This is a genomic window from Candidatus Zixiibacteriota bacterium, from assembly GCA_018820315.1.
Taxonomy (GTDB): domain Bacteria; phylum Zixibacteria; class MSB-5A5; order JAABVY01; family JAHJOQ01; genus JAHJOQ01.
This window is the reverse complement of record JAHJOQ010000060.1, coordinates 1-57,671: the sequence shown is the minus strand read 5'-3', so window position 1 is coordinate 57,671 and position 57,671 is coordinate 1. Positions and strand designations below refer to the sequence as shown.

Annotated in this window: 53 protein-coding genes (1 of these 53 running past the window's edge); 36 read left to right on the top strand and 17 right to left on the bottom strand. The window is 51.8% G+C overall.

What is annotated here, in order from left to right; genetic code table 11:
- The 7 genes from KKH67_05580 to KKH67_05550 form a co-directional block, all read right to left on the bottom strand.
- Window positions 1-579, bottom strand: the 5' portion of a protein-coding gene (locus KKH67_05580; GenBank protein ID MBU1318654.1) for an ABC transporter permease. Its footprint begins 255 nt before the window's first position; the window shows 579 of its 834 coding nt (coding positions 1-579); the start codon lies at window positions 577-579; its stop codon lies beyond the left edge, outside the window.
- Window positions 542-1,492 (bottom strand): ABC transporter ATP-binding protein, encoded by a 951-nt coding sequence (locus KKH67_05575; GenBank protein ID MBU1318653.1) that lies wholly within the window; start codon window positions 1,490-1,492, stop codon window positions 542-544. Before KKH67_05575 ends, KKH67_05580 begins: the two co-directional genes overlap by 38 nt.
- Complete coding sequence (locus KKH67_05570; protein ID MBU1318652.1) at window positions 1,489-2,241, bottom strand: CPBP family intramembrane metalloprotease; 753 nt, start codon at window positions 2,239-2,241, stop codon at window positions 1,489-1,491. Before KKH67_05570 ends, KKH67_05575 begins: the two co-directional genes overlap by 4 nt.
- A 426-nt stretch (window positions 2,242-2,667) precedes the next feature.
- Window positions 2,668-4,050 carry an SPASM domain-containing protein gene (locus KKH67_05565; protein ID MBU1318651.1) on the bottom strand — a complete coding sequence of 461 codons (1,383 nt, stop codon included), beginning with the start codon at window positions 4,048-4,050 and terminating at the stop codon, window positions 2,668-2,670.
- A 296-nt stretch (window positions 4,051-4,346) separates the two neighbouring features.
- Window positions 4,347-6,500 (bottom strand): sigma 54-interacting transcriptional regulator, encoded by a 2,154-nt coding sequence (locus KKH67_05560; GenBank protein ID MBU1318650.1) that lies wholly within the window; start codon window positions 6,498-6,500, stop codon window positions 4,347-4,349.
- Window positions 6,501-6,526: 26 nt separating this feature from the next.
- Window positions 6,527-6,874, bottom strand: coding sequence for a hypothetical protein (locus KKH67_05555; protein MBU1318649.1), 348 nt, complete (start codon window positions 6,872-6,874; stop codon window positions 6,527-6,529).
- Window positions 6,875-7,418: 544 nt separating this feature from the next.
- Window positions 7,419-7,721, bottom strand: a complete 303-nt coding sequence (locus tag KKH67_05550; GenBank protein MBU1318648.1) for a hypothetical protein — start codon at window positions 7,719-7,721, stop codon at window positions 7,419-7,421.
- Between the two features lie 512 nt (window positions 7,722-8,233).
- Here KKH67_05550 and KKH67_05545 point away from each other — a divergent pair.
- From KKH67_05545 to fdhD, 4 genes are all read left to right on the top strand, one after another.
- Window positions 8,234-10,912: a molybdopterin-dependent oxidoreductase gene (locus KKH67_05545; protein MBU1318647.1), complete on the top strand. Its 2,679-nt coding sequence runs from the start codon at window positions 8,234-8,236 to the stop codon at window positions 10,910-10,912.
- Between the two features lie 64 nt (window positions 10,913-10,976).
- Window positions 10,977-11,588: a 4Fe-4S dicluster domain-containing protein gene (locus KKH67_05540; protein ID MBU1318646.1), complete on the top strand. Its 612-nt coding sequence runs from the start codon at window positions 10,977-10,979 to the stop codon at window positions 11,586-11,588.
- A gap of 57 nt (window positions 11,589-11,645) precedes the next feature.
- Window positions 11,646-12,620 carry a polysulfide reductase NrfD gene (nrfD, locus tag KKH67_05535; protein ID MBU1318645.1) on the top strand — a complete coding sequence of 325 codons (975 nt, stop codon included), beginning with the start codon at window positions 11,646-11,648 and terminating at the stop codon, window positions 12,618-12,620.
- 63 nt (window positions 12,621-12,683) lie between these two features.
- Window positions 12,684-13,520: a formate dehydrogenase accessory sulfurtransferase FdhD gene (gene fdhD / locus KKH67_05530; protein MBU1318644.1), complete on the top strand. Its 837-nt coding sequence runs from the start codon at window positions 12,684-12,686 to the stop codon at window positions 13,518-13,520.
- A gap of 24 nt (window positions 13,521-13,544) precedes the next feature.
- Here fdhD and KKH67_05525 read toward each other — a convergent pair whose 3' ends face one another.
- The gene (locus tag KKH67_05525; protein MBU1318643.1) at window positions 13,545-14,756 is read right to left on the bottom strand and encodes a CoA transferase; all 1,212 of its coding nucleotides are present in this window, start codon (window positions 14,754-14,756) and stop codon (window positions 13,545-13,547) included.
- A 341-nt stretch (window positions 14,757-15,097) separates the two neighbouring features.
- Between KKH67_05525 and KKH67_05520 the strand changes: the two genes are divergently transcribed.
- The 5 genes from KKH67_05520 (at window position 15,098) to KKH67_05500 (ending at window position 18,888) form a co-directional block, all read left to right on the top strand.
- Complete coding sequence (locus KKH67_05520) at window positions 15,098-15,664, top strand: molybdenum cofactor guanylyltransferase (protein MBU1318642.1); 567 nt, start codon at window positions 15,098-15,100, stop codon at window positions 15,662-15,664.
- Entirely contained in the window at window positions 15,657-16,157 is a 501-nt protein-coding gene (gene mobB / locus KKH67_05515; GenBank protein ID MBU1318641.1) for a molybdopterin-guanine dinucleotide biosynthesis protein B, read from the top strand. Before KKH67_05520 ends, mobB begins: the two co-directional genes overlap by 8 nt.
- A 2-nt stretch (window positions 16,158-16,159) precedes the next feature.
- Entirely contained in the window at window positions 16,160-17,098 is a 939-nt protein-coding gene (locus tag KKH67_05510) for a radical SAM protein (protein MBU1318640.1), read from the top strand.
- A 27-nt stretch (window positions 17,099-17,125) separates the two neighbouring features.
- Window positions 17,126-17,575, top strand: coding sequence for an MOSC domain-containing protein (locus tag KKH67_05505; protein ID MBU1318639.1), 450 nt, complete (start codon window positions 17,126-17,128; stop codon window positions 17,573-17,575).
- Window positions 17,576-17,676: 101 nt separating this feature from the next.
- Window positions 17,677-18,888: a molybdopterin molybdotransferase MoeA gene (locus KKH67_05500; protein ID MBU1318638.1), complete on the top strand. Its 1,212-nt coding sequence runs from the start codon at window positions 17,677-17,679 to the stop codon at window positions 18,886-18,888.
- A 318-nt stretch (window positions 18,889-19,206) separates the two neighbouring features.
- On the opposite strand, the gene hisC is transcribed toward KKH67_05500, so the two are convergent.
- Together hisC and KKH67_05490 are read right to left on the bottom strand one after the other, a co-directional pair.
- Window positions 19,207-20,316 (bottom strand): histidinol-phosphate transaminase, encoded by a 1,110-nt coding sequence (gene hisC, locus KKH67_05495; protein MBU1318637.1) that lies wholly within the window; start codon window positions 20,314-20,316, stop codon window positions 19,207-19,209.
- A gap of 156 nt (window positions 20,317-20,472) precedes the next feature.
- On the bottom strand, window positions 20,473-22,593 hold the full coding sequence (locus KKH67_05490; GenBank protein MBU1318636.1) for an acetate--CoA ligase family protein: 2,121 nt from the start codon (window positions 22,591-22,593) through the stop codon (window positions 20,473-20,475).
- A 230-nt stretch (window positions 22,594-22,823) separates the two neighbouring features.
- Here KKH67_05490 and KKH67_05485 point away from each other — a divergent pair, with 230 nt between their 5' ends.
- Window positions 22,824-23,957, top strand: coding sequence for an acyl-CoA dehydrogenase family protein (locus KKH67_05485; protein ID MBU1318635.1), 1,134 nt, complete (start codon window positions 22,824-22,826; stop codon window positions 23,955-23,957).
- Window positions 23,958-24,060: 103 nt separating this feature from the next.
- Window positions 24,061-24,504, top strand: coding sequence for a PaaI family thioesterase (locus KKH67_05480; GenBank protein MBU1318634.1), 444 nt, complete (start codon window positions 24,061-24,063; stop codon window positions 24,502-24,504).
- 126 nt (window positions 24,505-24,630) lie between these two features.
- Here the strand turns inward: KKH67_05480 and KKH67_05475 are convergent, their stop codons facing one another.
- The 4 genes from KKH67_05475 to KKH67_05460 all read right to left on the bottom strand — a co-directional run bounded on the left by KKH67_05475 (window position 24,631) and on the right by KKH67_05460 (window position 27,220).
- Window positions 24,631-25,449 (bottom strand): EF2563 family selenium-dependent molybdenum hydroxylase system protein, encoded by an 819-nt coding sequence (locus KKH67_05475; GenBank protein ID MBU1318633.1) that lies wholly within the window; start codon window positions 25,447-25,449, stop codon window positions 24,631-24,633.
- Window positions 25,446-26,228, bottom strand: a complete 783-nt coding sequence (locus tag KKH67_05470) for an XdhC/CoxI family protein (protein MBU1318632.1) — start codon at window positions 26,226-26,228, stop codon at window positions 25,446-25,448. Before KKH67_05470 ends, KKH67_05475 begins: the two co-directional genes overlap by 4 nt.
- Window positions 26,229-26,287: 59 nt before the next feature.
- Window positions 26,288-26,899, bottom strand: coding sequence for a nucleotidyltransferase family protein (locus tag KKH67_05465; protein MBU1318631.1), 612 nt, complete (start codon window positions 26,897-26,899; stop codon window positions 26,288-26,290).
- Between the two features lie 138 nt (window positions 26,900-27,037).
- Window positions 27,038-27,220: a hypothetical protein gene (locus tag KKH67_05460; GenBank protein ID MBU1318630.1), complete on the bottom strand. Its 183-nt coding sequence runs from the start codon at window positions 27,218-27,220 to the stop codon at window positions 27,038-27,040.
- Between the two features lie 37 nt (window positions 27,221-27,257).
- On the opposite strand from KKH67_05460, the gene KKH67_05455 reads away from it, so the two are divergent.
- From KKH67_05455 to KKH67_05440, 4 genes are read left to right on the top strand one after another with little or no spacing between them, the layout of a single operon-like run.
- A complete protein-coding gene (locus KKH67_05455) occupies window positions 27,258-27,554 on the top strand; it encodes a ferredoxin family protein (protein MBU1318629.1) in 297 nt (98 codons plus the stop codon).
- A gap of 3 nt (window positions 27,555-27,557) precedes the next feature.
- The gene (locus tag KKH67_05450; GenBank protein ID MBU1318628.1) at window positions 27,558-28,721 is read left to right on the top strand and encodes a 2-oxoacid:acceptor oxidoreductase subunit alpha; all 1,164 of its coding nucleotides are present in this window, start codon (window positions 27,558-27,560) and stop codon (window positions 28,719-28,721) included.
- Window positions 28,721-29,569 (top strand): 2-oxoacid:ferredoxin oxidoreductase subunit beta, encoded by an 849-nt coding sequence (locus KKH67_05445; protein MBU1318627.1) that lies wholly within the window; start codon window positions 28,721-28,723, stop codon window positions 29,567-29,569. The genes KKH67_05450 and KKH67_05445 overlap by 1 nt, the downstream gene beginning before the upstream one ends.
- Window positions 29,566-30,105, top strand: a complete 540-nt coding sequence (locus KKH67_05440) for a 2-oxoacid:acceptor oxidoreductase family protein (protein MBU1318626.1) — start codon at window positions 29,566-29,568, stop codon at window positions 30,103-30,105. Before KKH67_05445 ends, KKH67_05440 begins: the two co-directional genes overlap by 4 nt.
- A 79-nt stretch (window positions 30,106-30,184) precedes the next feature.
- On the opposite strand, the gene KKH67_05435 is transcribed toward KKH67_05440, so the two are convergent.
- The 3 genes from KKH67_05435 to KKH67_05425 are packed head-to-tail and all read right to left on the bottom strand — an operon-like array spanning window position 30,185 to window position 34,058.
- On the bottom strand, window positions 30,185-32,563 hold the full coding sequence (locus KKH67_05435; GenBank protein MBU1318625.1) for a molybdopterin-dependent oxidoreductase: 2,379 nt from the start codon (window positions 32,561-32,563) through the stop codon (window positions 30,185-30,187).
- The gene (locus KKH67_05430; protein MBU1318624.1) at window positions 32,560-33,027 is read right to left on the bottom strand and encodes a (2Fe-2S)-binding protein; all 468 of its coding nucleotides are present in this window, start codon (window positions 33,025-33,027) and stop codon (window positions 32,560-32,562) included. Before KKH67_05430 ends, KKH67_05435 begins: the two co-directional genes overlap by 4 nt.
- The gene (locus tag KKH67_05425) at window positions 33,024-34,058 is read right to left on the bottom strand and encodes an FAD binding domain-containing protein (GenBank protein MBU1318623.1); all 1,035 of its coding nucleotides are present in this window, start codon (window positions 34,056-34,058) and stop codon (window positions 33,024-33,026) included. The genes KKH67_05430 and KKH67_05425 overlap by 4 nt, the downstream gene beginning before the upstream one ends.
- Before the next feature lie 293 nt (window positions 34,059-34,351).
- Between KKH67_05425 and KKH67_05420 the strand changes: the two genes are divergently transcribed.
- The 21 genes from KKH67_05420 to KKH67_05320 form a co-directional block, all read left to right on the top strand.
- Complete coding sequence (locus tag KKH67_05420; protein MBU1318622.1) at window positions 34,352-34,978, top strand: TetR/AcrR family transcriptional regulator; 627 nt, start codon at window positions 34,352-34,354, stop codon at window positions 34,976-34,978.
- Window positions 34,979-34,985: 7 nt separating this feature from the next.
- Window positions 34,986-36,110 carry a benzoyl-CoA reductase, bzd-type, subunit N gene (gene bzdN, locus KKH67_05415; GenBank protein ID MBU1318621.1) on the top strand — a complete coding sequence of 375 codons (1,125 nt, stop codon included), beginning with the start codon at window positions 34,986-34,988 and terminating at the stop codon, window positions 36,108-36,110.
- Between the two features lie 23 nt (window positions 36,111-36,133).
- Entirely contained in the window at window positions 36,134-37,459 is a 1,326-nt protein-coding gene (gene bzdO / locus KKH67_05410) for a benzoyl-CoA reductase, bzd-type, subunit O (protein MBU1318620.1), read from the top strand.
- Window positions 37,460-37,512: 53 nt separating this feature from the next.
- Complete coding sequence (locus tag KKH67_05405; GenBank protein ID MBU1318619.1) at window positions 37,513-38,286, top strand: CoA activase; 774 nt, start codon at window positions 37,513-37,515, stop codon at window positions 38,284-38,286.
- Complete coding sequence (bzdQ, locus tag KKH67_05400) at window positions 38,286-39,173, top strand: benzoyl-CoA reductase, bzd-type, subunit Q (GenBank protein ID MBU1318618.1); 888 nt, start codon at window positions 38,286-38,288, stop codon at window positions 39,171-39,173. Before KKH67_05405 ends, bzdQ begins: the two co-directional genes overlap by 1 nt.
- The gene (locus KKH67_05395) at window positions 39,170-39,451 is read left to right on the top strand and encodes a ferredoxin (GenBank protein ID MBU1318617.1); all 282 of its coding nucleotides are present in this window, start codon (window positions 39,170-39,172) and stop codon (window positions 39,449-39,451) included. Before bzdQ ends, KKH67_05395 begins: the two co-directional genes overlap by 4 nt.
- An 81-nt stretch (window positions 39,452-39,532) precedes the next feature.
- Complete coding sequence (locus KKH67_05390; GenBank protein MBU1318616.1) at window positions 39,533-42,073, top strand: FAD-dependent oxidoreductase; 2,541 nt, start codon at window positions 39,533-39,535, stop codon at window positions 42,071-42,073.
- Window positions 42,074-42,234: 161 nt separating this feature from the next.
- On the top strand, window positions 42,235-42,462 hold the full coding sequence (locus KKH67_05385; GenBank protein MBU1318615.1) for a hypothetical protein: 228 nt from the start codon (window positions 42,235-42,237) through the stop codon (window positions 42,460-42,462).
- A 134-nt stretch (window positions 42,463-42,596) separates the two neighbouring features.
- The gene (locus KKH67_05380; GenBank protein MBU1318614.1) at window positions 42,597-43,097 is read left to right on the top strand and encodes a MogA/MoaB family molybdenum cofactor biosynthesis protein; all 501 of its coding nucleotides are present in this window, start codon (window positions 42,597-42,599) and stop codon (window positions 43,095-43,097) included.
- Between the two features lie 37 nt (window positions 43,098-43,134).
- On the top strand, window positions 43,135-43,626 hold the full coding sequence (gene moaC, locus KKH67_05375; GenBank protein ID MBU1318613.1) for a cyclic pyranopterin monophosphate synthase MoaC: 492 nt from the start codon (window positions 43,135-43,137) through the stop codon (window positions 43,624-43,626).
- Window positions 43,627-43,802: 176 nt separating this feature from the next.
- Window positions 43,803-45,017: a hypothetical protein gene (locus KKH67_05370; protein MBU1318612.1), complete on the top strand. Its 1,215-nt coding sequence runs from the start codon at window positions 43,803-43,805 to the stop codon at window positions 45,015-45,017.
- Window positions 45,014-47,101 (top strand): hypothetical protein, encoded by a 2,088-nt coding sequence (locus KKH67_05365; protein ID MBU1318611.1) that lies wholly within the window; start codon window positions 45,014-45,016, stop codon window positions 47,099-47,101. The genes KKH67_05370 and KKH67_05365 overlap by 4 nt, the downstream gene beginning before the upstream one ends.
- 20 nt (window positions 47,102-47,121) lie before the next feature.
- Window positions 47,122-48,369 (top strand): 2-hydroxyacyl-CoA dehydratase family protein, encoded by a 1,248-nt coding sequence (locus KKH67_05360; GenBank protein MBU1318610.1) that lies wholly within the window; start codon window positions 47,122-47,124, stop codon window positions 48,367-48,369.
- 30 nt (window positions 48,370-48,399) lie between these two features.
- Window positions 48,400-49,188: an ATPase gene (locus KKH67_05355; protein ID MBU1318609.1), complete on the top strand. Its 789-nt coding sequence runs from the start codon at window positions 48,400-48,402 to the stop codon at window positions 49,186-49,188.
- Entirely contained in the window at window positions 49,181-51,271 is a 2,091-nt protein-coding gene (locus KKH67_05350; protein ID MBU1318608.1) for an acetate--CoA ligase family protein, read from the top strand. The genes KKH67_05355 and KKH67_05350 overlap by 8 nt, the downstream gene beginning before the upstream one ends.
- A 13-nt stretch (window positions 51,272-51,284) precedes the next feature.
- Complete coding sequence (locus tag KKH67_05345) at window positions 51,285-52,697, top strand: sodium:solute symporter family protein (GenBank protein MBU1318607.1); 1,413 nt, start codon at window positions 51,285-51,287, stop codon at window positions 52,695-52,697.
- 15 nt (window positions 52,698-52,712) lie between these two features.
- Window positions 52,713-53,663 (top strand): ketopantoate reductase family protein, encoded by a 951-nt coding sequence (locus tag KKH67_05340; GenBank protein MBU1318606.1) that lies wholly within the window; start codon window positions 52,713-52,715, stop codon window positions 53,661-53,663.
- A gap of 99 nt (window positions 53,664-53,762) precedes the next feature.
- Entirely contained in the window at window positions 53,763-54,818 is a 1,056-nt protein-coding gene (gene had, locus KKH67_05335; GenBank protein ID MBU1318605.1) for a 6-hydroxycyclohex-1-ene-1-carbonyl-CoA dehydrogenase, read from the top strand.
- Between the two features lie 82 nt (window positions 54,819-54,900).
- Window positions 54,901-55,986 carry a 6-oxocyclohex-1-ene-1-carbonyl-CoA hydratase gene (gene oah, locus KKH67_05330; GenBank protein ID MBU1318604.1) on the top strand — a complete coding sequence of 362 codons (1,086 nt, stop codon included), beginning with the start codon at window positions 54,901-54,903 and terminating at the stop codon, window positions 55,984-55,986.
- Window positions 55,987-55,991: 5 nt separating this feature from the next.
- Window positions 55,992-56,768: an enoyl-CoA hydratase/isomerase family protein gene (locus tag KKH67_05325; protein MBU1318603.1), complete on the top strand. Its 777-nt coding sequence runs from the start codon at window positions 55,992-55,994 to the stop codon at window positions 56,766-56,768.
- 127 nt (window positions 56,769-56,895) lie between these two features.
- A partial coding sequence (locus KKH67_05320; GenBank protein MBU1318602.1) for an ATP-binding protein occupies window positions 56,896-57,671 on the top strand: 776 nt, incomplete at its 3' end.

The window sequence follows — 57,671 nt, the reverse complement described above, 5'->3', positions numbered from 1 at the left end:
CGTGAGCGTTGTGAATATCCATGTCACAGGGTCCCCAACTTTGGTCACCATGATAATTCCCGCACCCATCAAGCCAATTCCCGAGAGCGACGTGATCGTGAGCAGAATGCAGACTGCGGCCCCAGCCAGATTCACCTCCATGGGAATGTCAAAGACGAAGATTACTACAAGTAATAGCAGCGTGACATTCAGGAGCGTACCGAGGAAACTGACCAATCCTGAGTACGAGAGTAGAAGCTCTAGCTTCGTGTTTGTGATCAGCAGGTACTCAAGAGTACCCATCTGTTGCTCGCTTCTGATGGTGTTCTGAAACGAACCGAGAGAGACTCCAACAAAGCTCGTGAACGCCGTACCGATTATCAGATAAGCAAGCAAGTTTCCACCGTATGCGTTCAGAGCCGGAAAACTGTTCCCTTCCGTGAGGAACCTCCCCATGAAAGAGAATTGCAGCAGTCCGATGAAGCTTCCGACGATGCCCAGCACCAGCGCAGTTCTGTAGCTCAGCATTGTTACAATGCCACGCTTGATGAACAGGTAGCCTTTATACATTGCCGCCTCCAGCCAAGTGGAAGAAGACATCTTCGAGGGATGCGTCTCCATAGCGGACGTCCTCCAGGTGAAGCGAAGATCCGGAAAGCAGATTGATCACTTCATTTGCTTCGAGCTTGTCGCTCAATGAAATGCTGATACGATTGTCGTTCACGGTCACGTTGCTGTCCGGGCTGCAGACTCTGATTCTCTTGACGAGCTTCTCCATCTCAACATTGATTGGAGTCCCATTCGCGCCGAAAATCGCGGATATGCAGCTCCGTTCGATACCGCTTCTGAACTCCGAGACAGATCCCGTTCGAAGCAAGATTCCGGCTTTCAGAAATCCTATCGCGTCAGACAATCTCTCGGCTTCCTGAAGGTTGTGCGTCGTGAGAAGTATTGTCTTGCCCCTTTTTTTCAGGTCGAGGATGATCTCCCTGATATGGGACGCAGACGCAGGATCGACGCCGCTGTTCGGTTCATCGAGCAGATAGACAGACGGATCCGACAGAAGCGCACGCGCGAAGTTCAGACGCTTTCTCATTCCAGTACTGAACTTCATAAACGGATGCTTCGCGGAGTCCGTCATGCCGACCATCTCCAGCACTTCATTGATCCGGTCGGCAATGCGTCTGCCTCGTAGCCCCAGCAGCCCACCGAAGAACTCGAGGTTCTGCCTCCCGGAAAGTCGGTAGTAGAATGTCCGTTCGTCGCCGAGTACCAACCCGAGTGGCTGCCTTGCGGCATACTGATCTCTGAGCGTGTCGTACCCACAGATGGATGCCTGCCCCTGCTGTGGGATAATTAATCCGGAGAGTATGCGTATCAGCGTAGTCTTGCCGGCACCATTGGGACCGAGCAGAGTGAATATCTCACCGGGGCGAACGGTCAGAGTAACTCGATCGAGAGCAGACCGCTCCGCTCTCGGATAGCGGTAGCATATGTTGTTGAGAGTGATCATGACATCTGTGCAACCTTGTTACGATGTCGGGTGAAACGCAGGACAACCAGGACAGCAGTATACAGGACCACCGCCACACCCGCACCAACGAATCCCGTGTTAGCCAAGGCATGCAACCAGATCGGAAGCAGGAGACTTCGAGTATACCAGTAAAACGTCGACACAAGTATTGCCGTTATGAATAGCCCGATTACAAGTGAGAAGTCCTTCGTAGGAATGTGAACAGATGACCAGATCAGGCTGCTGAGGAGAATCGAGTAAAACAGGCTGTGGTTCAGCGGCCCGAGTAGCTTCCTGAACAGGTGCACCAAAATCACGCGAAACACAACCTCCTCGACAACAACACCGAACAGACCTAACCAAGTGCCGAGCAACGGTGGAACAAGGATGGACGAACGGCTGGTGAAAGCATAGATAGTGTAAGCAGAGCAGAAGATGACTGTCGTCCAGCTAACGACCCCTCCAGAGAGTCCATACCGGGAAACATCGGCTCCCGATACCACGGCAAACCTGATTGCCGCTGCCGTCAGGATGACCCAAAACGCCACCATCAGATACTGCACAGCAGCAAGTATGGTCAAATCAACCTGTGATGCTTGAACCACATTGCTCACGGCACCGCCGATGACGTAGACCATGCACACGCAGAGCAAGCCAGCTTCCCGCCTATGCAATCGATCAAACGGTCGAACAAAACTTCCGAGTGCCACAGCGCTTATGAATCCTTCTCGCATTCTCAGGATCTTCACCGACTCAACTACTACTTTAGATCGTCGTAGAAGTAAACGAGACAATAGTCACAGTTGAGCAAACAGAGACTAATACATATCCAAGGTAGAATTACGCATTCAGGACCTCCACCCTTGATCGGCGAACCTGATGGATTAACAAGCCAGTTCATAGAATTGCCCTTTCTCTTAATAAAATCGTTTCAGTCTAACGCGGCAAGGTTATTCTTGACCTTCCACATTTCGCTTAGCGCACCACAGGATCTGTGAAACAACCTGCGTTGGGGACGCAAGGATGTACATCGAAGAAACATGCCTGACTGCAGCATATGACGATGCTACAAACAGTGCCTAAGTCACCCGAACGCATTGGGATCACCAACCAGTTCATCTGAACCTCCTTTGAGTGATTTGAGCGTGATCTACACTATGAACAATCACGCTTGTTTACCTCTTCCGTTGCGAAACAGCAAGTTTGCCCCGCTTCTGTGCTTCGCTGAACAATTCCAACATCTTTCTAAGATTAAACTTCCACCAAATGCATGTGCCGTTGTCTCCACCATTCTCGTCTGCGCCGAAAAGCGACCTATAAGGACAGCCACCCATACAAACGGGAAGAACTTCGCAGTCGTTGCATTTCACCGCGAAAGGTGTCCAACCAAGCCAGTTGATAGAATTCCGAGTTGCGTCGACACCTTCATGAGTCAAATCACCGGTTCGCATGTCATGCCTTCCGACCGTATTCCAGCAGTTGTGGACATCACCGGACGGTTCGATTATCGATGCTACGCTCTTAACTGCGCCACAATTCCCCAAATTGGCGAATGGGTATGTTGAAATCCTGAAATCGAGCTCCAGAGCCTTCCTGTACGCAACGACCTGAAAGTCAGCAAACTCCTCGTTTGCCATACAGAAATCCGGGGTATCACGACATGAGTTCGAGTACTCAAGCACCTGCCCGAAGTAGATATTCACCTTCTCTCGGTCGTGCAATCCGCGCTTCCGTAAGTCACACAGCAATTCGCTTATGGATGAGCTATTTCTGTTGTCGGCATTGATTCGAATGGATAGGGTCAAGTCCGTCTGCTCCGAAACAGCAGTCACGTTCTCAACTATTCGGTCGAATGTACCAGAGCCGCCGCGTAGCGGTCTTCTTGAATCATGTACGGCTTTGACGCCGTCAAGTGTGACCTGGCAGAATTTCACACCGTTTTGTGCCAGGATCACTGCGGTTCTGGGAGTCAACAAGTAACCATTCGTGATTATTCCGGCAAAATACCGCGACTGCTTCCGCTCACATATCTCCTTGAATCGCTTCGAGAGTGACTCAATAATGTCAAGACGCAGCAGCGGCTCTCCACCGTACCAGGTCACTGTGAAAACTGAGTTCTCCTTGATCCGGGACTCCGCGAGTTCCACAAGATTGTCCTGAACCTCCTCGGACATAGCTCTCTTGGAAGGGTCCTTTGAGACATGTACGCTTGAGTCTTCGTAGCAGTAGTCACAGGCAAAGTTGCAGTTGAGAGTCGGGATGATGGTCATTCCGGTGGACTGTTCACTGAATCTTGCAGAATAATGTGCTGCCCGGATTGAACTCAGCTCATCCAGGTCCTCTGGAATGAGAAAGCCACCCCTGAACAACTCTTTGCAGAATTCATCTTCCGAGTCGATCTCAAACGGCTCCCTGGAAGCCGTCATTTGAGCGAAGCGATCTCGCTTGTCGGGATCAATACTCCCGAGTCCGCACGACATTGCATTAAATCCGAGAACATCACCATCCTGTCCGGTGACTATATGATTATACCTTGATGCTTTGACTCTCTTCTTCATGGCGAATTCCCCATTTTCATTCACAGGATCATTAACCAAGCCTTTCCATACTTTCTGTTGTGGACTAATAGCAAATGAAATGCCAATATGGCACTTTGCGAATCATGACTGTAAACGGCTGTAGTTGAGTAGAAACTGATCTGGAAATCAAAAAATGAGGAGAGATCGCCCGCAGATTTACGCATCATCCTACGCAACGCGATTGCGATTAGTGGCTAAGATAATCAAGGTCAGAGGATTACTGGTTGCGTAGAAGTGCGCACAGGTACTCCGTGAATTACGCAAGTTGAGGAAAACTAAGGGGAGAGCCTGAACTTCTTAATGCGGTTGCGAACGGTGCCCTCGGAAACTCCCAGTCTGCGGGCGGTAGCTCTCCGGTTCCAACGTGTCTCCTTTAGGATACGCTCCAACCTGTCTCTCTCGCCTCCTTCGTGACGATCAACCGTGCGGAGAAGCTTCAGGAATCGTCCGTAGTCTCCGTTGCTCTCGATTGCACACGAGTGCAAGAATGCTCTAAACTCCCTGACGTTGCCCGGCCATTCGTACTCGGTCAGTGAGAGAGGAACTTGTTTGGACAAATTGCAGATCGAATCATTATCGGCATTGGGAAAGAGCTGCCTGGCAAAATGGGTCAGCAAAAATGGAATTTCTTCAAGTCTCTGCCTAAGTGTTGGCAGCTCTATCTGAAGCTCCTTCAGTCTGTGGAAGAGATCCGCGCGGAATTCGCTCTCCGCGATGCGATTCTTGATGTCGTGGTTGGTTGCAGAAATCAATCGGAAATCTACCTTGCGTTTGGTGGTTTCGCCGAGTCTTCGGACTTCGTGTGTCTCCAGAACCTCCAGAAGCTTCGCTTGAAAGACCAGTGTCGCGTCGGCAATCTCGTTCAGGTAGAACGTCCCACCCTCCGCAGCCTCGATCAATCCGCGTTTGTGCTCCTCAGCGCCAGTAAATGAGCCCTTCCGACAGCCAAATAGCTCGGCCTCCACCATGCTGTCCGGAATAGCCGCAGCGTTGACTGTGATGAACTCGCCGGTTCGTCCACTTTGACAATGGACATAGCGTGCCAGCAAATCCTTGCCTGTGCCGGTTTCACCGGTCAATAGGACATTTATGTCACTCTCAGCAGCACTCCTTGCGAGCACAAGGACCTTCTTCATGATCTTGCTGCCCGCTATGATGACAGGTTCGCTATCGCTCTGAATTACATCGGGTATCGAATCCAGTCTCAACATCCTGACCGCATCATCAACCTGCTCGACCCGTTTCGGGACATCCATTTCGATAAACAACATCCGCGACATTTCGAGATGACGCATGCGTTCATCGAAACTGTATGACTCAGACTTGCCGGCTGCGAGATACGACAGCGCGAGTTCGTAGCGCGCACCTATCTCGCGCAGAAGATCGATCGACTTACTGAAATAGTCGCGAGCGGAATCGTTCTCTTTCTTGTGTGCATATATCTGACCGTAAGCACGGTAGAGCGCACCGAGTTCGATGCGTTCGCTGATCTTGGTGATTGATGCCTCGGCTTTGATAGCGGTCTCTTCTGCGATGTCGAATTTCTCTTCGGCGATATAGACATCTGTCAGCATACGCAGAGTCTGCGCCACCGCCGATGCTGTCGGTTCCGGCATATCGAGAACTTTCTGGTAACATTCGCGTGCTTTGGCGTAGTTGCTTTCAAAGTGCGACAAAAGCCCCAGATATTCCAGACAAACGTTGATGTCTTGTGGCATTTTCAACTCTGAGAATAGTCGCAGTGCACATTCAATATGGCACTGTCCGAGCGGGGCCTGCAATCGAAAAACGGCAATCATACCTTCAAGGAATGTAGAGCTTGCTTGCGCTCTCAAGTCAGATGGTGACGGAGATACTGAATCCAGGACAGTGCTAGCCTTTTGGAACTGCCCCATGTATGTGAGGACTCTTGCCAGGTTTCGTTTAACATTGTCAACTCTATCCTGAGAATGGTACTTGGCAGCATACCTGATTGTCAACTCCAGCACCTCACATGAGCGTCTGAAGTTGCCGGTAATGTAATGAAGCTGAGCCATGTGGCTGAGCGGAAAGAACAAGGATTTGTAGTCGAGAGTCCTCTTGTAAAATACATAGGATTCTGTCAAGGCTTCCTCTGCATCACCGAATCTTCCTAGGCGGATGAGGATTAACCCAAGAACATGCTTGATATCTGCAAGGAATGCATTGTCATTTGTTGCACGTACAATACGCGCTGCTGATCGGATCTTCAATAGAGCTTCGCGGTATTTCCCTAACTTGAACAGACACTTGGAGTGGAGATAGAACATTCGCGCTTTCAACATATGCGCGTTGCTTTTGACTACCGAGTTGCGCAGCTGTTCAATCAAAGCTAGTGCTTCAGAGTAATTCGACTCTGAAATCAGCTTCTCTACTTTCTGCTCAGTGACATTGAATGTCCGAGAGACCATTACCCTCTACTCCAAATTCTGGATTCTCATTTCATGTCATCATCCCAGCCACCATCATCCCCATCCGGCCGACTGTCACTGATTACTGGATCTCCGGGTGGAGTGCCGGACATGCTTGGTGGTTCGATATCGTCTCCGAACAGGTCGGTCAGCGATGAGGCCATTTCAAGGAGATCATCGAGAACAGACCCCAGTGAGCTGTTCTCAGTTTCAGGCGGGAATGTTTCGGCTGATGCGGTAGGAGTGCTTTGTGCGGCGGCAGAGCTTGCGCTCGATGCGGCCGGTGTCGCGCTGTCGTCGGCTTGCGAGATCGTGGGACAGACCAATCCCAGCATCAACAACGCGAGGGTGAGGGACAGAATCACCCGTTTCATTGTCACATCTCCCGTTAAAGTAATATCTATTTCTTCAAATGCTCTCTGCTCAGTTGTCAGGATCAGAAGGATGCTAAACTAGAATACACCAATATTCAATCTCAGTCAATACAAGAACCATCTCTTCTGCCAATCTGATCGTGCGACTTCGAATTGACATCGAGTGGACAAGTTATATTAACCCTGTGTAATTATAGGCATTGCCCCTGTCAGAACCTGTCAGTGTAACACCGGGTTTCTTGACTTTCTTCCTTCTGTTTGAAACGAGCATTCATAGCCTAAGGTTTGGAAAATATTTTCGTAGGTATGGCATTGCGGAATCGAGGCAATCATGAGTGTCCCATTGCCAGATCTCAGAATCCACCTTGCATCTGCAAACGAAATCTGTTTCTCTGCGTGTGTGTATCTCCCTGTCTTTAGGCCACTTTGCGGTTTTGGACGATGGTCACTTCGACTGGTATGATTGTTCCAATGGTGTTGCAAGTCCCTGCACCGCTATTTAACACCATTGGAAGTCCACTTTCAGCGAGCATATTAAGCGGCATTACCTTTCCATGTATCTTGATGAAGTTCTTCCGGAGTGTTCGACTGCTCTGACTACAAGCTTGTCGGGGAACACATTCTTCAATGCAGTCCGAAATACACCGATAGCTTCGGTGTGATTCTGCAGCAGCTCGCTGAGTCGTGAGAGCTTCCTTCTCACCCACGCTGAGTCGATGTCTTCGATTGTGGATATCTGGCCTGTCAAATTCGCCAACTCTCGCTCGACATTCTGAAGTTGAGACTCCTTTACAACCAACCGCTTCTTGAGTGAATCCGTGAGCTTGCCTTCTTCCGCTACAACCAACAAATTCTCTATTGATCTCTTAAGTGTTGTCTTCTGACTCAGCAGCGTCTCTCGACTAGTGTCCGGAGATTGGTAGGAAGTGTCTCATTCTCCTGAGCAATCTTCCCAATGTGCCTGCTGAAGTAAGAAATAGCCGTTTGATCTCAATTCCCCAAGGCTTGGTTCCAAGGTTCGAACAAGCTTGTGTGATGCCTTTCACCGCTTCAGCCTTGAATCTGAAACGCCTACTCTGCTGGTAACCCAGAAAGGTGCAATCGATACAACTACAAGATAGCAAACCCCAACTTCATCCCACCATTCCTCCGCATTTTATCGCGAGCGTGCTCGCATCACAAAGTAGCTCTTTAGATCAGAAGCACAAAACCCCTCTTCGGCAACAGCCCCTCTTCTGTGTAAATTTGCATTCGATCGTCGAAAAACTGTTTGACTTGGCGATTATCCGAGTTATACTCAGGTTTGTTTTCGTTCGCCAGGAATAGCCGGACTAACTCAGACGAAGCAGGAGTCAATCCATGGTCGTTTCACCCAAGTCCCATGTTGACGAAGATGTTTGGATACCAACCAGTTGTGGACAATGCTACTGTATGTGCGGTATCAGGGCACGCCGTCAGAATGGAATCGTCACCGAGCTGGCCGGGAATCCGGATGCACCCACAGGGCGGGGTCATATCTGCGTTAAGGGTTTGGCTGCGCAGCAGTTGTTATACGATCCCTATCGGGTGAATTACCCTCTGAAACGCACCAATCCTGAGAAAGGGCTTAAGGTCGATCCCATGTGGAAGCGTATCTCGTGGGAAGAAGCACTCGACACGATTGTGCAGAAACTGAAGGAGTGTCGCGAGCGAGACCCGCGAGGGGCTTATTTCCAGGCGACAACGACTCAGGCATCGGAGATCCGTTTCGGGGTCATCGGCTTCATGAAGGGTTTCGGCACACCAAACTACTGGGTATCCGGCGGCGGGCTGCACTGCGGCAACGGCGCCCACTTCATGAACGGCATCATGCATGTATCCTGGTCGATCATCCCGGACTTCGCGCACTGTAACTACGCACTGAACTTCGGTTGCTCCAAGGGACACGGCGCAGGTCACGTGGCCGTCCAGAACGCCACGCAGGTTGCCGACGCCCGGGCTCGCGGCTTCAAGAATATTGTCTTCGATCCCTTCCAGAGTGCCCAGGCCTCCAAAGCGCACGAGTGGGTGCCAATCCGTGTCGGCACAGATGGTGCACTGGCTCTCGGACTGGTCAACTCGCTCCTCAACGAACACGGCATCTACGACGCCGAGTATTTGATGTACAAGACCAATGGTCCGTACCTAATTCAGCCCTCCGACGGGCGATACATGCGCGATCCGGAGACCAACAAGCCGCTCGTGTGGGACCTGATCGATAACTGCCCCAAGGTCCACAACGATCCATCTGTGACGCGGGTCGAGTACGAGGATGAAGCCCACGAGGTCGCGCTTACCGGCACCTACCCTGTCAACGGTACAGAGTGCCGTCCGTCCTTCGACCTCTTGAAGGAACACGTCAAGAGGTATACGCCGGAGTATGTAGAGAAGATCACCTGGGTGCCGGCTGCTACCGTTAGCCGCATTGCCAGGGAATTCGGCGAAGCGGCCGAGATCGGATCAACGGTCACAATCGAGACCAGCAACGGTCCGAAAAGGATCCCCAAACGTCCTGTCGCGACACACTTCTTCCGTGGCAGCCAGGGACACACTAACTCCGGCTGGACTTGTCTCTCAATCGATATGGTGAACCACATGGTCGGTGCGGCTGACACCTACGGCAGCGCACTCGGTTTGGGAGCAGCGGTCGGAAGTGGATACGAAAAGACCGGCAAACCTTATCAAATACCGTACCCATGTCCGGACGGTCTGCTGGTCGCCAAGACCTGGGTGTACGACCACAAGCCATACCCAATGCGTGTGCCGCAGGCACCGACCCGACTGGATTTGCACGACATGTTTCCGACTTCGATTTATAATGCATTTACCATAACCAGCCCGAGATGGTTCGAGATGCTGGAACGCTTCAAAATCCCGTACAAGCCGGATGTCATGATCAATTTTGGCTCTAACTCCGTAATGACGATGGGCAATTCGGAGGCGGTAACGGAAAACTTTCTGAAGAAATTCAACTTTATCTTTTCGTTCCAACTTTATATCACGGAATTTGAAGAGGCGGTGGCGGATATCGTGCTGCCTGATGCCTGTTTCCTCGAGCGCTACACACCGGCAGTGAGCTTCCCCTCGACCTTCTCTCATCCGCAAGGTGAGGACGATTGGGGCTGGACAATCCGGCAGCCGGTGGTCGACCCGCTACACGAACGGCGCGATTTCAACGAGGTCATGCTGGAAATCTGTAAGCGCCTCGACATCCACGGCCGTTTCTACAAGGGGCTCAACGACTCGATCGGAGTGCGGTATGGCGGTGAGATGGAAGAAAAGTACAAGCTGACGGAAGACGGTAGCGTCTTTCATTCCTGGGAGGATGTTACCGACCGCCTGCTCAAGGACCGGTTTGGCGAAAAGCACGGCCTCGAACATGTGAGGAAAACAGGTGTGTTCACCTGGCCGAAGAAGAAGGAGGACGTATACTGGAAGTGGTTCAATCCCTCGAGGGTACCGATCTACTTCGAGTACTTCATCGACTCCGGTGAGCAAATCGACAAGCTGTGGAACGAATATGGCGGCAAGGACTTTTTCGACTTTGACTGGTCTCGCTTCAAAGCGCTAGCGGACTGGTATCCGTGCCCAACGCACACCGAAGACAATCCTGAATACGATATGCACACTTTCTACTGGCGCGCAGTCATGCACACCAACTCGATGACGCAGCAGAATCCTTATCTCGATGAATGTTCGCAGGAGGATCCGAACGTTTACGCAGTGCAAATGCATTTGGAGACAGCCAGGGCGAAGGGGATTGCTGACGGCGACAAGGTCTGGCTTGAGAATCCGGAGGGCCATCGTGTAAAGGGCTGGGTCTCCCTCAGCGAGGGGATCGAACCACATCATCTTGCCATAGCCGCCGTCGCGGGTCACTGGGGCAAGTACATGCCTATTGCCAGGAACAAGGGAACATTCTTTAACGACTTGGTGGAGATGGATCTGGATCACACCGATCCGCTTACTTTCAACCAGGACATCTGCGCCCGAGTGAAGATCTACAAGGCAGATGAATAGTCGAATAATGAGTCAGGATGTCGTGAAACCGTCACGACCGGAGCCAGATATGCCACAATACGGAATGGTCATCGATCTCAAGAGGTGCTACGGGTGTTACGCCTGCGCCATGGCCTGCAAGACCGCGAACCATACGCCACCGGGCGTTTTCTGGGCACGTGTGCTAATGAGTGAGGTGGGCACTTATCCCAATGCCGTCCGGCAAGCCCTTCCTGTGCTTTGCATGCAGTGCGAGGAACCATCGTGTATGGAAGTGTGTCCTACTGGAGCCACACAGAAGCGGGACGACGGGATCGTGATAGTGGAAAAAGACAAGTGTATGGGATGCAAGTACTGCATGATGGCGTGTCCTTATGGCGCGCGGTACAGCGTGGAGAAGTGGGAGAGTTATTTCCCCGATGGACTCCCTCTTTCGCCTCTGGAGGAGTTCCAGAAAAAGGCGTGGGAGAAAAAATCAGGCGTCGGCGTGGCGACGAAATGCGATTTTTGCCTGGACAGGATCGTCGAGGGCAAACAGCCGGCGTGCGTAGAGGCGTGCCCTGCCAAGGCACGTATATTCGGACTTATCGACGACCCGAACAGCGAAGTGTCCATCCTGATCAAGAAGGAGCGCGGGCAGGTACTGAATCTGGAGTTCGGGAACAAGCCCAAGGTGTACTACCTCTTTCCGAGGTGATCGTGCCAGAGAATCGGACAGGCCGCATACAGCGGGCAGTCATTTGGGAGAAGTGCTATGGATCCGAAAGTTAATGGTCAGTTGCAACATGACTGGGGTTGGCTTATTGCCGTCTACTTATTTCTCGGAGGCGTCGGCGGCGGAGCTTACACGATCGCCGCCGTCAACAGATTCCTGGGAACAGGTCTCGAACTGTCTACGACCGTTGGGCTGTGGATCGGTTTCCCGGCTCTCCTGATTGGAACTCTCTTCCTCATTGCGGACCTTGGTTCGCCGAGCCGAGCCGTTCTCGCCGCCATGAAGCCAGGGACTTCCTGGATCGCCCGCGGCACCTTGATAATTGCGTGTTTCATGATCTTGTCGTTCATGCATCTGATCCTTCATCAGTTCACGAATGTCGGTGCGACGGCCGGAGGCAAAACTACCATTGACGTCATCGCTATTGCGGGACTCGTGTTTGCCATCGGGACGATGGCCTACACTGGTATCCTGCTCAGCGCGTCCAAAGGGATACCGTTCTGGCGCTCGGGTGTGGTGCCGGTGGTATTCGTTGTCTCTGCGACGGTGACTGGTCATTTCGCTATCATGCTCGGTATAACGTTGTTCGGTACGACCGCTGCCACACTGGAGCCTCTGTGGACAATGGCGCTCGAAGCGGCCGGCCTGGTAGTTCTGGAAGTGCTTGTAATCATTTTCTTCCTGCAGGCTGCTTTTCGTCAGCCCGACCCCAGAGAATCGGCGATGCGCATCCTGCGCAAGCGCATGTTCATCATCGGATACTTCATCCTTGGACTGGCCGCGCCGCTAATTCTGATGCTAATCGTATATCGCTCAACAGCCGAAGCTGGAACAGGCGTTTCCACCGTCGTTGCGATTGGTGCGATATTAGGACTGGTGGGCGGACTGATCCTGAGACAGGCAGTTCTAATTTGTGGTGCTCTGCCAACGCTAAACATAGCTGGTTTCGAGTTCCGTCGGATCCACCGACCCAAGGAGCCGAAGCCGGACATCGGCTTGCTTCCGCCCAAGTAATGCCGGTTATTTGCGAAGACATCGCTACATTCGAAAATCAGTGCATCGATGGAGTGGAGTGAGTTGACCGAGGATAGACCAGACCAGTCTCCAGAAGCCGTGCGGTACGTGCTGGCGGATCGCATCTCGACGGGAGATGCTGCGGATCAGCCTAAGGAGGAGGAAGTCTGTGTCGTCGTGGAAGTCCCTATGACGATCGACGTGGAGGGCGTGGAAACTTATACACTTCTGTGCACTCCCACCGACAGGCGAGCCTTGGCGGTTGGTTTCCTTCTTACCGAGGGCATCGTCGAGCAGATGGGCGATTTCGAAGCTCTCAAGAAATGCGACGATGATCCTAACATCATTCGCGTCCGGTTGGCTGACAGGATTCCGAGGATCGGCGATGCAGGCCGTAATTTGATGATCGTTTCTTCCTGCGGAGCATGCGGGAGTGAGAATCTCAAGGAGCGAATTGATGCACTGCCAAGCGTCGACGATACGTTAAGAATCAAGGCCAAACTGCTGCGTTCCGTCCACGGCGCCCTACGCAAGCGGCAGAGTCTGTTCGAAGCAAGTGGTGGGACACATGCAGCGGCTGTATATGATGAGGCCGGAAAGATTCTCTCCTACGCCGAGGACACTGGCCGCCACAATGCGCTCGACAAGGCAATCGGAAAGTGCCTGCTGGCCGACATCCGGACCTCCGGTCGGGGGGCGGCGCTCACCAGCCGACTCAGCCTGGAGATGGTTGGCAAGTGCGCTCGCGCTGGGATCGAATTGATCACCGCCGTATCCGCTCCGACATCAATGGCGATCGACGTGGCGAGCAAATGCAACATCACGCTATGTGCTTTTGTTCGTGAGACGCGCGCAACTGTGTTCACACATTCCGCCCGAGTTATCTGTACAGGCGGGTAGTTCGACTACTCGCTCTGGTCAGCCTTATGTGACTGCACCCTGAGCTTTCAACACCTCGATTTGATCGGATGAGTAATCCAGCACTCCGGACAGCACCTCGTCCGTGTGCTCGCCAAGGAGGGGTGGGTGAAGGCGAATGGTTCCCGGCGTTTCGGAAGCCTTAATAGGTATTCCGGTGAGACGGAGCGTGCCGATTGTGGGATGTGGCACTTCGGCGATCATGCCCCTGTGCCGCACCTGCGGATCGTCAAACAGATGCTGCATATTGTTGACTGGACCGCACGGAATCGCTGCGCCGACCAGCAGTTCCATCCACTCATCACACGTCTTCTGAGCGAACAACGCGGCGACAAGCGGCAGGAGTGTCTCGCGATTCTCGACGCGCTTGGGATTAGACTCGAACCGCTGGTCACTCAGCCAGCCCTCCTTGCCGACCAGCTTGCAGAAATTAACCCATAGTTTCTGATTCGCCACCGCGATTGCAATCGGACGGTCCTTGGTGTTAAATACCTGATAAGGAATAATCGACTCGTGCGCAGTACCCCAGCGCTGGGCCTCCTTGCCTGCGACCAGGTAGTTACTGGCGATGTTGGCCAGACCGGAGACCTGGACGTCGAGGAGACTGATGTCGAGGAATTGTCCCCGGCCGGAGCGTTCCCGCCATAACAGGGCGGAGGTGATCGCACTCGACGCGTAGACACCCGTGAGCACATCGGTGACCGCCACACCGACTTTGCATGGGTTCCCGTCCTGTTCGCCGGTAATCCACATGAGACCGCCGACAGCGGAGAGCACCATATCGTATCCGGGCCGTTCCCGATAAGGGCCATCGTGACCGTATGCCGTGATGGAGGCGTAGATCAGTCGCGGGTTGAGTTCGTGAAGCGTTCCGTAGTCCAGACCGAAGCGTTTCGTCAAACCGGGTGTGAAATTCTCAACCAGGACATCGGAGACTTTGACCAGATCGCGTACGAGTTCCAAGCCCGCAGGTTGCTTGAGGTCGATGACGATTGATTTCTTGTTCCGGTTGCAGCAAAGATAGTAGGCGCTTTCACCGCCGGAGAAAGGTGGTCCCCAGGTGCGGGTATCATCGCCGGTGCCCGGCTGCTCCACCTTAATCACCTCGGCGCCTTGATCCCCGAGAATCATGGTGCAGTATGGACCGGCAAGAATCCGGGACAGGTCGAGAACCCGGTACCCTGTTAACGATAGCTCAGTTGCGGAAGCATCATTCATCCTATAATCTCGATCTAACTTGAACGTTTCCAATAAGCCGTCAGCAAATTAAAATAGTCGGACGGATACCATGTTCCAAAGCTTTTTTTGCTGCGCGTATCGAGCAATCAAGTAGTTTTCCAGGAAGAGTTGACCAGCTCAGAGAGAATTCGTCGGACGATAGCATCATTCGCTTGACCAGCCGATGGATTTTGTGTAACATGTAGCCTGTTGTCTGACGTTGGGCCGAAGAATGTGGTAACTCAAGGTGTGTTCTTTTCGGAATGGCATGGAAAGCAAGTGTTCGGAGTTACTGACCGTGGCATCACCTCTCATCCGCCGCGAACCGGCAATAGTTCCTTATGATTAGAAGTGACTTCACTGCCTATGTACTCGCCGGCGGCAGCAGTCACCGGATGAAAGTCGACAAGCTGTTCATACAAATAGATGGCCAGTCATTGCTTGAACGCACTGTAGCTACCTGTGAAGCCTGTTTCAGACAGGTTAAGCTGGTAGCAGGGGCCTCGGCCAAATTCTCGTCGCTTGACTACGCGGTGGTGTTGGACAGCCCCAGGGCGCGTGGTCCTATGGCGGGTGTTATTGCCGCTCTCGAGGACTGCGATACTGACAGCTGCTTTCTGACAGCGGCCGATCTGTTTGATCTGAGTACCGAAGTGATTGCATCAGTGGTTACTCAATACCGCGGTCAGCAGTATCTGGGTTTGATTGAACCGAGCGGTGTGCAGCCCTTGTGCGGAGTCTATCATAAGTCTTCACTCGAAGTTCTCTATCGATGCGGGCAGGATGGTGAATTTCGTATGGCGGAGGCTCTGAACGCATTGGATCACGGCGGAATAACCTTGCCTGCAGGTCAGTGGCGGAATATAAATAGTCCAGAGGACCTGGCGTTTGGGGGTGTCAATGGTTGAGCTTGCTGTGGTGGGGGCCAAGAATTCAGGCAAGACCACCGTAGTTGAAGGTCTGGTCAGCTATCTTGTCGGCGAGGGCTATCGAGTGGCGACCGTTAAGCACACTTCGCATTCGCATCGGTTTGACACGCGCGGCAAGGATAGCTATCGCCACCGCCAGGCTGGCGCCGGATTAACAGTCGCTGTGAGTGATGAGGAAGTTGCAATCTTTACGCGACCGGATTTGCTGGATATTTGTCAACTTCAGCACATAACCCGCCGGCAGATCGATATCTGGATTATCGAGGGCGATTGGCAAGCCGATCGCCCCAAGGTACTGGTCACGCGCCATTTGAAGGAATTGCCCGGTACGCTGCCCGATAATGTCGTGGCGACAATCGGTCCGGAACGGGTTAGCGAAGTGCCCGCGCACTTTGAAGCCGGGGATCATGGCGGACTGGGCTCTCTTGTGAGCAGTACCATTCTTGATAAGAAAACGGAGACTCGAGAGTGAGGATGAGTCATACGCCCAGATACCTGCGTGTGTCGCTGCTATCGACCTGCAATCTGCAGTGTTCGTACTGCCAGCCTGGAGGCAAATACCGACCGGCGGTTTTGGCGGTGGAAGACAAAGTGTGTTCGGCTATTAGGTTCCTACATGGCTCTGGCATAAGAAAAATCCGTTTCACGGGAGGCGAGCCAACATTATCCAAAGGCCTGTGTCGACTGGTATCCTTTGTCAAAGCAATGGATAAGGATGTTCACACCGCTATCACGAGCAACGGCGTTCTTCTCGAGTCCAAGGCAAAGGAGTTGTCTAGGGCCGGACTGGATTCTGCAAACATAAGCCTCGACACACTTGATCCAGCGAAGTTTCGAGCGCTGACCGGCAGTCACGTTCTGAACCGGGTAATATCCGGGATTGACGCAGCTGCCGAGTATATCGGCGACGTCAAACTGAACTGTGTATTGATCCGAGGTGTCAATGATGATGAAGCTGACCGGTTGATTTCATTTGCCAACAGTCGCGGACTGGACATCCGGTTCATAGAATTCATGCCGAATCGTTACAGTGCTTCCGGTGATCCGCGGTTTGTCTCGAGCGAAGAAATCCGCTCTCGGCTGCCTTGGGACTTTCGGGCAGCACCGACTGGGGCCAACAGCGCGGCTCGGTACTTCACGGATCCCTCACTCGGGATAAGAGTCGGATTCATCAGTTCGGTCAGCAGCCCGTTCTGCGCTGGCTGCGATCGAATTAGATTAACTGCCGACGGTCTGCTGCATACCTGTCTCTATGATTCCAACAATATCAATCTTTTCGATCTACTTGCGGATGATTCCAGGCGGGCTCAAGCGGAATTCATGGAATTAGCGCGGCTGAAGCGATTCCGAGGTTGCCATAATGCGGCCAAGCCAACCACCTCCTTGCCATCTTTCTCCGCCATTGGAGGTTAGCGGTGGCTGAGACGGGAGATAGCTCTAATGACTGAATACGGTGAGGTGTATCGTCTTTCGATTTCTGCCCGGAAGGGATCGGGAAAGAGCAATATCGGTGAGGTGTCGTTCATAGAGAATTTCGGCATCGTTGGTGATGCTCACGCCGGATCGGAGCGCCAGGTATCGCTGTTGCCGTTTGAGGCATTTGACCTCGTTCGTGAGCGCCTGCCTGACGTAAAGCCCGGCGACTTTGCCGAGAACATTACCACGCGCGGCATCGATTTTTCATTCAGCACAGTGGGCGACCAATTGCGCATCGGTGACGGCGTGCGACTGGTGATCACCCAAATCGGGAAGGAATGTCACAACGACTGCCAGATTCGGCAGGCGGTGGGAGATTGTATCATGCCGCGCCTGGGCATATTCGCCTCAATCGCTGAGGGTGGGCTGGTTCGGGTCGGCGACAGAATCCGCTGGGAAAACAGCAGTGTTTGAGGGACGTCCCGGCAGCAGTAAGTATCGTATCTCCGACTAGCCGAAGGCACCGCACCTGATTGCCGGAGGTTCCGGTTATTGCGCATCGACGGAGGGAAACCGTGATTGAGTTTGATGAAGCATGTGAACTGATCTTTGAGAACACCAGTCGGCTCGGAACTGAGGAGCGGCTGATTGAAAGCGCGATTGGGTGCGTGTTGGCTCAGGACGTGGTGTCTCCAATCGACGTTGCGCCGTTCAGGAACTCGGCCATGGACGGTTTTGCCATAAAGTCTCAATGGCTCAGGGAATGCTCGACGGACAGCCCCAGGGAGGTCCCGATAAGTTCCACCCTATTTGCCGGTGACTCTGCTGCAAATCATGTCGACGATCGGCACACAGTGAAGGTGATGACCGGTACTCGGGTGCCGGACCGATTCGATGCCGTGGTTCCATTCGAAGAAACCGACTACGCCGACGATGAGGTTCGCTTCTTCAATCCTGCAGTTCCCGGACAGCATATCCGCGAAGCGGGGGAAGACATAGCCTGCGGCCAGAAGCTATATACCAAGGAGACTAAGCTGGGCCAGCTCGACATCGGTGTCCTAGCAGCGATCGGCTTGCGCTCGGTGATGACTTACCGAAAGCCCTCGATAATGATAATAGGTACCGGTGATGAACTGACTGATCCTGGTGACAAACTGACCGGCAACGGCATATACGACTCCAATACTTACACCATCCTCTCGCTGGTCGCGCCTTATTGCGACCGGGCGGAACGCATCTCCCGCTTGCCGGACAGGGAAAAGGAGTTGCGGCACGTACTTCTCTCGTCGCACGATGTCATCGTAACCAGCGGCGGGGTATCAGCCGGTGAGCGGGATCTCGTTGTTGATATCGCTGAATCATGCGGGTGGCAACGAGTTTTTCACAAGGTTCGAATCAAGCCCGGCAAGCCAGTCTATTTCGCCGTGCGCGAGAAACAAGTCCTGTTTGGTCTACCTGGAAACCCGCTATCCGCCGCTGTTACCTGTTCCGTGTTCCTGATACCCGCTCTAAAGAAAATGGCAGGGTTAGCTGATTACCGATTGTGCCCAAAGCCGGCCCAATTGGTGCCGGAGGCGATCCGCAAATCTGGACGGAAACTGATCTGGCCCGGTTTCATACGAGAAGAAGCTGGCCGCACGGTTGTCCGTTTTTCGCCTAAGAAATCGTCCGCGGCACTGACGGCGCTCCTCGGTACCGACGGTTTAATAATTCAGGATGCCACGGATGGAGGACCTGGAGAGGTTATCGTCAAGGCAATCCCGTGGAGCCATATACTTAAACTGTGATCCCTCTCGCCAAGCCCCGTTCCGACTGAACTGCGGCGTGCATGGAAGTGTATCCGAAATAACGTTGGCGCCATGCGGTTTCCTGTAATGGAGTTCTCCGCAATCGAGACCTCTCTGGGTTTCCGGAAGCGAGGTAGATGCCTCTGCCCGCATTGGGGATTCTGGCATCAAGTCTGAAGACAATCAAGGCACTTTCCTGGCCTTCATGGACACGAGGCCGACAAATGAATTGATAGTCGCTTTACTGTTTCTTGGAATTTGAGCGAAAAATGGCGCGCTGTATGTCGTCAGGCAGAGTATGTCTTAGCTTTAGGTCGCTTAAGTCAACTTCATCTCAAAGCGTGCGTATATCTGCTCAATCACGTTCACGGCGAAGGCGGTTTCATCGTCGGTGCCGGAACATATACGTATGCCGTTGCCAATCCCAAAAGGTTTGGCCGGCCTGACAATAAGACCTTGGTCAAGACAGTGCTCAAAAAACCGCAGAGCATGTTCTTCTGTCGGCAGCAAAATCAGAACGAAATTAGCGGCTGTCTTTATATACCGGATACCCAAATCGTCAAAGCAGGATGTGAACCGTGCCAGCGATCGGCGATTGGCTTCGATTGTTCGATCCAGGAATTCGGTGTCATCTAATGCCGCTATAGCTGCCACTTGAGCTAACAGGTTCGGTTCGAACGGAAGCTTCACTTTAGCAAGTGCACTAATAAGATACTCTGGTCCGACGGCAAAACCGATCCGGAGTCCAGCCAATCCATACGCTTTGGACAGAGAGCGCGTGACTATCAGGTTGTCGTAGTGGTAGCTCAGACCATCTCGGTAGTCGTGCTGTTCGGCGGCATAGGCGTAGTAGGCCTCGTCAAGAATGACCAGTACATCTTGAGGTATCCGGTTCATAAACGCTTCAAACCGGTCGCCGGTGAATACTGTACCGGTCGGGTTGTTGGGATTGGCCAGGTAGACAATCCTGGTATCAGCGGAGATCGAATCGGCCAGGGCTTCCAGGTCAAAGGCATAATCCCTCAGTGGAACTAACCGCAACTTTCGGTCCAGTTTGCGGACATTGACATAAATCCCGACAAAGCTCCCCTCCGAGGTCAAGACTTCATCCTGCTCTGAGGTAAAGGCATTGACGATGTACCCCAACAAGGCATCGGTGCCGTGAGCGCACACAATCTGCGATGGATTCCTGCCATATCGATCGCCAATTGCAGCCACCAGTTCGGTTGAACGGGGATCTACGTACCGATGCAGTTCGGCAGTTACCTGTTGCACAGCGGCTACTGCCTTTGGCGAAGGGCCGAGCGGGTTCTCATTGGAGGACAACTTGACGATGCGGCCCAGTTTTGTCTCGCGCGCTAGTTCACTTATCGACTTCCCAGCCTGGTAGGGCTCGAGTGTCAGAACATGTTCTGGTATCGTAATCATATTACCTTCCATCCCAAATGCGGCGCCTCTGAATCATCAGTTACATGCCGGCTAGACAGTGCGTACTTCATGCAGTTCGTCTTCTACAAGCCGTCGGTCAAGTCAATCCGGTCAGCTGATCTTGCTCTTGCTGTGGCAAAGCTTGAAACGGGCAGCCTAAGTGAAACCGTGGCCCTTAAGCACAAACCTGGCATCTACCGCTCTTGAGGTCTTGCGGTCGGTAGTCACAATAAAGGGGTTCACATCGAACGATTCCAACTGCGGGAAATCCGAGACCAGTTGAGAGAGTCGCAGAATCGTCTCCTCAAGATACTTTAGGTCAACAGCAGGACCGTCACGGAAGCCCGTGAGAAGCGGATAGCCTTTGATCGATTTGATCATTTCTTCCGCATTATACGGAGTTACCGGATTGATCCTGAAAGCCACATCCTTCATTACTTCTACATAGACTCCTCCAAGCCCAAACATTATCAAAGGTCCGAACGTCTGATCCTGATGCATCCCGATGATCGTCTCCACACCACCCTGTACCATCTCCTGCATGAAAACCCCCGTGAATTCCTCTCCAGGCTTGCTGAATTCCCGTTCCATCATCTCGAAGGCTCTTGCCACTTCAGTCTCAGTCCTGAGATCAGTTTTCACCCCACCGACGTCAGTCTTGTGCAAAACTTGAGGGTCATCGATTTTCATGACAACCGGTAATCCGAGCTTTGATGTCGCATGTTTCGCATCAAGCAAGGTCTCTGCTTTGATCGACTTCGCAACACTGACACCGTAGGCTTTGAGCAGATCCAGCGCCTCACTGCCAACGATCGTCGAGCGGTTTAGCTCTATCGCGCTGTCGATGATTCGTGCAACGCGACCGTTGTCGACTGAGAAAGTAACGGTCTCGCTTTCCGGTCTGCTAATCCAATTGCGCCGACGAACCAATGCGGCCATCGCCTTTGCTGCAGACTCGGGAAATGTGTAAATTGGTATTCTGTGCTTGACCATCTGCTCGGAGCCGGCGACACCCGAGGCAACTGCCATGAAACAGCCGAGCACTGTCTTATCATTCTCATGCTTTTCGATCATCTCAACGATGGCGCTTATCACCGCACGATGATCGACCACCACCGGCGGAACGAAAATGACTATCACGGCATCGACATTGTCATCGGAGAGGACAGCATCCATCGCTATTCGGTAGGAATCGGCTCCGCCGGCGGCGATTACGTCGACCGGATTGTTGACGGAAGCCACAGCGGGGAGATTGTTCCTGAGCAGTTCCAGCGTCCTATCACTGAACAGCGCCATTCTCATTCCCAGGCTCACTACTGCGTCAGTAGCAAGAATCCCCGGTCCACCCGCGTTTGTGATGACTGCAATCCTGTCTCCACGAGGCAGGGGCTGGTTGGCGAGTGCGACGGCAGTGTCAAAGAGCTCGTCAACCGACGTTGCCCGCAGGACACCGCATTGCTGAAAGAGCGCATCCGTGCCAATATCGAATCCTGCAAGTACTCCCGTATGTGAACTGACCGCACTGGCTCCGGCATCCGTACGCCCGGCTTTGACAGCAACAATAGGTTTATTGCGAGACATTTCGCGAGCAATACGGGTGAACTCCCCGGGGTTACCGAAGCTCTCAAGATAGAGAAGGACAACTTCAGTTTGAGGGTCATCACGCCAGTACTCCAACAGAGCGCTGCCGGAAATATCAGCTTTGTTACCTACAGAAGCAAACATCGAAAATCCGAGGTTCAGCTCTTCGGCATATCCGAGAATCGCTTCACCCAAAGCCCCCGACTGGGACATGAATCCGACTTTTCCTTTCAGCGGCTGTGCTCTTGAAAACGTTGCATTCATCGAGACATCGGTGTCCGTATTCAAGACACCAAAGCAGTTGGGGCCGATCATTCGCATATTGTATTTGCGAACGATTTGCATCAGTTCGGCTTCCTTGGCCGCACCCTCTGCTCCGATTTCTCTAAATCCGGAAGATATGACGACTACGCCCTTGACACCCTTCTCGCCGCACTCTTCGACTGCCTGAGCCACATATTCACTCGGAATGACTATTATGGCCAGGTCGACTGCGTCCGGAATCTGCCGAATTGTCGCATAACATTTTATCGAGTGGATCACCTTGGCCTTTGGATTGACCGGAAAAACCATGCCGTTGAAATTGTACTCGATTAGATTATGCAAGATTCGATGGCCAATCGTCCCCTCTCTACTGGATGCCCCGATTATGGCGATTGACTTGGGTTTGAAGATTCCGTCGAGATTGTTCTTCATATGCGAAACATCAGTGAAATTGCTGGTCAAATCTTTCGGAATTTATGCAAAAAAGGCATGCCGCGCAAGGGGAATCAGAAAAATCCGCATTTCGCCGAAGCGCGGTCAGCTTGTAGTGAATGCCAGTCGGTTTATTATGCCGTGACCGAGAGTTGGGCTTGCCCCGGGCACCATAGATGATGTATATTTCGTTATCAAGAATCGGACGACTTGAACCAGAGGAGGAAAAATTGAATTCGTTTAGTTTAACGGATGAACAGCTTGAGTTAGGTGTACTGGCACGTGAATTCTGTGAGAAACGCGTGTATCCCATCACCAGGAAACTTGATGAGGAAGGGTTGCCTGACGAATTAATATCAGAGTTGGCAGATCTTGGCTATCTCGGCTCCTCCATTCCAGAGAAGTATGGTGGCATGGGAGTTGACCCGTTCGCGCTCGCCTGTATGATCGAAGAGTTTGCGCGCGCGAATGGTGGACTGGCGACCTTGTTTGCTGCGCACCTGAGCCTCGGCTGCAAATCGATTGAGCTCTTCGGAAACGAGGAGCAAAAGCAAAAGTACCTGCCTCAAGCAGCCAAGGGTGCTATCGTATCCTTCTGTATCACAGAGCCCAATGCCGGGACAGACGTATTCTCGATACAAGCCAAAGCCGAATCTGACAAGGATACTTTCATTCTCAATGGCCAGAAACAGTTCATCACATCTGCCGATATTGCAAGACTCTTTGTTGTGTTCTGTAAGACCGAAAAAGGCCCTGCCGGCTTTCTTGTTGAGCGTGACACCGATGGCCTTACGGTCGGGGTGCCGGAAAAGAAGATGGGAATCCAATCCTCGAAGACATGCAGCGTCCATTTTCAGGATGTCAAGATTCCTGCTGAGAACATGATCGGGGAGCCCGGGAAAGGCCTTAGGGTCTGTCTGAATGTGCTCGATTACGGCAGATTGGGAGTTGCTGCCGGAGCTCTCGGGATGGCAGAGCAGGCTTTCTCGGAAGCGGTTGACTACGCCCAGAACCGCGTTCAGTTTGGCAAGACGATAGCCAGTTTCCAGGCAACGCAGTTCAAGTTTGCCGATATGAGAGTTGAAATCGACGCTTCGCGTTACCTGCTCTATCATGCACTTGCCAAATGCTGTGAGGGAGGGCGCTTTTCAACGGAAGCCGCTATGGCTAAGCTGAAGGCTTCCGAAGTCGCCTCGTTCGTTGGAGATGAGAACATTCAGATCCACGGAGGCTACGGTTACACACAGGATTACAATGCCGAGAGACTCTGGAGGGATGCGAGAATCACCAGGATTTACGAAGGTACATCCGAGGCGATGCGAATGATCATCGGTGGTGAGTATCGCATAAAGAAAGAGAAATAAGCGATAAGATCGCAGCACCTTTTCCTTGTGAGTTGAACTAACACGTCTAAGTGCCGGCAGACTGCTCGCCGGCTTGGGTTTGACATTGACAGGGAATCCAATCATGAAAGAGGTTGCGTCGGTTCCGAGATGCTTTGTGTGCGGGCAGAAGAACCAGGTCGGTCTGAAGGCTCACTTTTTCTGGGATGGAGAGAGGGCATTCTGTGATATCACCGCCGATGAAGTGTATGCCGGCTATAAGAGAATTCTCCATGGCGGCATTGTCGCAACTTTGCTCGATGAGGTGATGATAAAATCGCTCCTCGCTGAGGAGATATTCGCTGTAACGGCCGAGATCACGGTTCGGTTCAGAAAGCCAGTTCACACAGGTGACAGAATACATTTTGAAGGCTGGAGGACTGGCGAGCAGCAGACAGACTATTTCACAAATGGCAGGGCCATAAATCAAAGTGGCGAAACTGTAGCCGAGGCCGCGGCCAGATATGTCAGACCCAGAAGTGGGCTGAGTGACAGACTCCGCGAGTCTGTAGAAGATGATGATACATAGATGATTATTCGATCAGAATTAGTGATTTGCTACGCTCCATGACAGCGTTTCTGGTTAGATTCTCCTCCTAACCAGCGCTGAAATGAATACGTTTGTTCGCAGCTAATTGCTGAAGCTTAGAGCAGCCTAGTGATCGAGCACTGTAGCCCGCAATTCCGTAAGCGCTTGGAGTGCCGCGTTGCCAATTGCATGAGCTTTGTCAGATATTTTGAAGCAGAGATCTTTCCTGCATCGAGGATCAATGTCGCCGATCTTCTGTCCAAAAGAAACATCCATACCGGTACGAATCATACCCCTGACCATCCCATCTATCCTACCGACAACCGGGATTCCATCCACCTCACCGATAACCTGGCCCGATTCGACAAGATCGGTAATTTCGCAGTGCGTGGTGAACACTCCATCAGCGGGAGATCGTAAAACTCTTTCGTGGCTGAAACCGTTAACAGAAGCAGGAGTGCCGGTATAAGGTTCGGGACGACCGGCATAGATAACACGCCCAAGATCCCTTCCTCTATTCGTCTCCACAGCAGCGTGACAATTCTCACCTGCAACAAACCCGGGACCAAGACCGATCACAATAGGAGCTATATCAAGATCAGTATCGACATCCCGTTTTCGCATGCGACCATCGACAACTGCCGTCGGTTCCAAAGCAGGCAATTGCTTCGCTTCCGGATCGATCAGGAGGGGAACGGATCGGCTGCCCATGATTGCTGTCGCTTCCTCCGTTGAGTTCACCAGAACAGCAGTGACGCCTTCAACAGTCACTCTCTGTTCGAAGAACGCTTCGGCAAAGCATACGGGGCGTCTGACACAAGTTGGAGCTGGTTTCTCGATGGCAATCACTTCGAATCCAGCCATAACCAGACACCGGATAACACCGGATGCCATCTCACCGGCGCCGCGAACGACTACCCTTCCACGAACAGAGTGCTGGATCATCTCACGCTCAGGCTGCTGCCATTTTTCGTTGCGATCAATTCGGCAAGAATTGAGACGGCGATTTCAAAGGGGCCCTCTCCCTTTATGTCCAGGCCAATCGGCGCATGTACTCGCTCAAGAAGCGATCGGTCAACTCCCGACTCCTCCAGAGTCGCCAGTACTTTGGTGACTTTTGCCCTGGATCCTATCATGCCGATGTATGCACAAGGCTGCTTTATGGCCTGAGCCAGGACCGGTTCGTCGTATTTATGTGAGCGGGTAACGATAACCACATAAGAGTCGCTATCAAGAGACGGGAAACTCTCTTGATAGCTTGAGTCAGTCTGCACGATCGTAACCGGCCGATCATACTCCTTGAGAATCTCGGGGCGATCATCGACAACTGTAATCTGGAAATCAGATCCAAGGGCGAGCTTCACGAGATCCCGACAGATGTGCCCTCCTCCGACGATTATCAGACGTTTTGGTTTGGCGCTGACCTCGAAGAATACTTCTGCCTCCCCCCCGCAGGTCATGCCTATGGTGTCCTCGCCGATGTCCGAGAAATTGTATCTCTTCAAAAGATGGTTCTTTGTCGACCCTAACAGGTCAAGAGAATCTTCTATTACCTGTTTCTCAAATGTTCCGCCACCGATCGTTCCTGAAATGCTCCCGTCAGGGTGTACCAGTATTTTCGCACCCGGTGCCCGCGGCGATGCTCCAGCGGTTCTGACGATAGTAGCCAGTACAAACGGCTTCCCTGCCTTTTGTCTGTCACATATTTCCTCAAAAATACTCATAGGTTCCCACCAATCCTGTCTGTAAGAGACCGGCTAAGCAGATCTGCTATGGCAAATGCTCAACGCACCTTCTTACCGGCATTTTGTTTCAATAATCTCTGGTAATCTGCCTCACTATCGACATCTATTTGCTCTGCATCGTCTTTCAATTTGACAGTGTCGTCTCTGTATTTCGCGAGCAGTCTGTCACCGGCATGATCGCCCTGCATATGCAGTAGGTCACCAAACACCTCTTTCGAGAATACAATTGGATGGCCCCGACCGGCTGGTGTCTCGACATAGAGGATGGCAGGCCGATCTTTCCTGAATCGGTCAATCGCTTCAGCAATCAGATCGCTCGTCACCCCGGGCTTATCTGCCACCATAAACAAGAGAGCATCGACATTGTTCTTAATGAGCCCAACTGCGCATTTGATGGATTCTGCCCTTCCGAGATGGTAGTCGCAGTTATGGATAATGCTGATCCTGTCCGTCACCTTCTTGGACAGCAGTTCTTCGATCCGATCATTTTCAAAACCGGTGACAACCAGTATATTGTCAACCATCGAATTCGATAATTGCTCCAGGGTCTCCTCCACAATCGTATGGTGCCTGTACTTCAGCAGAAGCTTGTTAATCGCACCCATCCTCGAAGACATGCCTGCAGCGAGTATTATGCCGGTGATGTTCATAATTGGCTCAGCCCCGTTATCGAAACAACTGGGGCAGTCACTGTCGGGTTCGCACTCCAACTGCCGGAGACAAGTTCGGAATCCTTCAAATCTCTCACAGTTAGAAACATAATGAACAAAAACCCGTTGTCAAGTCGATCAGATCGATAGTCTGGGGTAGATCGCGATGCCAAGTCCAGATTTGCCTTGGCTGCAGGACAAATCATCATCGGCCTTCACCAGAAAAAGCAGGTTGGAAATTCCAAACTCATCTATTATATCTACAATGTAGTAATCGCCGTTTAGCCGGACTGCGGGATGTACGGTGTCAAACAATCGCATGCATGTCACGACCGGTCGTGACTGAGTCTGCATCGATATGGACAATAAAGACTGCCTTGACAGGTCTGCTCAAAGTTCACCCAAGAAACGCAAGAAGAGCGTTGAGTCAATTGAGATTGACGGGGATCTTTGTAAGGGATGTGATATCTGCATCGAATTCTGCCCGGTAGACGTATTCCAGGCATCTAATAAGCTGAACAGACGTGGCTATTATCTCCCAATCGTCGCCGACATGGAGAAATGCCCAGGATGCCAGCTATGTGAACTCCTGTGCCCCGAGCTGGCGATTGTTATAACGTATGCACAAAAATCTGACAACACGGAAACGAAATAGGTTGTGACAGATAACACCAACAGGATACGGTATCTTGATCGCCTTGCGGGTAAAACGTATTTTCTGCTCGGTGATGAAGCCTGTGCATATGGAGCGCTTTACTCTGGCTGCGATTTCTTTGCGGGGTATCCCATTACGCCAGCGAGCGAGGTGGCTGAATTGATGGCGAGGGAACTCCCTAAAGCGGGAGGAATCTGTGTTCAGATGGAAGACGAACTCGCGAGCATAGCTGCGATCATTGGCGCTTCCTGGACTGACGCGCGTACGATGACGGCCACAAGTGGCCCCGGTTTCTCACTTATGCAGGAGAACCTGGGATACGCGATCATGACCGAAACTCCCTGTGTGATAGTCGATGTGCAGCGCTCAGGACCCTCGACCGGACAGGCCACGAAGCCTGCCCAGGGCGATGTCATGCAGGCGCGGTGGGGAACACACGGTGATCACAATATCATAGCTCTTTCCCCGAATTCCGCGCAGGAGTGCTTCGACCTCATAAGGGATTGCTTCGATCTCGCCGACACCTATCGGACTCCGGTGATTATGCTGATGGATGGAGAAATCGGCCATATACGGGAAAGCGTCGTAATGCCAGAACCTTTGGAAGCCAGATTTTCAGCGAGAAAAGCGGCTCAAGTCGGTGAGGATATTTTCGGTGGGTCCGAGCTCGTTCCGGGGATGATTCACTATGGCCAGGGGAGCAATGTTCACGTGACCGGCTCTACTCACCTGGCAAATGGCATGCGGGACGTATCTACTCCCGAGGTACACGATGTACTCGTGAGAAGAATATACCGCAAGATAGATGACAACAGAGAGAAGATTGTTCGTGTTGAGTCTGATATTGGCAAAGACGGCACAGCACGTGTAGGCGTCATATCATTTGGAGCTACCGCCAGACCAGCCTATGGCGCAGTTAAAGAGGCTCGAAATGAGGGTGTGGACGTGGATTTCATGAGGTTGATCACCATCTGGCCATTTGCTCGAAAGCAGGTGGCGGAGTTTGGAAAGAACCTTGATGTCATACTGGTTCCTGAAATGAACCTGGGACAGATATCGAGAGAGATTGAACGATTTGTCGGCTGCAAAGTGGTGCCTGTGTCCAAGATCGGAGGTGTCTCTCACTCGGTGGAAGAGATCACCAGAGCTATTGTGGAGATCGCTTGATGAGCCAGCTTCAGCACAGACTGATAGATTATGTTCGGAAGGACAGCCTGCCGCACCGCTTCTGTGTAGGATGCGGCTGTGGAACTGTCTTGAATGTTTTCCTCAACGCAATCGACAGCTTAGATCTGGATCCAACGCAGATGGTTTGTGTCTCCGGAATCGGCTGCTCGTCATGGATTCCAAGTCCTTACTTCAAATCAGATACTCTTCACACCACTCATGGCCGACCGATCGCATTTGCGACAGGTGTGAAGATCATGCGCCCTGATATGAAAGTAGTCGCAATTGCCGGAGACGGAGACATTGCCGGCATCGGAGGAAACCACCTGATTCACGCAGCGAGGCGCAATATCGATCTTACCGTATTCATGGTGAATAACATGATCTACGGCATGACCGGCGGGCAGGCTGCGCCAACGACTCCTGAGGGTGTGAAGACAGCTTCGACGCCGTACAGAAATATCGAGCCGCCTTTTAAGGTCGCTGACCTCGTGGTTGCGGCAGGGGCGAGCTATGTCTCTCGCTGGACAACATATCATGTGTTTCAGCTCCAAAAGGCCATGCAAGACGCTATGACCAGAAAAGGCTTCAGTTTTATCGAGATCGTTTCTCAATGTCCCGAGAATTACGGGCGCAGAGTCGGTCTGCGAAATGGAACGAGTTTCCTCAAGAAGTTCAAGGAACAATCCGTCAATATCAGCAAAGCCCAGACTATGTCTGACGACGAACTACAGGACAAGATCGTCGTGGGCAAGTTGTGTGATCAGAGTAGACCTGAATTCGTGACCGAGCTACACAGGCTCACCAAAGAACAGGTCGAGAAATTAGCTATGGAGAGCGAAAGTTGATAATTAGGTTTGTCGGCTTTGGTGGTCAGGGGATTGTCATGTCCAGCTATATCGTGGGGCAGTCGGCTGTCTTCGATGGAAAGAAAGCTGTTCAAAACCAATCCTACGGAAGCGAATCCAGAGGTGGTGAATGCCGCGGAGATGTGATCATCTCGGATACCGATATTTACGAGTTGGAACCTTCAAAGCATGATGTGCTCGTTTCGATGACTCAACCTGGCTATGAGAAGTTCATCTCCGATCTGAAGCCGGGAGGGATCCTGATTTGTGATAAAGATCTGGTGTTACCTGATTCGAATCTCAATCCGCAGGGAATTCGCGAATATGGCATAAGTGCGACTGATATCGCTTCCAGGAAGTTTGGACGCAAGATCGTCGCCAACATGGTGATACTCGGCTACATGAACTCCATTCTGCAACTTGTGACTTCGGACGCTCTGGCGAAGGCAATCTCGTTAAGTGTTCCCAAAGGAACAGAGGATCTAAATCTGGATGCCATGCGGGAAGGGATGGCTCTCGCAGAGCAAGAGAATTGATCAGACTGAAGAATCTCCTATCAGCAATCCGAATTACCCTTGATTCATGAAAGCGATTACCAGCGGCGGTTAGTGCGCGTTAGGCGTCTGCTTCACGTTTGTCATTCTTAGAACGTAGTGCTGCTATCAGCCTTTCTGGCGTCACAGGTAGCTCGTCGATACGCACTCCCGTTGCATCGTAGATGGCGTTGAGAATGGATGGAATAACCGGCATTATCGCTCCCTCGCCGACCTCTTTTGCACCGTACGGGCCACTCGGTTCGTTGGATTCGATGATGATTGCATCGAGATGAGGCATGTCAAGCGCGGTCGGAATTTTGTATTCTGCGAGGTTCGCATTCACGATTCGGCCCTTGTTGTCATATATTATCTGCTCCATCAGCGCCTCCCCCATGCCCATCATCATCGAACCCTGCATCTGACCCTCGACCTGCGTGACATTGATGGCATAGCCACAATCATGGGCGCCGGTGATATGTCCGACCGTGATTTCGCCAGTCTTGAGGTCAACGGTAACCTCGGCAATCTGCGCCGAGCAACCGAAAGCTGGTGAGGTACCAACCTTGGCTCCTTTGAACGAACCGCCCAATGGCGGAGGACGATACTTGCCCGTGCCTATAATGGTGCCGAGTTCGAGAAATGCGATTCGGCTGGCTTCGGCAAATGTCAATTGTGGGGCATCAGGAAGGTCCGAGAAGCCCTTATGCTCCTGGAGATATTCTTTCCTGATCTTTGAGAAATCGAGTTCACCGGCAAGACTCACTACCTGCCCATCTCTAAGATCAAGTGTTTCGGATGGTATTTCCAGCATACCGGCCACAGCTTCCAGAATCTGCTTTTTCACGTCGAGGGCAGCCTCGCGGCAGGCATGACCGGTCATAAGAGTCGTGCGACTGGAATAGGCACCCAAATCGACACTGAGGCTGGAGTCGCCCGAGAGGACTCTCACTTCATCAAGAGATAGGCCGAGTTCCTCGGCGGTAATCATTGCCAGCACAGTATCCGATCCCTGACCGATATCGGCCGCACCCGAAGAGACAGTCACTCCACCGCCGACCTCATCGACTTTCGTCACTACCGTGCAATGATATGTCCTGGAGCGATATATCGGATACCCTGCGCCCGAGACAAAGAAACCGCAAGCGGCTCCTATTCCTTTCCCATCGCGGCGGGTTTTGCCGCCCGACGAACGCTTCTTCTTCCAGGCGGCGGAATCACGCACCGCTTCCAGAGCCTCACGCATGCCGAAGCTGCTGACGAACAATTCATTGCAGGTTGTCTCGCCAGCTTCCATTACATTTTTCAGGCGCAACTCGATCGGGTCCATGCCCAGTTCCTCAGCGATGCGATCAAGCTGCACCTCAAAGAGTGCGCGGGCAATGACGGCACCGTGTCCCCGCTGCGCACCACATGCCGGCTTATTGGTAACAACCCGGTGGCCGTCGTATTTCATATTCTTGAGCCGGTACGGTCCGCCAAGAAGAGATCCGGAGTAGTAAATCGTGGCAATGCCGAAACTGGCATAAGCTCCCCCGTCGAGCACACACTCATGCTCGAGAAACGCCAGGCTGCCGTCCTTCTTTACGCCGGTGGTCATAGTGTGAAAAAACTGATGCCTGGCCCGCGAATGGAGGAAGACCTGCTCCCGGTCGAAAGTGAGCTTCACTGGTTGGCCGGTCTTTATGGCTAACAGGCATGTTGCCAGTTCTGCGCTTGAGCAGGAGGCCTTGGGCCCGAAACCACCGCCGACTGCCGGTTTGATCACTCGCACTTTGTGCAACGGAATATTCAGAGCCATTGCCAGGGTGCGCTGTATGTAATGAGGAGCCTGTGTGGAACTCCACATGGTCAGATTACCACTCGAACTCGTTTCAGCCAGAATGCTCTGTGGTTCCAGGAAAGCGGCGTCCTGCATCTTGCTCGAGAGGCGATCTGTACGAATCAGGTGTGATTCATGGCGCCCCTTCTCGATGTCCCCGAAATGCCAGTGAACCTGGGCACAGATGTTGTTCTTGTACATCTCGTGGAGCTGCGGCTGCCCTTCATCCATTGCGGTGCGACCATCCAGAACCGTCGGCAACTCTTCAAAATCCACCTTGATCAGGCTCGTGGCCTCAAGAGCTGTGTCCAAGTCAATGGCGGCCACAGCTGCAATCTCATCGCCAACGTAACGCACCTTGTCGTGACAGAAAACGGTCTCATCATAACGGGCTGGGCTGACCCCATAAGGCGTCGTGCCCGCCTCGCGGTGAGTTACCACCGCTCTGACTCCGGACAGCTTTTCAGCACGAGACGTATCTATATTAAGTATGCGGGCATGTGCCAAAGGGCTGTGCAGAATAGCTCCGGTCAGCAAGCAGGGCCGCTTGAGGTCGTCAGTATAGAGCGCTTTTCCCGTGGCTTTATCTGCGGCATCCACACGAGGGGTGCGCGTATTGAGGATGCGATGATTACTCATAATGTATCCTCTGAAGCAGCCTTGATAGCCTCGACAATCTTCTGGTAGCCGGTGCAACGACAGAGATTGCCGGAAATCGCCCTGCGGATGTCCTGTTCGTTGGGATTGTTGCTGCGTCGTAGCAGTTCAGTAGCCGTCATCAACATACCGGGCGAACAAAAGCCGCATTGAATAGCGCCGTGGTCGACGAATGCCTGCTGCAAACGACTCAGCTTACCGTCTCTTGCCAGCCCTTCAACGGTCTCGACAGAACATCCATCTGCCTGAATGGCCAGTGTCAGACAGCTAAACGTGGCAACACCGTCCAGAAGCACCGTGCACGTGCCGCAGTCGCCGATTCCGCATCCCTTCTTGGTCCCGGTCAAACCGAGATTCTCGCGCAACAGCTCAAGGAGTGTGCGGCGGGGTTCTACTGCAAGCTCATGCAGGACGCCATTAACAGTGACTGATACTATTTTCTTCATTGACCCTCTTGAATTCGCTTGAGCACTGCTCTCAACAGACGCAGCGTAAGTTGTTCAACCATCTGCACTCGGTACCAGGCCGAACCACGGTGATCATCAATGGGACGTGAATCTCCAGCGGCCGCCCGTGCGGCTCGCAGAAGGGTTTCCTCATTCGGTACTTTTCCGATCAGGACTCCCCGCACTGACTCAGCCAGAATAGGAACAGGTCCTGCGGCACCAAGGGCGACCTGTACATCAGCCACGGGACCACCCGGCTCCTTCAGTGTAAGCCAGACAGCAACACCCACTGTGGAGATTTCGAGTGCCTTACGATTGGCAAGCTTATAGTAGGCGCTCCCGGAATACGGCACAGGAGGCGGATAGTGAATGTCGGTCAGTATCTCATCCTGCTTTATGACCGAGAGTCCGGGCCCTCTTGGAAAATCCTTCGCCGGGATATTGCGTGTTCCCGATGATCCTCTTAATGTCAGCGTTCCGCCCAGAGCTATCGTCGGTACAGCCATGTCGGCAGCAGGACGCGCGTTGGCAATATTCCCGCCCAGGGTGCCGCGGTTTCGTACAAGCGGGCTACCTAAGCTGTCCGCACCCTCAGCGAGGGCCGTCCAACCTTCACGGACATCAGGTGAACGCTCGATTTCACTGATTGATGTCAGAGCACCGATTCTCATGCCACCGTCCGCCAGCCGTTCAATACCTCTTAGCTGATCCAGTTTGTGTAGAGACACGAGGTATGCAGGAGCCGCATGTCGGGGATCCTCCAGGGCCGTTCTGATAGAACCACCCGAAGCCATGAGTGGATCAGTATCAGATGGTGCGCATTCGGTCGTAGAGAGAACTCTTCCCTCCGGATGGGTCGGGCAACCGTCACACCGGGGCACATGCTGGGGAATAATCGGGCGCCGCAGGTCTACAAGAAGGTCGGTGCCACCGGCTAAGAGACGCACACCTTCATCGGCATGGTCGGATAGCATGGCGCAAGCTTCATCCACCGTTTCCGGTACGAGGACATCAAAACGGGGAAGAATCATCTACGGTCACCAATTTCACTGAATCCGTCTACTACTCATCCTCAACATTCAGAATCTGAAATATAGAAGCATTTAATCTGTTTGGCAACGGCAAACTGACTGTCGGAGTCTGTGGTTTCGTCAGATGTATCCAGCCGTACTGTCGGGTGAGTTTCACCTGACAGAGTTTTCAGCTTTCTCGGCTGCAGAAACACTGCAACACGGTAAATTTCGATTATCCTCCATTTTCTACTTGACTGGCCGGACAATACTCGGTATTATTCGAACGGACGTTCGATTCATAGAGGTCAGAATTGGCTACCCACTCATCAGGTACAAAATCAAAGCCTTCAGTACGGCACCATGACAAGTACGAAAAGCGACTGTCGTTGATATTGAAAGCAGCTTCGAAAGTCATTGCCAGAGACGGCTTTGCGGGAGCCTCGGTTCGCGATGTTGCAGCCAAGGGGAAAATCGGGCTGTCCGGTATTTACTACTATTTCAAGAGTAAAGATGAATTGCTTTATGCCATTCAGCATCATTCTTTCTCAACTCTGGTGAGGCTTCTCAAGGAAAGGCTCGAAACATGTTCCTCGCCTGAGGACCGATTGAAAGCGGTTATAGATAACCATTTCCAGTTTTTCGTGAAGAACAGGGATGAATTTCGAGTCTGTGTGCATGAAATGGAATCGTTGTCAGGTAAGTACTACAAGACCGTTCTCAAGATACGTCAGGAGTACTTCCAGCTTGTCAGGAGAGTCATCGATGAGGTGCTTCGCGGAGCAAAGCATGAAACAGATATTACCACTCTCTTCCTGTTCGGGTCGCTGAACTGGGTATATATGTGGTATGATCCCGAGAAGGACTCCGACATCAATAAGTTGTCCTCTCAGTACCTGAGAGTCTTACTAAACGGAATAAACAAATCCCAAGAGCTATAGGTAAGTTATGTTTGCAAAGTTTTTTGACTGGTATGAAAACCGCCATGATTACGCTCGCGATTGGCTTGCTAAGAACGATGGAGAAGTGGTGGGCTGCTTCTGCAGCTATGCTCCTGAGGAACTGATCTACGCTGCCGGGCTGCTGCCGGTGAGAGTGCTTGGTTCTCATGAACCGCAGGACGTCACCGAACCTCACATCTTCGGCATGTTCTGTCCATTTTGTCGCGATGTCCTGGCTCAGGGGCTGAAAGGCCGATATGATTACATGAAGGGCATCACTCTGGCTCAATCCTGCCTACACTTGAGACAGTCGTATACTTCCTGGAAGAACCATGTGCCGGTTGACTATTCGTTCTATCTGTATATGCCAAACAAGGTTCAGACGGATCATGCCTATTCCTACTATTCGGAAGAGTTGGTGAAGTTCAGGAAATCGCTGGAGAAATGGACTGGGCGCAAGATTACCGATGAGTCACTGCGGGAAACGGCTGAACTGTACAATGAGAACCGCCGTTTGATGCGCGAGGTTTATGATCTGCGCAAGCAGTCGAATCCTCCCCTGACCGGCCTGGACGCGATGGTCATGGTTGCCTCATCGTTCTTTGTTGACAAGAAGGAACATAACGCTGAACTAACGCGCATCCTGCCGGATCTAAAGTCGCGGAAGCTCGATCGTGAGACGGGAGTGCGTCTGATGATAGTCGGATCTGAAGATGATGATACGGAGTTCGTCAAGATGGTGGAATCGGTGGGAAGCACTATAGTGGTAGATGACCATTGCACCGGCTCCCGCTACTTCTGGAATCTAACAGAGTTCACCGGCAATGTGCTCCCGGACATCGCCACCAGGTATATCAACCGACCGCCCTGTCCGACTAAGGATTGGGAGGAGCGTACCAGGTTGCCTCACATCCTGAATCTCGCAAAGGAATTCAAAGTCGATGGAATCATTCTCATACAACAGAAATTCTGTGATCCACATGAGGCCGATATGGTACCTCTGAAAGACTATCTCAACAGTAATGGTTACCCGACCTTATTCCTTGAGTTCGATGTAACTGTGCCCGTGGGACAGATGCGAATCAGGGTGGAGGCTTTTCTGGAGATGCTGGGTGTAGAAGAGCTGTTTTGATCCGAATAGCGAAGAGGAGAACAATGACTATGTACAAGACTGAGCCTTTGCGGTGCTGGAAGAAAGCCAAGGAATTGCGGCTCAAGTATTATAAGGACTATCAGGAGGCTCACAGTAAGGGCGGTATCCGCTGGACAGGCGGCGCTTGGGCCTTTGACGCCATACCGGCAGGTCTGGGCCGGGATGTCTATCACATCACCGGCGAGCCATATGGAGCGTCCCTTGCTTTCAACCGGGAGCTGTCTCTGGAATGCCTGGAAGCAGCGGAGGCGAAAGGATGGGCTCGTGACCTCTGTAGCTACATGCGAAACTACTGGGGATCAATGTACCTTAGCAAGTATGCCTTTGGAGGAGAATACCCTAATCCTGATTTCTGCTTCCAGGACCATATCTGCTGCAGCCACGGCAAGTGGTATCAGCACGTAGCCGAATACAAGAACATTCCCTATTTCTGTATTGATGTCTCGGTCGGCCCTTACAAAGACCTGGACGAGAACAGGTTGATGTTTGTTGTTAATCAGATGCACGAATCGATCGAGTGGCTGGAGAAAATCACCGGGCGCAAGTATCAGGACGAACTCTTGATCGAGGCGGTAGAAAACGAAACCCGATGCACGTCTGCGTGGGCTGAGGTATGCTGCCTCAATATGGCCAAGCCCGCGCCTCTGGATGAAAAGACGATGTATTCTCTCTACGTCCATGGCACTTTGGCCAAGCATTCCAAAGAAATAGCGGATTTCTATGAGGAGCTTCGCGACGAAGTCAAGTATCGCGTCGACAACCAGATTGCCGCCATACCCGACGAAAGATGCAGACTGATGTCGGATACACAGCCGCCATGGGGTTTCCTCAAAGTCTTTCGTTACCTTGAGCAATTCGGCGCCGTCTCTATTGGGTCTCTATATACCTTTGGCTTGATTGGCATCTGGGAAAGTAAACCTGACGGTAGTTGGGGGCCGAGAACAACGCCGATGCAGAAGGGTAAGAAAATCACGAGCAGGGACGAAGCATTGCGGGTTCTGGCTGATTGGAATCTCTCTAAGCCTGAATGGCAACATTTCTATGATCCAAATCTCAAGACGGAGATGATGCTGCAGATCGTCAAGCAATGGCAAGTGGACGGCGTCATGCTGCACCTGAACAGAGGATGTGAAGGTCTCTCCTGTGGAATTATGGAAAACAGAATCGGCATCGCGGAAGCTGGAGTGCCGGTCATGACTTTCGAAGGCAATATGGGAGATGAGCGGGAATTCGATGAGAAACGAGTGGTGTCGAGAATCGACTCTTTCATGGAGACCCTGGGCATGAAGATGTTGGACAAACCTGCCGGTGCTGTACAGTCCAGTTAGTGTGCCAGGTTACAGACTCAGTCAGAGCCAAGGATCTAATTAGAGGAGGAATAATGATCACTGCTGGAATAGACATGGGCTCCAAATATGTGAAGGTAGTCGTCTTAAAGGACGGAGTGATCCGGGGCAAGGCAATTGGTGCTACTGGTTTTGAACCTGTAGCTGCAGCCGAAAAGTGTCTTGAAAAGGCCGCTACAGATTCCGGCATAGAGATATCAGCTATGGATCACATCACCTCGACCGGCGCCGGTAGAAAAGTCGCGCCAAACATAAGCTCCGACGTTACTGATGTCAGCGCTGCTGCCAGAGGAGTCGTCCATCTGCTCGAGGGCATACAGACTATCATCGACATCGGTGCTGAAGAAGGCAGGGGTATCAAGATAGATGCTAACGGTAAGGTGGTTGATCTTGCCGTTAACGAGAAATGTGCCGCCGGAGCGGGCGCCTTTGCTGAGGCGATGTCGCGCGCTCTGGATGTGTCTCTTGAGGAATTCGGCCAACTATCATTGAAGTCGGACAAGACGATCCCGATGAATGCTCAGTGCGCTGTTTTTGCCGAAAGCGAGGTGGTGTCGCTGGTCCATGCCAAGACACCCAAGCACGATATTGCCAAGGCGGTTCACGACGCGATTGCCAGTCGCATTGTCTCCATGGTCCGACGGGTAGGGATTAACAAGGAAGTAGCTCTGATCGGTGGTGTCTCGCACAATCCTGGATTCGTGGACGCTTTAAACCGTGGACTCGAAACCCAGGTGATCGTCCCGGAAGATCCGGATTATGTTGGAGCGCTGGGGGCTGCGATTATCGCTGGCGAAAGGAGCCACTGATGTCGGAAGATAAGAAGGAATTTTGGCGTTGGAAAGAATACAATTGGCGTGATGAGACCATCAATCCCAAGGGCGCTGAGACAATTTCCGCCGGAGTAGATGTCGGTTCCGTCAGTTCTCAGGCGGTCGTGATAGTGGACGGTAAGCTTTACGCTTACTCAAATATGCGTACCGGCTCCGATAGCCCAGATAGTTCGCGAAAAGCTATGGACTGGGCTCTGGAAAACACCGGTTTGACATTGGACGATATCCATTACACGGTGGGAACCGGTTACGGTCGTGTGAATGTCCCTTTTGCCGATCGGGCGATAACAGAGATCGCATGTCACGGTCGTGGCGGTAACCTCATGTATGGTCCGACTGTTCGGACTATCCTGGACATGGGAGGCCAAGACTGCAAGGCGATCCGCTGCGACGAGAAAGGCAAGGTCACCAATTTCCTGATGAATGACAAATGTGCTGCCGGCACCGGTAGAGGCATGGAGGTTTTCGCTGATCTACTGGCAGTCCCTGTCGAGGAAGTGGGTGACTTATCGTTGGATGTCGATGATGAGCCGCCACCGGTTTCCTCGACCTGTGTGGTGTTTGCCAAGTCCGAGGCATCATCCCTGTTACGCGAGGGGTGGTCGAAAAAGCGGGTTCTGGCTGCATACTGCTCTGCAATGGCACATCGGGTGGTCTCGCTTCTCGAGCGAATCGGAGTCGAAAAGGACTTCGCAATAACCGGCGGTATTGCCAAGAACAGCGGGGTAGTTGTCCGACTGGAAAGGGAACTGAATCTCACATCACTGAAATCCAAGTATGACACTCAGATTGCCGGGGCACTTGGCGCCGCTCTCTTTGCGAAAGCGTTAGTTGAGAAGCAGCGGAAGAAGGTTGCACAGTGAAAGCCAATTATGGGTATATGGATGGCAGCGGTGAGTTTTTCATAACCATCAACACCGATCTTTGCATCGAATGTACTCATCGCGGCTGCGTTGGCGCCTGCCCGGCGGGGTTATTCGAGATTATTGTTGATGATTATGATGATGAGGTGGCGGCAATAAAAGAGGATGAGCGCAAGAAACTGAAATACGATTGCTCTCCCTGTAAGCCTGTTTCCGATCGACAGCCGCTACCTTGTGTCGTTGCTTGTACACCAGGGGCGATCTCTCACTCCTGGTAACTGGACATATGGCGTCCGATGACGACCTGGCCCGCGATGTGGAAGCAAGAGGGGGCAAATAGGATTCATATCATGAGTGCCATGGCCACAGTAAAACTAACAATCGATGGACAGTCGATCGAGTGCTCCGCGGGGAGAACCATCATCGAGGCAGCCGACGCGGCAGGCATCTATATCCCCCGGATCTGTCATCATCCCGACCTGTCGCCGGTCAGCGAAGTGACCCGGGCCGATGTCGTTTATCAGGCAGAGACCAGAATCGTCGGAGAGAACCGGGGTGCAAACATTGGAAAGGAGGCCCACTGTAATCTGTGCCTGGTTGAGATAGAGGGGCAGCCCGAGCTGGTGAACTCTTGCATAACCTTAGTAGACGACGAGTTGATCGTACAGACGGACACTAAAGAAGTGATACGGCGTCGCAAAGAGGCGTTGAGCAAACTGCTTGCTGATCACCCCCACGCGTGTCTGACCTGCGATCAAAGGGAGGGGTGCAGCCGAACCGACTGTTCGGCGAACGTTCCGGTGGAGGAACGGTGCTGCGTTCTATTAGGTCGCTGCGAATTGGGAAAGGTCAGCGAGTATATAGGTATTCCTAACGATACACACAGGTACATTCCCCAACAGCTCACGTCGACTGAAAACGATCCGCTCTTCACCAGGGATTACAACTTGTGCATAGGTTGTCTGCGTTGCATTAGAGTCTGTCGGAAAGTCCAAGGTCTCGATGTCCTGGGGGCGATCTGGAAGAATAATCGGGCATGGGTTGGAACACTTACCGGCGCCGGACTTAAAGAAGCACAGTGTCGGTTTTGCGGCGCCTGTGTGGAAGTCTGCCCTACTGGAGCGTTACTCGACAAGGAAGGTGTCCCCGCGGTCCGGCGAGATTCTCCACTCCCCTGCGTGGCGAATTGCCCGGCCGGTATAGATATTCCCGGCTACGTGCGATCAATCGCTGCTGGACGCAATCGTGTGGCCCTGGATATCATACGCTCCCGCGTGCCGTTTCCAGGCATCTTGGGGTATGTTTGTTTCCATCCATGCGAGGACGTTTGTCGCCGGAGTGAGATAGATCAACCGGTTGCCATATGCGACTTGAAACGTTACGTGGCTGATGCTGTTGTCAACGCAGACTCACGCCCAATCAATAGAAAGTCGGATACGGGCAAGAAAGTTGCCATTATCGGTTCCGGCCCTACTGGCCTCACTGCCGCATATTATCTTGGCAGTCTGGGCAATCAAGTCAGCCTGTTTGATCAAGAACACAGACCGGGAGGTATGCTGCGCTATGGTATCCCCGACTACAGGCTCCCCCCCGAGATCTTGGATGGCGAACTGGGAGTCCTGGACACTCTGGGGATAAGCCTTCACATGGATCACCGGTTCGACAGTGAAAACCGTATAAGCGAACTCAAATCTCAGGGTTTTGATGCTCTTCTTGTCACCATCGGAGCTTCCGTAAGCAAGGCCTTACCGATTGAAAACTCAGACCTCGATGGAGTATACCTGGGTCTCGAATTCCTGAAATCGGCCAAGCTATCTCAGGAATTACTGCTGGGCGATCAGGTAGTGGTTATCGGCGGCGGGAATGTGGCTGTTGACGCCGCGATGACCGCTATACGCCTTGGCGCCCGCTTCGTTCACCTGGTCTGCTTAGAGTCACGGGATGAGATGCCTGCTTATAGTTGGGAGATTGCTCAGGCAGAAGAGGAGGGTGTGGAGATTCATCCTTCGTGGGGCCCGAGAAAATTCACATCAAGCCGTGGCCGGATATCGGGCATTGAACTCAAACGCTGCACCAGGGTATTCGATGAACAGGGTGACTTTGACCCACAATATGATGAAAGCGAAATCAAACATATCTCGGCTCAATCGGTCATCGTGACTATTGGCCAGCAAGTCGATCTTGAGCCGCTGAACCATGTTAAGAACCTGTCGAGGGGACCCGGAGCCGCTTTGAACGTGGATAAGGACTTTTCCTTCGGTTTGGAAGGTGTCTTTGCTGCTGGCGATATGATCCGAGGTCCTTCATCCGTTGTCGAAGCAATAGCAGATGGACGGCGTGTCGCAGATATAATCGACAGATACATCGGAGGCAACGGCCTTGCTGATTCGGACCAAACTTCGGCCGAGATCGATATCCCGACAGCAGATGTTTCCCGGGATCAGTTCCTGCAACACAGGCAACAATGCAGGTCTGCAGACCCTGAGGAACGGAAATCCGGTTTTGGCCTTATTCAACAGACCCTTTCGGAACAGGAGGCGATGTTAGAGGCCCAGCGCTGCCTGCAATGTCATCTTAGACGACAGATTACGCCGGTTGTCCTGCCTCCTGAGCGATGGTTACCATTGAATGAAGAGGCTATGGATTCTGTGCCGGATGTAGAAGGTGTTTTTCAGTTGCTCAATGATGAGAAGAGGATAATTCGCATTACGGGAACGCCGAATATGCGGCAGGACCTTAGGAGTTGGCTCGAAAATCCCGGAAACGCCAAATGGTTCTTGTGGGAAGAGGATCCCATGTATACGAAACGGGAAAGCGAACTAATCCAGCAGTATCTTCAGGAGCACGGAGAGTTGCCCGGTGGCGGCGGGAGCGATGACGATTTGGACGATTTATTCTAATCACCTTGTCGCAGTTGATGACGTATAACAGGTGCATACTTTGTGCTGGGAGCCTGGCAACAAGAAGATGCAGACGTGGACAGGAGTCGTGAGATCCAAAGATCTGCCGTCAACAGCAGCGTCACCTTGATGCTGGATAGTATGGAGTAACGATCGCTGTAATGAGACCAGAATCTGTCGACAGACTGAAATCAGAAGGATGGGTCCAGCGATTCACAGCGTCTGGCTCCCGTCTGCAGGAAGCGATCGAGAACTACCGTACGCTGGGATATGAGGTCAAGACAATTCCAGTCAAGGAGCTCGATCAGAATGACTGCTCTGTCTGTTTTGAAGACGAGAATGATGATACGGTAATGATTTTCACAAGAAAAGAGTCGCATCACAAATAGATGACTGATGGTGATTAATGATTCGACACGATATGTCAGTGGCTAAGGCCTATCGAAATATTACTTTGAACAGGACAGAGGCACCCAGGATCTGCCGGGCAGGCCCTAATCGAGGCGTCGAGGTTTCTTGAACAATGCAAACAAGAAGTGTCCGTTTTAGCGCAGCAGTTATGGTTGCGAGTGACCGGTCATTCGAAGGAGTGCGTTCTGATAAGACCGGACCTGGATTGAGGAAGTATCTTCAGAGTCTGGGGTATGATGTGGTCTTCCTGGATATCGTTCCGGATGACAGACAATCTATTGTATCAGTCTTACAGAAGTGGGTCAGCGAGGATATGATCAACGTGATACTGGTATCGGGAGGTACTGGTCTTGGCCCCAGAGATGTCACACCAGAGGCGACTCTCGAAGTTATTGAGCGGCGTATCCCGGGGATGGAGGAGGCGATGCGAAGGGCATCCTTAGAAATAACACCTCACGCAATCCTATCAAGAGCCGTGGTCGGCTGTGTCGGCAACAGTCTTATCATCAATCTCCCCGGGAGCCCGAAGGGCGCGATGGAGAACCTAAAAGTCATCGAACCGGCTCTGGAACATGCGCTGGAGCTGATAACTGGAGGATCGCCGGACCCATGATATCGACTCGGTATACGTGGAAAATCGGCGGATAAGGATGAAAAGGAAGAAACTCAGCCATATTGGTGAAAAGGGAGAGGTTCGTATGGTGGATGTCAGCGGCAAACCGAATTCTGAGAGATGCGCCGTCGCGTCGGCAGAAGTACGGATATCGAAAGAGCTTCTCCAGGAACTGCAGGAGAATACTCTCGATAAGGGAGACGCCCTGTCGGCGGCCCGTATAGCCGGCATCCAGGCTGCTAAGAGGACATCGGACATTATTCCGCTGTGCCATACGCTGCCTCTGACGTTCATTGCGGTTGATCTGAAGCTTGTGGAATATCCTCCGATGGTGAAAATTAGGGCGGAAGCCCGTACCCATTACAAGACCGGTGTTGAGATGGAGGCTCTCGTTGCGGTATCGACTGCCGCATTGACTATCTATGATATGGGAAAGGCTATCGATAGAGACATGACTATTGAATCGATCCAGCTGGTGGAGAAGAGCGGCGGGCAAAGCGGCAACTGGAGCAGGGAGGATGCCAGTTGAAGAACCGGTCTCCCGGACCCACCACCGAAAGTACTTGCCATCGCAGGCAATCTCAATTAGTATAACGTGTTGATATCGGCCCGGGTTAACCAGAAGATATCGGGAAATCCTCGATAGTGATCTTAACGGGCTTGAACATTCAGCATGGACAATGACAAGAACCAGAGGAGACAGCGATGATTGAGGTTGCTCCGATGTTTGCCAGAGCCAGGGTTCCGTACGGCACTTGGGGCAGTAGCTTCTTCCCTGCCTGGCAAACGACCGCTTTGGCGGAGGTTAATATTGGACAGTTTGCCGGTGAGGCGATGAACAGGATTATGGGCATACGGAAGGTCCCAACCAGTGTGCTTGAGTATTTAATCATCGGATCGACCATTCCGTGGCACTGGAAATTCTGGACCGCCCCGTTGGTGGCGAGTTGTCTCGGTCGCAGGATTCCCGGATATCACATGGAACAGGCGTGCGCAACTGGACTTCAGGCCGTTATCTCCGCAGCCGCTGAGATACAGACCGGTGCGAACGACGTTGTGGGCGTTCTTACATTCGATCGGACGAGTGACTCACCTGTTGGTGTTTTTCCTGAGCGGCGGGCATATGAAAGAACGATGGCACTCAGCGACGTCTGGGATAATTTCGGTTTCGATCCTGCCACAGGCAGGGCAATGATTGCGTGTGCCGGCATGGCAGCGCGAAAGCACAGGAGTGATCGCAGAGAAGTTGACGAGTTAGCTTTCTACCGCTATGAACAGTATTTCAAGGCGAAAGACTCCGGGTTTCTTGACAGAGTCCTTATTCCTCTTGATGTGCTGAATATTCAAGGTCGTCACTTAGGACGGATCGACTCGGACGCAGGTGTTCGTCAATTGTCGCTTGACGGGTTGAGAGCGATGCACGAGCTCGATACCTGTGTGACAGCCGGTACTCAGACTCATGCCTCAGACGGGATGGCCACCCTGCTCGTAACCAATCAGGAGAAGGCACGTGAACTCAGTCCCCGACCCGAGATAGACATTCAACTCGTGGCCAAGGCCGAGATAAGGACCCTTCCTAGTCTCATGCCAGAGGCTCCGGCCCTTGCCGTGAAGAAGCTGCTAAGCAAGACAGTTCTGACGATGGATGATATGGTAGTGGTCAAGAACCACAATCCGTTCGCGGTCAATGATGTCATTTTCGCTAAGCTGCTGGAATATGACTGGAAGAAGATGAATACAACCGGTTGCCCGCTGGTCTGGGGACATCCTCAAGGACCGACGCTGACAAGAGTAGTAATCGAAGCTCTGGAAGAGGCGGTTTCACTGGGCGGTGGCTACGTGCTGATTTTGGGCTGTGCTGCCGGTGACATTGCTATTGCAGCTATCTTCAAGGTGAATGACGGAGGGAGCCAGAGATGAAATCACTAAGGCAGCCAACTCTCGAGACATTGGGGCTGGGTACCGTCCTCGATATTTTCCGGCGTGGGCAGATGCCTGCGACGGCCGGAAACCTTGTAGATCAGATTTTTGGTGAATCCGGTAATCGCGGAGCGATGGTTATCTCCGGCGCAAACGGAATAGTCGGAGCTGGAAAGACCATGCAACTCGGTTCCAGATTGCTGCCGTACGGCGTCACGATGATCGGTCTGGATTTTCCCGGCGCATCAGATGGCATTGGCGATCAATACCAGGGATTGAGAGCCTCATTTGGGCAGGAAAAGGCTGACAAGATCATGGCGAATGTTATCAGGATGAACTATGACGGTCGGCAGCTCCCATCTGAGCTAAAAGGATTTCGCCCCTGCTTTCTTTTGGAAGCGATACCTGAAATACTCGATATCAAGAAAGCCCATTACGGGATTTTCAGAGAGACTTTCCCCGCCATAGAGATTCGTTCGGTAACGTCAGGATTCCCAAGCTCTGAGTTGGGCGTAGGCATTGCCCATCCGGCTTTTCCTCACCAAATCAACAAAGTGTGGGAGATTGTGGAACCAAGTGCTTCTCCAGCTACTCAGCTTTTTTGGGCGCTGGGTATGATACCAACACCTGTCAGCGATCACTGGTCTTTTGTTCTGGATGTTCTCTTTTGCGGTTTGACCCTTGCGGGATTGAGGTATCATCGGGCTTCCAACATGCCTTTCTGGAAGATTGACAAGTTCGTCCGAAAGCAGATCGGACCCAATCCATTCCGTGCGCATGATGCTATCGGCGCACAGGGAGCCAACTTCCTGACATGGTCGTGCCTGCATCATCTGAGCGAAGAATACGGGGCACTGTTCACTCCGACTCCCGAGTTGGATGAACACAGAGAAAGCGGGCAGAACTGGTATCCTTTGAACCATTTCAGGCCATTGGTTGATTGGTCGCTGGGCGACGATGAGGAAGCTGATTTCCAGAGTTGGATACTCGGTCCTGTGATCCAGATGACCAGCCTGATGCTGCACGAGAGAAGGTCGCACCTGTCCCACATTAACGCTATCGGTGAGTTGTGTGCCCAATTCCGCCCGGGGATTCTGGCATACATCCGAGGACTGGGAGCGGACTCCGCAATCAAGAAGGTTGAATCTTATCACACGTTGCATCCCGAGGCAGCTGGATGCTGCTGGTATCCTGATGCGTTCAGCCAGATCGAAGGACAGGAATGGCAACAGCTTTATGTCAATGCTGAACACGATGGAAATGTGGGCGTTATTACGATTGGCCGGGAAAGCTACAACAGCGATGTTGACGCTGAAGTGAACCGAGCTATCGATTGGCTGCTGAACGACGGAATTGACCGCGTGATTGTTACCGGCGATTTTCATCTTGCATCGCAGATGGTCGGCGCCGATACGAGCGAGTTCTTCCCTGCTCTCAGCAAGGCGGAGAAAGGCTTGCAGATTTCGAGCACATGGTCGCGAACGGCAAGACGATTCGAAAACAAATTCAAGGTTTCGGTCGGTTTCATAAACGGTAAGCGCTGCCTGGGAGGATTCCTGGAGTTGCTTTTGCATTGCCATTATCTTGTCGCAACGGAAGGCAGCACCTTAGGCATGCCGGAAGTAACACTGCCCGTTGTCCCCGGAATGGAAGGATGTCACTGGCCGTTCAGGAAAACTCGCTCCGAGGACTGGCCCAAACTCCTGAATCTGTTGCTGACCGGAAGACCGGTTAATGCCGGAGACGCCGTCGGCTGGCTGGTGGACTTCGTGGGATCTATGGAAGATTCACTGCAAACCGCCTGGAAGATAGCAATGGAGGGAGACCAGGGTCCAATCCAGCGGAGGAAAGTAGCGAAGGAAGCATTGAGTGGGATGCCGACAGAAACTAGCCTGCCGAATGCCAACAACCCTGCGATAGACGCAGCCCGAAAGGCTATTATGGACTGCATCCGGGAGTCATGTAACTCTTCACTTGCTGAGGCGCTTGACGTGCAGGCAAAGCACTCTGCCGGGTTCATGAGTTCCCGCGTTTGCCAGAAGGGTGTCATCGGTACGGAATGCGCGAAGATCATGAACGTTTAGAGATGTCATCGGAGTTAGCGATGGGTGAGGAAAAGAAAGCTACCATAAAAAAGATTCAGGCTACCGGCCAGATGAGAAAAATAATGGCCGACTACTTCTATGAATTGGACGCTGCTGCCCGCGATGACTCGCAAAAAGTCGCCTGGTGTACAAGTGTCGGACCCGCCGAGTTGTTATTGAGTCTGGGATTTCGTGTCTATTATCCGGAGAATCACGGAGCCATGCTGGGAGCCACGCGGATGGCTACCAACTGCATACCGGCCGCCAATGCTATTGGTTACTCCCCTGATATATGCTCATATCTTACAAGCGATGTTGGAGCTTATCTGAGAAAGGAAACCCCGCTTACGCGAGCTTATGAGGGAATCGAGGGTTTGCCCAAACCCGATGTGCTGGTATTCAACACCAATCAATGCCGCGATGTCCAGGATTGGCTCTCCTGGTATTCGAGGGAGTTCCAGGTTCCCATAATGGGAATCTCCTCATTCCGGAATATCGGCAAGATCACCGATGAAGTCCTTGAGGGCATAGTCCAACAGATAAAGGATATAATCCCTCCTCTGGAGAAGATTTCAGGCAACAAGTTCGATATCGACAGATTCCGAGAGGTTGTGGCCTTGTCCAAGAAATGCAGCGCATCATGGAAGAAAGTCCTGGAAACTAACATGTCGGCTCCGGCTCCTCTCAGTTTCTTTGACGCGACGATACATATGGGACCTGCTGTTGTCCTGAGGGGTTCTGAAACCGCCGTTGAATACTACGAGCTGCTTCTGAAGGAATTGGAGGAAAGAGCCAAGAATGGTGTGGGAGCGGTTGAGGGCGAGAAATTCCGCCTCTACTGGGAGGGGATGCCAATCTGGGGCAAGCTGAGAGACATGTCAGAGTTTTTCATCGGGTTTAACACAGCTGTAATCGCTTCTACCTACTGCAACAGCTGGATTTTCGAGGCCTTCGACCCGGCTGACCCGATTCTGAGCATGGCCAGGGCCTATACCGAGATATTCATTGTAAGAGACGAGAATTTCAAGGAGAAATACATCGAAGACATCGTCAAGAGGTTCAAGCTGGATGGAATTCTCTTCCATGATGCCAAGACGTGTCCAAACAACTCCAATAATCGCTATGGCATGCCCGAGAGGCTCGAGAAGAGACTTAACATTCCTACGGTAACCATTAATGGCGATTTGAATGACCTGCGCTGTTTCTCCGAAGAGCAGGCTAAGACCAATATCGAAGCCTTTATAGAGCAATTAGAGACTAGTAGATGATATCTATGCCATGGACATGTGTAAACGGTTTTGAAGAACTTTTTTGCAGGGATTGATATAGGCGCCTCCACTACTAAGGCGATCATTATCAACGAAAAAAAAGAGATTCTCGGCCATTCGGTAAACGATTCCGGAGCTGATTTTGAATCTGCAGCCGACCAGGCCTTTCGGACAGCTCGTAAGAAAGCCGGCTGTCTGGACATGGGCGAATGTACTACAGTGACAACTGGATACGGGAGACGAAATGTTCCGTATGCCGACGACACAAGAACCGAGATAAGCTGCCATGCCACCGGCAGCTTCCACTATTTTCCCCGCGCCCACACCTTGATCGACATCGGAGGGCAGGACAGCAAGATCATAAAAATCAATGATGCCGGAAAGAGAACCAGCTTCAAGATGAATCGGAAATGTGCTGCTGGCACCGGCGCGTTTCTCGAAGAGATTGCAAATCGTCTGAAGATTGAGTTGGGGAAACTCGATGGGCTAGCTCAAAAGGCGGGAAATAGTATTCAAATCGGCAGCTATTGCACTGTATTCACCGGTACCGAAATCCTGGCCAAAATAAGAGAAGGCATCGACGTGGCGGACATCATAAAGGGCATTTTTGTTTCAGTAATCAAGAGAGTCCTTGAGATGGACTCAATGAATGGAGATATAGTGATGAGTGGAGGAGTGGTGGCCCACAATCCATACCTTGTTAAGATGTTTGAAGAGAGACTGGGAAGGGAAATTTCCGTTCCCCCGCTTCCGCAGTTGACAGGCGCGTTTGGTGCGGCTCTGTACTCTTTAGATACCAGAGGAGGTCAGAATGCTTGACGGTTTATTCAAACCCAGATCAGTGGCGATTATCGGCGCTTCAAATAACCCCTTGAGTATCGGCCACATCGTAATCCAGAACCTTGTTGACCATGATTTCAAAGGCCCCATATATCCTATCAATCCAAAATCAAAGGTCATCAAAAGCTTCAGGACGTATCCATCTGTGGGCGATGTGCCGGATGAAATAGATCTTGTGAACATATCCATTAAGAACTCTCTGGTTCCCGCTGTCCTCGAAGACTGTGGCAAGAAGGGTGTGAAGTTTGCCATTGTTCATACGGCCGGCTTCAAAGAGGTAGGCGAAGAGGGGCTCGCACTCGAAAAGCAGATAGTCGAGATTGCACACAAGTACGGAATGCGCATCTACGGGCCCAACTCCCAGGGAATTCAGAATTCCGATCCATCCGTATCGATCTATGCCAACTTCACTTTTGTGCCGATGACACCCGGGAACATCTCAATAGTAGCGCAGAGTGGAGGTGTTGGCGAGACATTGAAACTGGAGCTTCATCGCATCGGTATCGGAATAAGGATGTACTCCAGCTTCGGGAATGAAGCTGATGTGAGTATGAATGAAATCATTGATTACTTTGGTCAGGACGAAGAGACCAAAGCCATCATGGTACATATCGAGACACTCAAGGATCCCGCCGGTTTTCTCGAAGTCGCCAGCAGGGTTACCAGAAAGAAGCCTATCTTGGCTTTGAAGACTGGAAAGACATCCGAGGGAGTCGCGGCTGTTGCTTCACATACCGGCTCCCTGCTGGAGCAGGAAACATTGTCGGATGCAATCTTCGAGAAAAGCGGTGTCATGCGCTTTCACTCTCAGCAGGAAATGGTTGAAGCCGCCATCTCCTTCTCAACACAGCCGATCCCGAAATCTGAGAATATCGTCATTGTCACGAATACCGGGGGACCGGCAATTATTGCTGTCGATGAATGCATTTCATCCGGCCTGAAATTGGCGAAGTTGAGTCCCGATACCGGAAAGGCGCTAGGGGAACTGCTCTTCTCCGAAGCAATTGTCTCCAACCCGGTCGATGTGATTGCGACTGCCGGTGCTAAGGAGTATGGCGGAGCTGTCGAGCTTCTCCTGAAAGACCCGAATACGGATTCGCTTATTCTCTGTTTCGTCACGCCTCCTTTTGTCGACTGCGAAGCTGTGGCTCGCAAGCTTGCTGAGATCGGAGCGACTGCTGAAAAACCGATCATTTGTATAATCCTCACTATTGAAGAGAAATTCGGTGAAGTTATTCGGTTAATCAGAGAAAGCGGCATTCCCGTATACAATTTCCCCGAATCAGCATCGAGAGCTCTTGCAGCACTGATCAAATATGGTCAGATTCTGCGGAGAGAAACCCCTGAGTATGTGGAGTATAAGACTGACAACGAAAAGGCAGCAGGGATCATGAGCCGTTACCGTGGTCAGGAGAAGTTCTTACCACAAGCCGACGTATTTGAGTTGCTTCAGTGCTACGGAATTCCGACCGTGAAATCCGTACGGATAGACACCGAGAAGGATCTTAAGAAGGAAGCGCAGAAGCTCAAGTATCCGCTGGTTTTGAAGGTCGATGCAGAAGGAATCGTTCATAAGTCAGATGCCGGGGGTGTTTGTCTGAATCTTGAGGATGAGGCTTCACTTCTGGACGCATTCGACAGAATGTCCTCGCAATTCAAAGAACATAAGCCCGGTTTCATTCTCCAGGAACACGTGGTCGCTGGCACAGAGGTGATCATGGGAGCCAAAGCAACTGCCGGTCTTGGGCCGATGCTTATGTTTGGTTTGGGTGGTATCTTTGTGGAGACTCTCAAGGATGTTCAATTCAGGCTGGCGCCGCTTTCACAACAGGATGCCAATTGGATGATCTCCTCGATCAAGGGGTACCCTATTCTACAGGGTGCAAGAGGGGCAAAACCGGCTGACATAGACAAGCTGGCTGAGACCTTAATGCGACTATCGCAGCTCTGCTCCGATTTCCCGGAAATAGACGAAATGGACTTGAATCCTGTCTTTGCGTTTGAAGAAGGAAAAGGCGTAGAAGTGGTTGATGCCCGCCTGAAAACATCAAACGCCGGATAAGAATGAGTTGACGATGAACTGGATTCCCCTGAGCATTGTCTGTTCGTACATCGTTCTCCTCTTTGCCATTACCTGGTTGACCCGACATCTCAGTCGAGGAGGGATGATAGCGTATCTATTGGCGGGACGCAATCTTCCATCCTGGGTTATTGCCCCTCTTCTGACTGGTCTGGCTGTCGGTGGAGCATCCACTATTGGCGTTGCGGAGCGAGCCTACAGTTCTGGAATATCAGCCGGGTGGTATAATGCCGCCTGGGCAGCAGGTGCACTACTGGTTGGCCTATTTGCAGCTCACCGTTATCGTCGATTGGAAGTCTCCACACTGCCGGAACTTTTTGAAAGACACTACAACGTCTCCGGTCGGGTAATCGGGGTGATCGGGCAGTTGGTCCTTCAGGTTGTCATCACATCCCTCCAGTATGTGGCCGGTGGTGCTATTCTTTCATCTTTGCTTCCCGAAGTATTCAGCTTCCAGACAGGGATGCTGGTTACTGCGATTGTCTTCGTCGGCACAACTCTGATCGGGGGTTTCTGGGCGGCAGGCATAACAAATATCATCAATGTGACGTTCATATACGCGGGAGTTGTCCTGGGAGCCATCATGGCGGTGGGCAAAGTTGGAGGAATCGGCGACATTGTGTCCAAACTCCCGCCTCAGCATCCCGGTTTCGATCTTGGGGCGATTGGTTGGGGTTTGATTATCGCGTGGTTTGTGGTTATGTGCACAACGGTTTTTTCGGTGCAATCGATCGTCCAGATTAGTTTTGCTGCCAAGGACGGTCAATCTGCCAGAAAGGGCTTCATAATGGGCGGCTTGATCATCCTGCCTATTGGCTTCGTCAGCGCATTGATTGGTGTTGCCGCGGCAGTTCTTCATCCGGGGATTGTTCCCACCGAAGCTCTTCCTCGCATGGTTCTGAGTCTGAGTCCGTTCGTGGCAGGTGTTATTCTTGCAGGGCTCTGGGCAGCCGATGTGTCGACCGCATCCGCCCTCCTGATTGGAAGCGCCACTTTGGTTGTGGGAGACCTGGTCAAGAGATTCGTGGCTCCTGGCCTCGATGAAAAAGGAGAGAGAGTTGTCTCTCGAATTTCGGTCCTGGCGTTGAGTGTTGTCACATATATTCTTGCTGTTTCGGTATCAGGCATCCTCAAGACATTGCTCATCGGTCTGACCTTGACCACCGCATACACTCTGCTGACATTGATGACTATATTCTGGCCTCAAGTATGCAGGCGTTCTCACGCGGTGTGGACCTTGCTTATGGCGATGGGAGCCCTTACAGTCTGGCTTACTTTCCCTCAGGTCCCCTCCTTCTTCAAGGAAGCGGGATTAGCTCACCCGATATTTCTCTGTTGGATAGTAAGTCTTGTGACGTTTCTTGTCGTGGCAGTGGTGGATAAAAGAAGAATACTAGTACGCAACTGAACTTCGGAGATAATTATGACAGAAAAATCCGATGATGCCCGGTTGCGCGTAGGCGTGATCGGTATGGGGCCCACTGGCTCGGGGCTGACGGCGCATTTCATTGATGCGGGAGCATTTGTTGTTCCGTGTGATATTGATCGTGAGAAGATCGATCTGATCAAGAAGGAGGGAGTCCGTTTAGAGAACACCATCCAGAAGGAAGTCAGTGTTGAGGAAGCATGCTATTCGGTTCAGGAGTTGAAAGAGTACGATCTTGATCTTGTTGTCGTGTCCGTGAAAACTCCAAACCTTAAGAAAGTGGTCTCCATCATCTCAGAGATTGTTCCGGAGGACGCATACGTAATGTGCGCCCAAAATGGTCTGGACAACGAACAGGAGGTGGCCGAGATTCTTGGTGATGACAGAACGCTACGAATGGCTGTGAATTTTGCCGGGAGTATGTCAAGTCCTAATACCGTGAATGTTATGTTCTTCAATCCGCCCAACTATATCTCAGCCTTGACAAAGAGAGGAGAAGCAATAGCAAACAGGATCGTCAAAATGCTTAACTCCGTTGATCTGAAGACAGAAGTCTCTGCTGACTTCCGAGATCATGCCTGGGAGAAAGCTATCTTGAATTCTGCTCTTTCCCCGGTCTGTGCAATTACCAAGCTAACGATGAAAGATGTCATGGACTCCCCTGATGGTCTGGCGCTTGTGAAGGCAATCATTGATGAATCGCTTCGCGTGGCCGAAGCCGAGGGGATTAGTCTCAAGAGAGATTTCCGCGAGTTCAGCATCAATTACCTGAAAGGCGCCGGATACCATCGCCCCTCAATGCTTGTAGATTTGGATAATGGTCTTCTGACAGAGATTGATTATCTGAATGGGAGAATCGCAGAGTACGGACGTAAGCATAACCTGCCCACTCCTGTCAACCAGACAATAACCTGCCTGGTTCACATGATGGAACACTCAGCGAAATGAATGCAATCATATCGCAAATAGAAGCAGAAGGTCACTGAAAACGAGATTGCAGTTGACACTCCACGTAATTATCCGTATGATGCTCCGAAGGAGATAATCATGGAAGAAATACGCGCTTATCAAATGACTGCGAAGGATAAGCCCTTTGAACAGGTTACTTTCCCAGTACCGGAAATCGGCGAGGGTGAGGCCTTAGTCGAGGTTGCCGGATGTGGCGTCTGCCATACCGATCTAAGTTTCTGGCATTACGGGGTTCCGACACGCCACGAATTGCCCCTTGTATTGGGACATGAGATCAGCGGCACGGTTCTCAAGGGACCCTCTGAATTCAAAGGTAAACCAGTCATTATTCCGGCAGTTCTGCCTTGCGGCGAATGTGAGTTGTGCAAGAAAGGACAGAGCAATATCTGCCAGAATCAGAAGATGCCGGGCAACGATTTCAATGGAGGGTTTGCCAGCCATGTCGTTGTTCCAGCCCGATACCTGACGTTGGTGCCTGATGCAGCTTTGGAGACTCATTCGCTGGCAGAACTCTCAGTCATTGCTGATGCCGTATCGACACCATATCAGGTCATCGTCAAGAGTGATCTGCAGGAGGGTGACTTTGCCATCGTCATCGGCGTAGGTGGCATAGGCATCTATGCGGCCCAACTAGCGAAGATTTTGGGAGCCAGGGTCCTTGCGATCGACATAGCGCAGGACAAACTGGATCAGCTTGCGGAGGTCGGCGTGTCAACCGGGTTGAATTCCAAAGGTCTCGATATCAAAGAGATAAAGAAGAAAGTGAAGGATGCTTGCAAGGAGTTGGGTGCGTCACCGTTCGGGTGGAAGATCTTCGAGATGTCTGGCACCAAAGCAGGCCAGGAATTGGCTTTTGCTCTTTTAGGTATTGCAGGGACGCTTTCCATCGTCGGATTCACTCTCGATAAGTTGGAAGTCCGTCTCAGCAACCTCATGGCTTTTGATGCAAAACTTATCGGTACCTGGGGATGCAAGCCTGAGCTCTATACCGATGTCATAAATCTAACAACTGAAGGTAAGCTGAAACTTAAACCGTTTACTGACACTTTCGGATTGTCACAGATTAACGACATATTTCAACAGACGTTAGAACATAAACTCTTGAAACGATCGGTCCTAATTCCTGACTTTTAGAGTGCCTATTTGCTTGGGTAACATATTCTGAGAGGTCAGGAATTGCAGAATGACAATATCTGTCAGAATAGGAGAGTAGAGAATGGGTATGAATATCGTTAGTCACGATTTGGTCGACGTAGAATTCAAAGAGATAATCTACGAGTTGCGGCCATGTCTGGATCTAAATGGCGATCCGGTCGATGGATTGAATAACGCCTGGATATCACTAAACAATCCCAAGCAATACAACTCATATACGACCGCCGCAGTCAAGGAAGTCATATTGGCATTTCGTAAGGCCTCGAATGACCGTTCAGTCGTTGCTGTTGTTTTTACCGCGGTGGGAGATAAGGCATTCTGTACAGGAGGCAACACCAAGGAGTATGCTGAGTACTATTCAGGCAGGCCGTTGGAATACAAGCAATATATGCGGCTTTTCAATGACATGATAACGTCAATTCTCATGTGTGACAAACCCGTTATCTGCCGTGTTAACGGGATGCGAGTCGCCGGCGGACAAGAAATCGGAATGGCTTGCGATTTCACTATCGCCAGTGATTTGGCTGTTTTCGGCCAGGCGGGCCCAAGGCACGGGAGTGCTCCGGAAGGCGGCAGTACTGATTTCCTGCACCTCTTTGTTGGGATCGAACGCGCCATGCAGAGCTGCACACTATGCGAGATGTGGACCGCCTACGAAGCGCAGAATTATGGGCTGATTACAAAGGCGGTCCCGGTACTCAAGGTGGATGACAAATTCGTACGGAATCCGCTGGTTATTACCGATCAATGGCTCGATGACTCCGGGGAAATCGTGTATGGCAGAACAAAATCGGGCGATGAGATGAAAGCGGGTAAGGAAACTCTGAAAGGCGGAACAATCGACCTGTCACCTCTGGACAAGTTGGTAGATTCTCTCTGTACGAAGATGATGTATTTGATGCCGGACTGCATTAACAAAACACTCAATAGTTTGAGAAAGAAGAAACTGGAACACTGGGACAGAAATCAGCAATCAAACCGCGACTGGCTTGGATTGAACATGATGACTGAGGCGAAAGCCGGGTTCAGAGCATTCAATGAAGGACCCAAAGGTAACCGGGAAGTCGATTTCATTAAGCTTCGTAAGATGCTCTCCGAGGGACATCCGTGGGATGAGGAACTCCTTGACGCCATATTACCGAGGTAGATATTATGTCTGACAGAATTCTAACTCAATCCTTGCACGACAACCAGGTCGTTAGACTGACGTTGAACGCACCCAAAGCGAATGTCTTAGATTCCGAGATGATGGCTGATCTGCAGAAGGCACTGGGCGATGTAAGCCAGCAGGGTAGCGTGAAGTTTCTGCAGTTCACCGGCGCGGGGGATCATTTCTGCTTCGGCGCAAGCGTCGCAGAACATACATACGACAAAGCTCCTCAGATGTTGAAGGAGTTTCACGCGTTGTTCTATGCTCTTGCAGACCTGGCTGTTCCAACGGCAGCGTTAGTGTCCGGCCAATGTCTGGGCGGTGGAATGGAATTGGCGTTGATGTGTAATTTCCTGTTCGTGGACAGATCTGCAAAGCTGGGGCAACCGGAGATCAATCTCGGTGTTTTCGCACCACCCGCCTCGTTGATACTACCGATGAAGGTAGGTCAGGCAAGAGCGGATGAACTTCTGCTGTCCGGCAAGATCATATCGGCGGAGGAAGCGGTGGCAATTGGGCTCGCCACAGAAGTATTCGATGATCATGATTCGATGCTGGCGGGCGTTGACGCATGGGTTGAGAAACATATCCTTCCCAAGAGCGCCTCATCATTAAGATACGCCGTTAGAGCTGCGCGAATGGAGTTTAATTGCGTCATTAAAGATGGACTCCAGAAACAGGAGCGGCTTTACCTCGATGAATTAATGGCCACGCATGACGCCAACGAAGGGATTCAATCATTCCTTGAGCGGCGCAAACCGGAATGGCAGAACCGGTAGCCGAGCTACAGCGCAAATCATGACCTCTGTCCATCCGGTGGAGACGAAGGGTTCTTCTGGCGATTGAGTTGACAAAGGTGAGTAGTAAGAACGTTTAGGTCCTAAGCCGCAGGATTGAGGATACGCCATGAGACTCAAGGAATTCAGCGCACAGAACTATCGCTCTATCACTACTGCCTATAATCTTCCCCTTTCTGAGTACACGGTTCTGGTAGGACCGAATAACGAAGGGAAATCGAACATCCTTCGCGCTTTGGGACTTGGACTGAAGTTGCTTTCGCGCGGACGAGCGGTAGCCACAACTCGGAGGAGTCGGATGCGGTTACGCTATCGTGAAATGGAAAGGTTTGACTATGACTGGATCCGAGATTTCCCCGTTTCCTTACAGGCATCAAAACCAGACTCTGGTACATCGCTCTATTTTACGTTTAAGTTGACGAAGGCGGACTTTCAAGACTTCAGAACAAGAGTCGAGAGCAATCTCCAAACAGACCTGAAGGTCAAACTTGATCTGGGCCAAGAGGACGCAGTGTTCGACGTAATGATACAGGGAAAGGCGAAGAAGTACCTTAAGACTAAAGCTCCTCAGATCGCGGAATTTATAGGCAGCAAGATACTCGTCCAATATATACCAGCAACGCGAACTTCGGAGATGGCACATGCAGTTGTAAACGAGCTACTTGAGGCTGAACTCGCCTCCATTGAGAAAAGCGAAAGTTATAAGAAGTCAATTCGAGAACTTGATGAGCTCCAACGTCCTGTACGAGAGCGCGTCTCGAAACAGATCGCCCAGACCATGGGGAATTTCATTCCTAACCTGAAGTCTGTGTCTCTAGCACCAGATCAATGTTCGTTACAACGCGCGCTAAGAGCAAGTGTACAGGTGATGATTGATGACGGTGC

Excerpts from the sequence above, each read along its gene's own strand:
- KKH67_05385 (MBU1318615.1), top strand. The coding sequence starts at position 42,235 with ATGAGACCAGAATCTGTCGACAGACTGAAATCAGAAGGATGGGTCCAG.
- KKH67_05435 (MBU1318625.1), bottom strand. The coding sequence starts at position 32,563 with ATGAGTAATCATCGCATCCTCAATACGCGCACCCCTCGTGTGGATGCC.
- KKH67_05370 (MBU1318612.1), top strand. The coding sequence starts at position 43,803 with ATGATTGAGGTTGCTCCGATGTTTGCCAGAGCCAGGGTTCCGTACGGC.
- KKH67_05505 (MBU1318639.1), top strand. The coding sequence starts at position 17,126 with ATGACTGAATACGGTGAGGTGTATCGTCTTTCGATTTCTGCCCGGAAG.
- KKH67_05390 (MBU1318616.1), top strand. The coding sequence starts at position 39,533 with ATGGCCACAGTAAAACTAACAATCGATGGACAGTCGATCGAGTGCTCC.
- KKH67_05470 (MBU1318632.1), bottom strand. The coding sequence starts at position 26,228 with ATGAGTATTTTTGAGGAAATATGTGACAGACAAAAGGCAGGGAAGCCG.
- KKH67_05360 (MBU1318610.1), top strand. The coding sequence starts at position 47,122 with ATGGGTGAGGAAAAGAAAGCTACCATAAAAAAGATTCAGGCTACCGGC.
- KKH67_05325 (MBU1318603.1), top strand. The coding sequence starts at position 55,992 with ATGTCTGACAGAATTCTAACTCAATCCTTGCACGACAACCAGGTCGTT.
- KKH67_05525 (MBU1318643.1), bottom strand. The coding sequence starts at position 14,756 with ATGAATGATGCTTCCGCAACTGAGCTATCGTTAACAGGGTACCGGGTT.
- KKH67_05560 (MBU1318650.1), bottom strand. The coding sequence starts at position 6,500 with ATGGTCTCTCGGACATTCAATGTCACTGAGCAGAAAGTAGAGAAGCTG.
- KKH67_05480 (MBU1318634.1), top strand. The coding sequence starts at position 24,061 with ATGAAAGAGGTTGCGTCGGTTCCGAGATGCTTTGTGTGCGGGCAGAAG.
- KKH67_05340 (MBU1318606.1), top strand. The coding sequence starts at position 52,713 with ATGACAGAAAAATCCGATGATGCCCGGTTGCGCGTAGGCGTGATCGGT.
- KKH67_05350 (MBU1318608.1), top strand. The coding sequence starts at position 49,181 with ATGCTTGACGGTTTATTCAAACCCAGATCAGTGGCGATTATCGGCGCT.
- KKH67_05510 (MBU1318640.1), top strand. The coding sequence starts at position 16,160 with ATGAGTCATACGCCCAGATACCTGCGTGTGTCGCTGCTATCGACCTGC.
- KKH67_05540 (MBU1318646.1), top strand. The coding sequence starts at position 10,977 with ATGGTCATCGATCTCAAGAGGTGCTACGGGTGTTACGCCTGCGCCATG.
- KKH67_05405 (MBU1318619.1), top strand. The coding sequence starts at position 37,513 with ATGATCACTGCTGGAATAGACATGGGCTCCAAATATGTGAAGGTAGTC.
- KKH67_05520 (MBU1318642.1), top strand. The coding sequence starts at position 15,098 with ATGATTAGAAGTGACTTCACTGCCTATGTACTCGCCGGCGGCAGCAGT.
- bzdN (MBU1318621.1), top strand. The coding sequence starts at position 34,986 with ATGTTTGCAAAGTTTTTTGACTGGTATGAAAACCGCCATGATTACGCT.
- bzdQ (MBU1318618.1), top strand. The coding sequence starts at position 38,286 with ATGTCGGAAGATAAGAAGGAATTTTGGCGTTGGAAAGAATACAATTGG.
- hisC (MBU1318637.1), bottom strand. The coding sequence starts at position 20,316 with ATGATTACGATACCAGAACATGTTCTGACACTCGAGCCCTACCAGGCT.
- KKH67_05430 (MBU1318624.1), bottom strand. The coding sequence starts at position 33,027 with ATGAAGAAAATAGTATCAGTCACTGTTAATGGCGTCCTGCATGAGCTT.
- KKH67_05345 (MBU1318607.1), top strand. The coding sequence starts at position 51,285 with ATGAACTGGATTCCCCTGAGCATTGTCTGTTCGTACATCGTTCTCCTC.
- oah (MBU1318604.1), top strand. The coding sequence starts at position 54,901 with ATGGGTATGAATATCGTTAGTCACGATTTGGTCGACGTAGAATTCAAA.
- KKH67_05475 (MBU1318633.1), bottom strand. The coding sequence starts at position 25,449 with ATGATCCAGCACTCTGTTCGTGGAAGGGTAGTCGTTCGCGGCGCCGGT.
- KKH67_05490 (MBU1318636.1), bottom strand. The coding sequence starts at position 22,593 with ATGAAGAACAATCTCGACGGAATCTTCAAACCCAAGTCAATCGCCATA.
- KKH67_05455 (MBU1318629.1), top strand. The coding sequence starts at position 27,258 with ATGGACAATAAAGACTGCCTTGACAGGTCTGCTCAAAGTTCACCCAAG.
- KKH67_05465 (MBU1318631.1), bottom strand. The coding sequence starts at position 26,899 with ATGAACATCACCGGCATAATACTCGCTGCAGGCATGTCTTCGAGGATG.
- KKH67_05545 (MBU1318647.1), top strand. The coding sequence starts at position 8,234 with ATGGTCGTTTCACCCAAGTCCCATGTTGACGAAGATGTTTGGATACCA.
- KKH67_05365 (MBU1318611.1), top strand. The coding sequence starts at position 45,014 with ATGAAATCACTAAGGCAGCCAACTCTCGAGACATTGGGGCTGGGTACC.
- KKH67_05555 (MBU1318649.1), bottom strand. The coding sequence starts at position 6,874 with ATGAAACGGGTGATTCTGTCCCTCACCCTCGCGTTGTTGATGCTGGGA.
- had (MBU1318605.1), top strand. The coding sequence starts at position 53,763 with ATGGAAGAAATACGCGCTTATCAAATGACTGCGAAGGATAAGCCCTTT.
- nrfD (MBU1318645.1), top strand. The coding sequence starts at position 11,646 with ATGGATCCGAAAGTTAATGGTCAGTTGCAACATGACTGGGGTTGGCTT.
- KKH67_05445 (MBU1318627.1), top strand. The coding sequence starts at position 28,721 with ATGAGCCAGCTTCAGCACAGACTGATAGATTATGTTCGGAAGGACAGC.
- bzdO (MBU1318620.1), top strand. The coding sequence starts at position 36,134 with ATGACTATGTACAAGACTGAGCCTTTGCGGTGCTGGAAGAAAGCCAAG.
- KKH67_05575 (MBU1318653.1), bottom strand. The coding sequence starts at position 1,492 with ATGATCACTCTCAACAACATATGCTACCGCTATCCGAGAGCGGAGCGG.
- moaC (MBU1318613.1), top strand. The coding sequence starts at position 43,135 with ATGAAAAGGAAGAAACTCAGCCATATTGGTGAAAAGGGAGAGGTTCGT.
- KKH67_05380 (MBU1318614.1), top strand. The coding sequence starts at position 42,597 with ATGCAAACAAGAAGTGTCCGTTTTAGCGCAGCAGTTATGGTTGCGAGT.
- mobB (MBU1318641.1), top strand. The coding sequence starts at position 15,657 with ATGGTTGAGCTTGCTGTGGTGGGGGCCAAGAATTCAGGCAAGACCACC.
- KKH67_05425 (MBU1318623.1), bottom strand. The coding sequence starts at position 34,058 with ATGATTCTTCCCCGTTTTGATGTCCTCGTACCGGAAACGGTGGATGAA.
- KKH67_05460 (MBU1318630.1), bottom strand. The coding sequence starts at position 27,220 with ATGCGATTGTTTGACACCGTACATCCCGCAGTCCGGCTAAACGGCGAT.
- KKH67_05565 (MBU1318651.1), bottom strand. The coding sequence starts at position 4,050 with ATGAAGAAGAGAGTCAAAGCATCAAGGTATAATCATATAGTCACCGGA.